At 63.0% G+C, this 55,754-nt stretch carries 52 protein-coding genes and 1 other RNA gene (1 of these 53 running past the window's edge); 21 read left to right on the forward strand and 32 right to left on the reverse strand.

The genetic code is table 11. The annotated features are described in order from the left end of the window. Positions 1 to 72 precede the first annotated feature (72 nt). The 4 genes from lpxC to GM658_RS17695 all read right to left on the reverse strand — a co-directional run bounded on the left by lpxC (position 73) and on the right by GM658_RS17695 (position 2,771). Positions 73 to 1,008 (reverse strand): UDP-3-O-acyl-N-acetylglucosamine deacetylase, encoded by a 936-nt coding sequence (lpxC, locus tag GM658_RS17680; protein WP_155455381.1) that lies wholly within the window; start codon positions 1,006 to 1,008, stop codon positions 73 to 75. Between the two features lie 33 nt (positions 1,009 to 1,041). After that, positions 1,042 to 1,884, reverse strand: a complete 843-nt coding sequence (locus GM658_RS17685) for a DMT family transporter (protein ID WP_155455522.1) — start codon at positions 1,882 to 1,884, stop codon at positions 1,042 to 1,044. A gap of 111 nt (positions 1,885 to 1,995) precedes the next feature. Beyond that, positions 1,996 to 2,376: a hypothetical protein gene (locus GM658_RS17690; protein ID WP_155455382.1), complete on the reverse strand. Its 381-nt coding sequence runs from the start codon at positions 2,374 to 2,376 to the stop codon at positions 1,996 to 1,998. After that, positions 2,346 to 2,771, reverse strand: a complete 426-nt coding sequence (locus GM658_RS17695) for a HEPN domain-containing protein (RefSeq protein ID WP_155455383.1) — start codon at positions 2,769 to 2,771, stop codon at positions 2,346 to 2,348. The genes GM658_RS17690 and GM658_RS17695 overlap by 31 nt, the downstream gene beginning before the upstream one ends. Positions 2,772 to 2,857: 86 nt before the next feature. On the opposite strand from GM658_RS17695, the gene GM658_RS17700 reads away from it, so the two are divergent. After that, a complete protein-coding gene (locus tag GM658_RS17700; RefSeq protein WP_155455384.1) occupies positions 2,858 to 3,394 on the forward strand; it encodes an SET domain-containing protein in 537 nt (178 codons plus the stop codon). Here the strand turns inward: GM658_RS17700 and GM658_RS17705 are convergent. The 21 genes from GM658_RS17705 to rnpB form a co-directional block, all read right to left on the reverse strand. Further along, positions 3,370 to 3,816, reverse strand: coding sequence for a hypothetical protein (locus GM658_RS17705; protein WP_155455385.1), 447 nt, complete (start codon positions 3,814 to 3,816; stop codon positions 3,370 to 3,372). The two genes, GM658_RS17700 and GM658_RS17705, sit on opposite strands and share 25 nt — an antisense overlap. Positions 3,817 to 3,927: 111 nt before the next feature. Further along, positions 3,928 to 4,431 carry a peroxiredoxin gene (locus GM658_RS17710; protein ID WP_155455386.1) on the reverse strand — a complete coding sequence of 168 codons (504 nt, stop codon included), beginning with the start codon at positions 4,429 to 4,431 and terminating at the stop codon, positions 3,928 to 3,930. 81 nt (positions 4,432 to 4,512) lie between these two features. Continuing rightward, on the reverse strand, positions 4,513 to 5,730 hold the full coding sequence (gene ftsZ, locus GM658_RS17715; RefSeq protein WP_155455387.1) for a cell division protein FtsZ: 1,218 nt from the start codon (positions 5,728 to 5,730) through the stop codon (positions 4,513 to 4,515). Between the two features lie 97 nt (positions 5,731 to 5,827). After that, positions 5,828 to 7,060, reverse strand: coding sequence for a cell division protein FtsA (ftsA, locus tag GM658_RS17720; RefSeq protein ID WP_155455388.1), 1,233 nt, complete (start codon positions 7,058 to 7,060; stop codon positions 5,828 to 5,830). Positions 7,061 to 7,075: 15 nt separating this feature from the next. Beyond that, positions 7,076 to 7,840, reverse strand: a complete 765-nt coding sequence (locus GM658_RS17725) for a cell division protein FtsQ/DivIB (protein ID WP_155455389.1) — start codon at positions 7,838 to 7,840, stop codon at positions 7,076 to 7,078. Between the two features lie 16 nt (positions 7,841 to 7,856). After that, on the reverse strand, positions 7,857 to 8,816 hold the full coding sequence (locus tag GM658_RS17730; protein WP_155455390.1) for a D-alanine--D-alanine ligase: 960 nt from the start codon (positions 8,814 to 8,816) through the stop codon (positions 7,857 to 7,859). Positions 8,817 to 8,820: 4 nt separating this feature from the next. Beyond that, complete coding sequence (murC, locus tag GM658_RS17735; protein WP_155455391.1) at positions 8,821 to 10,209, reverse strand: UDP-N-acetylmuramate--L-alanine ligase; 1,389 nt, start codon at positions 10,207 to 10,209, stop codon at positions 8,821 to 8,823. Continuing rightward, a complete protein-coding gene (gene murG, locus GM658_RS17740) occupies positions 10,206 to 11,276 on the reverse strand; it encodes an undecaprenyldiphospho-muramoylpentapeptide beta-N-acetylglucosaminyltransferase (RefSeq protein WP_371865148.1) in 1,071 nt (356 codons plus the stop codon). Before murG ends, murC begins: the two co-directional genes overlap by 4 nt. Continuing rightward, positions 11,273 to 12,484, reverse strand: coding sequence for a putative lipid II flippase FtsW (gene ftsW, locus GM658_RS17745; protein ID WP_155455392.1), 1,212 nt, complete (start codon positions 12,482 to 12,484; stop codon positions 11,273 to 11,275). Before ftsW ends, murG begins: the two co-directional genes overlap by 4 nt. After that, the gene (gene murD / locus GM658_RS17750; protein ID WP_155455393.1) at positions 12,484 to 13,986 is read right to left on the reverse strand and encodes a UDP-N-acetylmuramoyl-L-alanine--D-glutamate ligase; all 1,503 of its coding nucleotides are present in this window, start codon (positions 13,984 to 13,986) and stop codon (positions 12,484 to 12,486) included. The genes ftsW and murD overlap by 1 nt, the downstream gene beginning before the upstream one ends. Further along, the gene (gene mraY, locus GM658_RS17755; RefSeq protein ID WP_155455394.1) at positions 13,986 to 15,155 is read right to left on the reverse strand and encodes a phospho-N-acetylmuramoyl-pentapeptide-transferase; all 1,170 of its coding nucleotides are present in this window, start codon (positions 15,153 to 15,155) and stop codon (positions 13,986 to 13,988) included. The genes murD and mraY overlap by 1 nt, the downstream gene beginning before the upstream one ends. A gap of 2 nt (positions 15,156 to 15,157) precedes the next feature. Continuing rightward, positions 15,158 to 16,624, reverse strand: coding sequence for a UDP-N-acetylmuramoyl-tripeptide--D-alanyl-D-alanine ligase (locus GM658_RS17760; RefSeq protein ID WP_155455395.1), 1,467 nt, complete (start codon positions 16,622 to 16,624; stop codon positions 15,158 to 15,160). Next, positions 16,624 to 18,168, reverse strand: coding sequence for a UDP-N-acetylmuramoyl-L-alanyl-D-glutamate--2,6-diaminopimelate ligase (locus tag GM658_RS17765; RefSeq protein ID WP_155455396.1), 1,545 nt, complete (start codon positions 18,166 to 18,168; stop codon positions 16,624 to 16,626). Before GM658_RS17765 ends, GM658_RS17760 begins: the two co-directional genes overlap by 1 nt. Beyond that, positions 18,169 to 19,956: a peptidoglycan D,D-transpeptidase FtsI family protein gene (locus tag GM658_RS17770; RefSeq protein WP_170298862.1), complete on the reverse strand. Its 1,788-nt coding sequence runs from the start codon at positions 19,954 to 19,956 to the stop codon at positions 18,169 to 18,171. It lies immediately after the preceding gene. After that, positions 19,953 to 20,225 carry a cell division protein FtsL gene (ftsL, locus tag GM658_RS17775; RefSeq protein ID WP_155455397.1) on the reverse strand — a complete coding sequence of 91 codons (273 nt, stop codon included), beginning with the start codon at positions 20,223 to 20,225 and terminating at the stop codon, positions 19,953 to 19,955. Before ftsL ends, GM658_RS17770 begins: the two co-directional genes overlap by 4 nt. Then, a complete protein-coding gene (gene rsmH, locus GM658_RS17780; protein ID WP_155455398.1) occupies positions 20,222 to 21,187 on the reverse strand; it encodes a 16S rRNA (cytosine(1402)-N(4))-methyltransferase RsmH in 966 nt (321 codons plus the stop codon). Before rsmH ends, ftsL begins: the two co-directional genes overlap by 4 nt. A 13-nt stretch (positions 21,188 to 21,200) precedes the next feature. Next, complete coding sequence (gene mraZ / locus GM658_RS17785; protein ID WP_170298863.1) at positions 21,201 to 21,629, reverse strand: division/cell wall cluster transcriptional repressor MraZ; 429 nt, start codon at positions 21,627 to 21,629, stop codon at positions 21,201 to 21,203. Positions 21,630 to 22,107: 478 nt separating this feature from the next. After that, complete coding sequence (locus GM658_RS17790; RefSeq protein WP_155455400.1) at positions 22,108 to 24,363, reverse strand: M9 family metallopeptidase; 2,256 nt, start codon at positions 24,361 to 24,363, stop codon at positions 22,108 to 22,110. A 98-nt stretch (positions 24,364 to 24,461) separates the two neighbouring features. After that, positions 24,462 to 25,235 (reverse strand): AraC family transcriptional regulator, encoded by a 774-nt coding sequence (locus GM658_RS17795; RefSeq protein ID WP_229416963.1) that lies wholly within the window; start codon positions 25,233 to 25,235, stop codon positions 24,462 to 24,464. Next, positions 25,232 to 26,716 (reverse strand): glycerol kinase GlpK, encoded by a 1,485-nt coding sequence (gene glpK / locus GM658_RS17800; protein ID WP_155455402.1) that lies wholly within the window; start codon positions 26,714 to 26,716, stop codon positions 25,232 to 25,234. The genes GM658_RS17795 and glpK overlap by 4 nt, the downstream gene beginning before the upstream one ends. A gap of 12 nt (positions 26,717 to 26,728) precedes the next feature. Further along, positions 26,729 to 27,060, reverse strand: an RNA gene (gene rnpB / locus GM658_RS17805) — RNase P RNA component class A. Positions 27,061 to 27,244: 184 nt separating this feature from the next. On the opposite strand from rnpB, the gene GM658_RS17810 reads away from it, so the two are divergent. Further along, the gene (locus GM658_RS17810; protein WP_155455403.1) at positions 27,245 to 28,942 is read left to right on the forward strand and encodes a thiamine pyrophosphate-binding protein; all 1,698 of its coding nucleotides are present in this window, start codon (positions 27,245 to 27,247) and stop codon (positions 28,940 to 28,942) included. On the opposite strand, the gene GM658_RS17815 is transcribed toward GM658_RS17810, so the two are convergent. After that, entirely contained in the window at positions 28,943 to 29,440 is a 498-nt protein-coding gene (locus GM658_RS17815) for a hypothetical protein (RefSeq protein WP_155455404.1), read from the reverse strand. It abuts the gene before it with no gap. A gap of 54 nt (positions 29,441 to 29,494) precedes the next feature. After that, on the reverse strand, positions 29,495 to 30,625 hold the full coding sequence (locus tag GM658_RS17820; RefSeq protein ID WP_155455405.1) for a porin: 1,131 nt from the start codon (positions 30,623 to 30,625) through the stop codon (positions 29,495 to 29,497). Positions 30,626 to 30,980: 355 nt separating this feature from the next. Between GM658_RS17820 and GM658_RS17825 the strand changes: the two genes are divergently transcribed. The 8 genes from GM658_RS17825 to ggt all read left to right on the forward strand — a co-directional run bounded on the left by GM658_RS17825 (position 30,981) and on the right by ggt (position 38,906). Beyond that, complete coding sequence (locus tag GM658_RS17825; RefSeq protein WP_155455406.1) at positions 30,981 to 31,931, forward strand: MerR family transcriptional regulator; 951 nt, start codon at positions 30,981 to 30,983, stop codon at positions 31,929 to 31,931. A 50-nt stretch (positions 31,932 to 31,981) separates the two neighbouring features. Beyond that, positions 31,982 to 33,025 (forward strand): signal recognition particle-docking protein FtsY, encoded by a 1,044-nt coding sequence (gene ftsY / locus GM658_RS17830; RefSeq protein WP_155455407.1) that lies wholly within the window; start codon positions 31,982 to 31,984, stop codon positions 33,023 to 33,025. A gap of 20 nt (positions 33,026 to 33,045) precedes the next feature. Then, on the forward strand, positions 33,046 to 33,705 hold the full coding sequence (locus GM658_RS17835) for a cell division ATP-binding protein FtsE (RefSeq protein ID WP_155455408.1): 660 nt from the start codon (positions 33,046 to 33,048) through the stop codon (positions 33,703 to 33,705). Then, positions 33,702 to 34,616 carry a permease-like cell division protein FtsX gene (gene ftsX, locus GM658_RS17840; RefSeq protein WP_155455409.1) on the forward strand — a complete coding sequence of 305 codons (915 nt, stop codon included), beginning with the start codon at positions 33,702 to 33,704 and terminating at the stop codon, positions 34,614 to 34,616. The genes GM658_RS17835 and ftsX overlap by 4 nt, the downstream gene beginning before the upstream one ends. Before the next feature lie 297 nt (positions 34,617 to 34,913). Beyond that, positions 34,914 to 35,804: an RNA polymerase sigma factor RpoH gene (gene rpoH / locus GM658_RS17845; RefSeq protein ID WP_155455410.1), complete on the forward strand. Its 891-nt coding sequence runs from the start codon at positions 34,914 to 34,916 to the stop codon at positions 35,802 to 35,804. A 193-nt stretch (positions 35,805 to 35,997) separates the two neighbouring features. Then, entirely contained in the window at positions 35,998 to 36,561 is a 564-nt protein-coding gene (locus GM658_RS29100) for a PEP-CTERM sorting domain-containing protein (RefSeq protein ID WP_211841890.1), read from the forward strand. Positions 36,562 to 36,686: 125 nt separating this feature from the next. Next, positions 36,687 to 37,130, forward strand: a complete 444-nt coding sequence (locus tag GM658_RS17855; RefSeq protein WP_155455411.1) for a hypothetical protein — start codon at positions 36,687 to 36,689, stop codon at positions 37,128 to 37,130. A gap of 6 nt (positions 37,131 to 37,136) precedes the next feature. After that, entirely contained in the window at positions 37,137 to 38,906 is a 1,770-nt protein-coding gene (ggt, locus tag GM658_RS17860; protein ID WP_155455412.1) for a gamma-glutamyltransferase, read from the forward strand. A 1-nt stretch (position 38,907) separates the two neighbouring features. Here the strand turns inward: ggt and GM658_RS17865 are convergent, their stop codons facing one another. Beyond that, positions 38,908 to 39,252, reverse strand: coding sequence for an antibiotic biosynthesis monooxygenase family protein (locus GM658_RS17865; RefSeq protein WP_155455413.1), 345 nt, complete (start codon positions 39,250 to 39,252; stop codon positions 38,908 to 38,910). Continuing rightward, the gene (locus GM658_RS17870) at positions 39,249 to 40,223 is read right to left on the reverse strand and encodes a cytochrome P450 family protein (RefSeq protein ID WP_155455414.1); all 975 of its coding nucleotides are present in this window, start codon (positions 40,221 to 40,223) and stop codon (positions 39,249 to 39,251) included. Before GM658_RS17870 ends, GM658_RS17865 begins: the two co-directional genes overlap by 4 nt. Before the next feature lie 75 nt (positions 40,224 to 40,298). Between GM658_RS17870 and GM658_RS17875 the strand changes: the two genes are divergently transcribed. From GM658_RS17875 to GM658_RS17890, 4 genes are read left to right on the forward strand one after another with little or no spacing between them, the layout of a single operon-like run. After that, a complete protein-coding gene (locus tag GM658_RS17875; RefSeq protein ID WP_155455415.1) occupies positions 40,299 to 40,976 on the forward strand; it encodes an ArsR/SmtB family transcription factor in 678 nt (225 codons plus the stop codon). A gap of 51 nt (positions 40,977 to 41,027) precedes the next feature. Then, positions 41,028 to 41,699 (forward strand): signal peptidase I, encoded by a 672-nt coding sequence (gene lepB, locus GM658_RS17880; protein ID WP_155455416.1) that lies wholly within the window; start codon positions 41,028 to 41,030, stop codon positions 41,697 to 41,699. Further along, positions 41,696 to 42,430 carry an ABC transporter ATP-binding protein gene (locus GM658_RS17885; protein ID WP_155455417.1) on the forward strand — a complete coding sequence of 245 codons (735 nt, stop codon included), beginning with the start codon at positions 41,696 to 41,698 and terminating at the stop codon, positions 42,428 to 42,430. The genes lepB and GM658_RS17885 overlap by 4 nt, the downstream gene beginning before the upstream one ends. Continuing rightward, positions 42,430 to 44,733, forward strand: a complete 2,304-nt coding sequence (locus GM658_RS17890) for a CPBP family intramembrane glutamic endopeptidase (RefSeq protein ID WP_155455418.1) — start codon at positions 42,430 to 42,432, stop codon at positions 44,731 to 44,733. The genes GM658_RS17885 and GM658_RS17890 overlap by 1 nt, the downstream gene beginning before the upstream one ends. 73 nt (positions 44,734 to 44,806) lie before the next feature. Here GM658_RS17890 and GM658_RS17895 read toward each other — a convergent pair whose 3' ends face one another. Next, complete coding sequence (locus tag GM658_RS17895; protein ID WP_155455419.1) at positions 44,807 to 45,505, reverse strand: TIGR00266 family protein; 699 nt, start codon at positions 45,503 to 45,505, stop codon at positions 44,807 to 44,809. Positions 45,506 to 45,508: 3 nt separating this feature from the next. Beyond that, on the reverse strand, positions 45,509 to 46,549 hold the full coding sequence (locus tag GM658_RS17900) for a DUF475 domain-containing protein (RefSeq protein ID WP_155455420.1): 1,041 nt from the start codon (positions 46,547 to 46,549) through the stop codon (positions 45,509 to 45,511). A 100-nt stretch (positions 46,550 to 46,649) separates the two neighbouring features. Here GM658_RS17900 and nhaR point away from each other — a divergent pair, with 100 nt between their 5' ends. Then, a complete protein-coding gene (gene nhaR / locus GM658_RS17905) occupies positions 46,650 to 47,543 on the forward strand; it encodes a transcriptional activator NhaR (protein WP_155455421.1) in 894 nt (297 codons plus the stop codon). Here the strand turns inward: nhaR and GM658_RS17910 are convergent. After that, positions 47,497 to 48,174 carry a CerR family C-terminal domain-containing protein gene (locus GM658_RS17910; protein WP_229416964.1) on the reverse strand — a complete coding sequence of 226 codons (678 nt, stop codon included), beginning with the start codon at positions 48,172 to 48,174 and terminating at the stop codon, positions 47,497 to 47,499. The genes nhaR and GM658_RS17910 overlap by 47 nt on opposite strands. A 77-nt stretch (positions 48,175 to 48,251) precedes the next feature. Between GM658_RS17910 and GM658_RS17915 the strand changes: the two genes are divergently transcribed. The 6 genes from GM658_RS17915 to GM658_RS17940 all read left to right on the forward strand — a co-directional run. Continuing rightward, entirely contained in the window at positions 48,252 to 49,250 is a 999-nt protein-coding gene (locus tag GM658_RS17915) for an HlyD family secretion protein (RefSeq protein WP_155455423.1), read from the forward strand. A gap of 2 nt (positions 49,251 to 49,252) precedes the next feature. Further along, on the forward strand, positions 49,253 to 51,052 hold the full coding sequence (locus tag GM658_RS17920; protein WP_155455424.1) for an ATP-binding cassette domain-containing protein: 1,800 nt from the start codon (positions 49,253 to 49,255) through the stop codon (positions 51,050 to 51,052). Next, entirely contained in the window at positions 51,049 to 52,191 is a 1,143-nt protein-coding gene (locus GM658_RS17925; protein ID WP_155455425.1) for an ABC transporter permease, read from the forward strand. The genes GM658_RS17920 and GM658_RS17925 overlap by 4 nt, the downstream gene beginning before the upstream one ends. A 2-nt stretch (positions 52,192 to 52,193) precedes the next feature. Beyond that, positions 52,194 to 53,312, forward strand: a complete 1,119-nt coding sequence (locus GM658_RS17930) for an ABC transporter permease (protein ID WP_155455426.1) — start codon at positions 52,194 to 52,196, stop codon at positions 53,310 to 53,312. 11 nt (positions 53,313 to 53,323) lie between these two features. Next, on the forward strand, positions 53,324 to 54,799 hold the full coding sequence (locus GM658_RS17935) for an efflux transporter outer membrane subunit (protein WP_155455427.1): 1,476 nt from the start codon (positions 53,324 to 53,326) through the stop codon (positions 54,797 to 54,799). 88 nt (positions 54,800 to 54,887) lie between these two features. Continuing rightward, on the forward strand, positions 54,888 to 55,754 hold the 5' portion of the coding sequence (locus tag GM658_RS17940; RefSeq protein WP_155455428.1) for a hemolysin family protein. The gene runs 471 nt beyond the window's last position; 867 of the gene's 1,338 nt are visible here — the first part of the coding sequence; the start codon lies at positions 54,888 to 54,890; its stop codon lies beyond the right edge, outside the window.

Here is a 55,754-nt window from a genome sequence, read left to right on the forward strand (position 1 = left end):
GGGTCAGCTCTGGCAATCGGACATTTTGCTGCGCAAAATGTCCGATTGCCAGAGCTGACCCCGACTTTTAAGTTAGAGGTAGGCCCACTCGCGCGACATCTGCTTTGCGTAGGAAGGGGGGGCGGTGTCGAGTGAGTCGAAGGTGACCAGTTCGTAGGATTCCGGGTCGGCCAGCATGGCGCGCAGCAGCTGGTTGTTCAGGGCGTGGCCGGATTTGTGGGCTTCGTAGCTGGCGATGATCGGGTGGCCGACCATGTACAGGTCGCCGATCGCGTCGAGGATCTTGTGGCGCACGAATTCGTCGTCGTAGCGCAGGCCGTCCTGGTTCAGGATGCGGTATTCATCCATCACGATGGCGTTTTCCAGCGAACCGCCGCGCGCCAGGCCAATTCCGCGCAGCATTTCCACATCCTGCATGAAGCCGAAGGTGCGGGCGCGGGCAATCGCCTGGATGTACGACACGTCGCCGAAATCCACGGTCGCGCGCTGCGCCGTGCCATCCACCGCGGGGTGGTTGAATTCGATGAAGAAGTCCAGCTTGAAGCCGTCGTGCGGGACCAGGCGCGCCCATTTTTCAGCGCTGCCCTTGCCTTCGCGGATCTCAATGGGCTTTTTGACTTTAATGAACTTCTTCGGCGCTTCCTGCTCCTGCACCCCGCCCTGCTGCAGCAGGTAGACAAACGACGATGCCGAACCATCCATGATCGGGATTTCTTCCGCGGTCACGTCCACGTACAGGTTGTCGATGCCTAGGCCGGCGCAGGCCGACATCAGGTGTTCGACGGTGGAGACGCGGCCGCCGTCCTTCATCAGCACGGTGGCCATGCGGGTATCGCCCACAATGTCCGCCCTTGTAGGGAAGACAACTTGCGGGTCCAGGTCCACGCGGCGGAACACGATGCCGGTGTCCGGTTCCGCCGGGCGCAGGGTCAGCTCAACCTTGGTGCCGGAGTGCAGGCCGACACCTGTGGTGCGGACGATTTCTTTGATGGTTCTTTGTTTCAACATGCGAAGATTATAGCGCCCTGCGCCCTTCCCCGCTTACGGATGCTCGGCCTCGGCATGCTCGGTCTCGCGCCGCACCAGGTAGATGCCGGAGCCGATGATGATGGCCGCGCCCAGCAAGGTGAAAGCATCCGGCAGCGTATGCCACAGCAGCCAGTCGATGCCCACGCCCCAGGCCAGCGCCGTGTATTCGAACGGCGCCACGATGGAAGCCTTGCCCATGCTGAATGCGCGCGTCAGCGCCAGCTGGCCGAAGAAGCCGCTCACTGCCAGTGCAGCCATCGCCGGCCACAGCGACCAGTCGATCGCCACCCAGGCATTGACGGCCAGCGGCATCACGCCAATGCCCATCAGCGCCAGCACCCAGAACATCACGTGTTCCGGCGCATCGGTGCGCGCCAGGATACGGCCGGCGATGGCGGAGATGGCATAGCACACTGCCGAGGCCAAGACGGCCAGTCCGGCGACCGAAGCGAAATTGCTGCCATCAGGGCGCAGCACTACCAGCACGCCGCCCAGGCCAACCGCGATGGCGACCCATTGCCCCAGGCTGACCTTTTCGCGCAGGAAGAACACGGCCAGCGCGGTCACCAGCGACGGCGCGATGAAGAAAATGGAATAGGTATCCGCCAGCGGCAGCGACTTCAGCGCATAAGCGAACAGGGACAGCATGCCGATCCCGATCACGCCGCGCAGGATGTGCAGCGGCCAGCGCACCTTGAAGATGCCGGTGAATTTCCCGCGATAGCCGATATAAGCGCACACCAGCGGCATCGAAAGCATGCATCGCAACGCCGTCACCTGCACTGCCGGGTAGCGCCCGGCCAGCACTTTCATGGAAGCGTCCATGAGGGAGAACATGGCGACGGCTGCCACCATGGCGTAAATAGCTTGCAGGTTTTCTTTTTGTTGCGGAGTCACGTTGGAGGCCCAAAAGCGTTGCCGGGTCGTCCATTGTACTTAAAGAAACGGTTTGCTGCCGGGGCTGCCTTAACGAGCTCGGTAGAAGTAAAAACCATCCCCGAACCAACCTGGCTCGGTTTCGATCCACCGGACTCTTTCCATCGCTTCTTTCAGTTCCTCATACGCGACGTCGGAGCAAAGCTTGGTGCCCAAGCCTAGAAAACCGATGCGTTGTCTTAAATTGACTTGTTCCCTGAAAACTCGCAAGAGCTGTTGAACATCCGGGAGCGGATCGGCGTCTTCATGCTCGGGCAACACGATACTGAGCTCCCACTTCCCAGTTTCCTTGAGCAGTTCCCAATAGGCGCCCTTAGCGGCAAACCCTGACTGGTCCAGCGCCGCTAAAAATTTGCGCCCATCCGAAATCATTTCCGTGCTCAATGTTTGCTTATCCATGTCTGAATCCATGGCGACACTCCTTTCGGCTGTTGGGTGCAAGCGGTAACCATACGCCGCGCCGCCCACTGACCAATCTTGACATCGTACCGCGATGACTCATTCCACGCGCTGACGATAGACCAATTTTCCGCAAGAAGAACGTCTTCACCTGCAGCCTGATCAAACTCCCGCTTCAGCCCAGCTAGCTCTAATAGCGTACTCAGCTTATGCGTGTGGCAGGCCATGGCGAATCCCTTATCTGGAAAAGCAAAATGCCCCTGATGGCTCGCGATGACGGCCTTGAGTGCACATTCAACCGAATATCCCATAAGGTAATAGCTCCCCGAAAAGTGGCCGGATGCGAACAGGCATAGCGCCTCGGCTGCGCGCATTTTTGACAATTGCTGAAGTTCTCGGCGATCCATCGCTTCATCGTATGCGTCGCCCCGGGCCAAGCATTTGCGTTACATCAGTCGCATCGCAATTCCGCAGGACGAGTTATGATTGTGGGATGAATACAGAAGCGCTACTTGCCGAAAACGTTGAAGAGGCCGAGCCACTCTATGTGGTCCACGAATCCCCCGTGCATGGACGCGGCGTTTTCGCGCGCCGGTTGATCCCGGCCGGCACCCGCATCATCGAATACACCGGCGAAATCGTCGACTGGGAAGAGTGCTGCCGCCGCACCGAAGAAAAAGGCGGCCCTATCGGGCACACCTTCTTCTTCAGCCTGAACAACGGCATGCTGATCGACGGCGGCACGGGCGGCAACGAAGCGCGCTACATCAACCACTCCTGCGAGCCCAATTGCGAGGCCGAGGAAGATGACGATGACCGCGTCTACATCTGCTCCTTGCGCGACATCGAGGAAGGCGAGGAACTGAACTACAACTACGGGCTGATTTACGAAGCCCGCCACACCGCCAGGGTGAAGAAGGAATTCGCCTGTTACTGCGGGGCGCCGTCCTGCACCGGCGTCATGCTGGCGCCGAAAAAGCGCAAGTCCCGCAGCAAGGCGGCGGCTCAGGCGCCTGCTTCAGGCGGCTGAGCCTGTTCCATTGGCGCCGGCGCCGCTGCGCTGCGGCCGCGCAAGGCCGAAATGCCTTTGAACAGGTGGAAAATGACGTAGGCGTGGAAGGCCACCGGCATCCAGTCGGCAATCGCTGCATAGACCAGTGCGTCGAGAATGTAGACGGCGAGGCCGATGTAGAAGGCCCACAGCTTGTCGCGCAATGCGAAATACCCAATCACGCCATAGTGGCCAATGATTAGCGCCGACAGGATCAGGCCCACAACCTTCGGGTCAGAGAACGCCGCGCTGACCACCGCCGTCATCCCCAGGCCGATCACGAAGTTGGTATTGCTGCCGGAGTAGAACAGGAACAGGTTGACCAGCGAAAGGCCGGCGATCCACCAGAACCAGCGGGCGCTGGAAGCTACGGTCGGATCGGAAGATACTGGCAACGTCATGGAATTCCTCTCGAAAAATAGAAGTTGCAATCTTAGCAGCGAGGTTTCCGCAGACGGAAATAAAAAACGCCCGGCATGCCGGGCGTGTTGCATTTGAGCCTAATACGCTGATTACAGCTGGCCCAGCATGGTTTCGGCGTTCGACACTTCGAACTTGCCGCCTTGCTCGACGTTCAGTTGCTTGACCACGCCGTCTTCCACCAGCATCGAGTAACGCTGGGAGCGGGTGCCCATGCCAAATTTGGAAAAGTCCGCGTCCAGGCCCAGGGCCTTGGAGTAGGCGGCGTTACCGTCAGCCATCATGCGGACGATGCCGGTGGCTTTCTGGTCGCGGCCCCATGCGCCCATGACGAAAGCGTCGTTCACGGAGATGCACCAGATTTCATCCACGCCCTTGGCTTTCAGTTCGGCGGCGTGCTTGACGTAGCCCGGCACGTGCTGTGCGGAGCAGGTTGGGGTGTAGGCGCCAGGCAGGCCGAAGATCGCGATCTTCTTGCCTTTCACCAGGTCCTGTACGTTGAAGGTATTCGGGCCGAGGGAGCAGCCTTCGGTCTCGGTCTCGATGAATTCGGACAGTTGGCCTTCCGGCAGTTTGTCGCCGATCTTGATGGTCATTTCGGGTTCTCCTTCTTGTGAAAACCCAGAGTATAACTCCGCGCCGCCGGATGCGTGATCCGGCGGCGCGGCTGACCGTATTTAGTCAGCCTGCTTGCGGAGGAAGGCAGGAATGTCGTAGGTTTCCATGCCCGACTTGGCCAGTGCGTTCACCTGCTCGGTGGCCGATTCGCGGCGCCACACGGCTGGCTGCTTCTGCACGTCGGCCGAAACGCCGGAGAAACCTGCGGAACCGAAGCCGCCGACTGCGCTGGTCGCCGCGCCGCCGAGGCCTGCGTTGACGTTCAGCGGGCTGCCGCCGTGGGTGCCGGTGCGCAGTTGCTGCTGCGGTACCAGCTGCACATGCTTCTTGGCTTTGCCCAGGCCGGTGGCCACCACAGTCACGCGGATCGCGTCGCCCATGGCGTCGTCGTAGGCGATACCTTGAGCGATCGACGCATCCGGTGCGGCGAAGGCGCGGACGGCAGCCATGACTTCCTTGATTTCCTTACCTTTCAGGCCGCGCGACGCGGTCACGTTCACCAGCACGCCGCGTGCGCCCGACAGGTCGACGCCGTCCAGCAGCGGGGATGCGACTGCCTGCTCGGCGGCCACGCGTGCGCGGTCCACGCCGGAAGCGGTGGCGGTGCCCATCATCGCCTTGCCCTGCTCGCCCATGATGGTCTTCACGTCGTTGAAGTCGACGTTGATGTGGCCTGGCACGTTGATGATCTCGGCGATACCGGCAACGGCGTTGTTCAGGACGTCGTCCGCGTGCTGCAGCCACTCGATCAGGGACTCGTCTTCGTAGATCTCTTCCAGCTTCTCGTTGCAGATCACGATCAGGGAGTCGACGTTGGCGGACAGCTGCTCCAGGCCTGCCTCGGCGATATCCAGGCACTTCTGGCCTTCGTGCGAGAACGGCTTGGACACCACGGCCACGGTCAGCGCGCCCTGCTGCTTGGCGATTTCCGCCACGATCGGCGCTGCGCCGGTACCGGTGCCGCCGCCCATGCCGGCAGCGATGAAGACCATATGCGCGCCGCGCAGTGCATCTTCAATGCGGCCGCGGGACTCTTCCGCCAGCGCACGGCCGACGTCAGGCTTCATGCCCGCGCCCAGGCCGGTCTCGCCGATCTGGATGATGTTGCTTGCCTTGGAAGTGGCCAGCGCTTGTGCGTCGGTATTGGCAGCGATGAATTCCACGCCGCTCATGCCTTTGTTGATCATGTGCTGGACCGCATTGCCGCCCGCACCGCCAACACCAACGACCTTGATGACCGTTCCCAGTGTTGCGTTGTCTACCATATCAAACTCCATGATGTACTCCTATCTAGAATGCGGTTTTCAAGCGCCAGGCCTCATATCAATAGGAGAACTGGAGATTGAAAACTGCAGGTTTTACTCGAATAAACGTTTAAAAATTACCCAGGAACCATTCCTTCATGCGCTGCCAAACTGCTTTTACCGAACCATCCTGGCGGGTCACAATGTGGCCACGCAGGTACTGCTTCTTCGCTTCCAACAACAGCCCCAACACGGTTGCATAGCGCGGGCTGCGGACCACGTCGGCCAGCTGGCCGCGGTAGTCCGGTGTGCCCAGGCGCGCAGGCTTGAGGAAGATGTCTTCCGCCATCTCCACCATGCCCGGCATGATTGCGGTGCCGCCGGTCAGCACGATGCCCGACGAGAGCACGCCCTCGTAGCCGGACTCGCGCACCACCTGGTGCACCATCGCAAACAGTTCTTCCACGCGCGGCTCGATCACGGCGGCCAGCGCCTGGCGCGACAGGTTGCGCGGACCGCGGTCGCCCAGACCCGGCACTTCCAGGTGCTCGCCCGGATCGGCCAGCACCTGCTTGGCCACGCCGTAGCGGATCTTGATTTCTTCCGCTTCGCCGGTCGGGGTACGCAGCGCCATCGCGATATCGTTGGTGATCTGGTCGCCGGCGATCGGGATCACGGCCGTATGGCGGATCGCACCGTCGCTGAAGACCGCCACGTCGGTGGTGCCGCCGCCAATGTCGATCAGCACCACGCCCAGTTCTTTTTCGTCGTTGGTCAGCACCGCGTCGGCCGAGGCCATCGGCTGCAGGATCAGGTCCGACACTTCCAGGCCGCAGCGGCGCACGCACTTGACGATGTTCTGCACCGCGCTCACGGCGCCGGTGACGATGTGCACCTTCACTTCCAGGCGGATGCCGCTCATGCCGATCGGCTCGCGCACGTCGTCCTGCGAGTCGACGATGAACTCCTGCGGAACGGTGTGCAGCAGCTGCTGGTCGGTCGGGATGTTGACTGCCTTGGCGGTCTCGATCACGCGCGCCACGTCGGTCGCAGTGACTTCCTTGTCCTTGATCGCCACCATGCCGCTGGAGTTGAAGCTGCGGATATGGCTGCCGGCGATGCCCGCGTACACATTGCGGATCTTGCAGTCGGCCATCAGCTCCGCCTCTTCCAGCGCGCGCTGGATCGATTCGACGGTCGCCTCGATGTTCACCACCACGCCTTTTTTCAGGCCGCTGGACTCGTGCTGGCCCAGGCCAATCACTTCGTGGCGTCCATCGCCCATCACCTCGGCCACCACGGCCACCACTTTGGAGGTGCCGATGTCGAGGCCGACGATCAGGTTCTTAGCGTCTTTAGTCATCTCTATGCCCTGCTTTCAACGTTTCTTCGTATCCGACGGGATCTTCAATCCCGCTGCGCTCAATGCCAGGCCGTTCTGGTAGCGCATATCAATCGTTTCAATATTCGGCACGCGGGCGGAAATCTGCGGCCAGATCCCGACCAGGCGCTTCACCCTTTGATGCAGGGTGTCAGGCGTTGCCTCGCGTCCCAGCGCCACACTGGCGCCGTTGTCCAACTTCACCGTCCATGCATAGCGTCCCGACAGGGCCACGCCCTGCGGCACCAGGCTGACCGGTGAAAACCATTGCTTCAACTCGCCGTAACGCGCGAGCACTTCCTTTTCGCTGCCATCCGGGCCGGAAAACTCCGGCAGCTCGTGATCTTCTTCCGCCTCTGCCAGGTTGGCGGTGAAGACATCGCCTTTCACCGACAGCAGGCGGCCGTCTTCGCCCCAGGTGCCCAGCACTTCATGCTCTTCCAGTTCCACGATCAGCTGGTCCGGCCATTCGCGCCGCACACTGGCGCGGCGCACCCATGGCACGGACTCAAACACCTTGCGCACCTGGTCCAGGTCGGCCGTGAAGAAATTACCGACCAGGCGGCCCTGGGTACCGTTGCGCAGCGTCAGGTGGTTCACATGCTTGAACTCCGACTTGTCCATGGTCTCAACGCGGATGGTGCGCAAATCGAATACAGGACGATTCGCCACCCACCACACGCCGGCAGCGGCGCAAGCCAGCACCGACAGCGCGATCAGGCCGCTGGCGGATGCATTCAAGGCTTTTACGTCGTGCCACATAAGTCTTTTCAGTCCTCTACTTCTTCAGCTTCAGTCGTGCAGTGCGCAGGATTTCCACGCACAGTTCTTCGTAGCTCACGCCGGTCGCGCGGGCAGCCATCGGCACCAGCGAATGGCTGGTCATGCCCGGCGAGGTATTCACTTCGAGCAGGAAGGGCTTCTGGTCCTTTTCGCGCAGCAGCACGTCGACCCGGCCCCATCCCTCGCAGCCAACGGCGCGGTAGGCCGCTACGGCCAGGCGCTGCATTTCGTCCTGCATTGCCTGGTCCAGCTGCGGCGGGCAGAAGTACTTGGTGTCGTCGGTGAAGTACTTGTTGTTGTAGTCGTAGTTGCCTTGCGGCGCCACGATCTCCACGATCGGCAATGCACGGGCGGTCTTGCCGGTGCCCAGCACGGCGACGGTGAACTCGCGGCCTTCCACGAATTCTTCGGCCAGCACGCAGTCGTCCAGCGCGGCGGCGGCATCGTAGGCGGCTTTCAGGCCGGCCTTGTCGCTCACCTTGGTGATGCCGATGGTCGAACCTTCGTGCGGCGGTTTCATGATCAGCGGCAGGCCGAGGCGCGCACCTTCCGCATCCAGGTCGGAGTCCGCGCCCAGCACGGCGTATTCCGGGGTCGGCAGGTTTTCGCGCAGCCACAGGATCTTGGTGGTGATCTTGTCCATGCCCACCGAGCTGGCCATCACGCCGGAGCCGGTGTAAGGGATGCCGAGCAATTCCAGCGCACCCTGGATGCTGCCGTCTTCGCCGTAGCGGCCGTGCAGCGCGATGAACACGCGGTCGAATTTTTCGGCGGCCAGTTCGGCCAGCGAGCGTTGGCCCGGGTCGAAGGCGTGGGCATCCACGCCTTGCGATTGCAGGGCCGCCAGCACACCGGTGCCGGACATGATGGACACGTCGCGCTCGGCGGACAAGCCGCCCATCAGCACGCCCACCTTGCCGAATGCTTTTGCTTCTTGTGCAGTCAGTTTGGTCATCGCATCAGGCCTTCCAGTTCGTGAGTTTTGCCGGGACGCCGCTGATCGAGCCCGCGCCCATCGTGAGCACCACGTCGCCGTCGCGCACCACGTTCATGATCGTTTCCGGCATGTCGGCGATGTTTTCGACGAATACCGGTTCTACCTTGCCGCGTGCGCGGATCGCGTGCGCCAACGAGCGGCCGTCGGCTGCCACGATAGGCGCCTCGCCCGCTGCATACACATCCGACAGCACCAGCACGTCGACGGTGCTGAGGACTTTTGCGAAGTCCTCGAACAGGTCGCGGGTGCGGCTGTAGCGGTGCGGCTGGAAGGCCAGCAGCAGGCGGCGGCCAGGATAGGCGGCGCGCGCGGCGGCGGTGGTCACTTCCATTTCAATCGGGTGATGCCCGAAATCGTCCACCAGGGTGAAGCTGCCGCCCGACGGGATGGCGACTTCGCCGTATTTGGTGAAGCGGCGGCCCACGCCGGCGAAGCCTGCCAGGCCGGCTTGCGTTGCGGTGTCTGGCACCCCGATTTCGCGCGCGATGGCGACGGCGGAGCAGGCGTTCTGCACGTTATGCAGGCCAGGCTGGTTCAGCACGATGTCGAGGTCCGGGAAACCTTCCTGCAGCACGGTGAAGTGCATCTGGGTGCCGACGGCGCGCGCGTTGATGGCGCGCACTTCGGCGTCTTCAGCGAAGCCGTAGGTCGTTACCGGCTTGGTCACCTGCGGAATGATGGCGCGCACGTGCGGGTCATCAATGCAGAGCATGGCGCGGCCGTAGAACGGCAGGCGGTGCGTGAAGTGCACGAAGGCTTGCTTCAGCTTTTCGAAATCGTGCTCGTAGGTCTCCATGTGATCGGCATCGATGTTGGTGATGACTTCGATCATTGGAGTCAGGTTCAGGAAGGACGCATCCGATTCGTCCGCTTCCGCCACCAGGTATTCACCGGAGCCCAGCTTGGCGTTGGCGCCGGCTGCGGTCAGGCGGCCGCCGATCACGAAGGTCGGGTCCAGGCCGCCCTCTGCCAGCACGGATGCCACCAGGCTGGTGGTGGTGGTCTTGCCGTGGGTGCCGGCAATGGCGATGCCGCGCTTCAGGCGCATCAGCTCACCGAGCATCACGGCGCGCGGCACGATAGGAATCTTGCGGGCGCGCGCAGCGACCACTTCCGGGTTGTCGGCCTTGACGGCGGTCGAGGTCACAACCGCGTCGGCATTGCCGATGAAGGCTGCGTCGTGGCCCTGGTGCACGGTGGCGCCCATGTCGACCAGGCGCTGCGTCACGGCGTTCGAACCGAGGTCCGAGCCGGAGACGTTGTAGCCCAGGGTCACCAGCACTTCGGCGATGCCGCTCATGCCGCTGCCGCCGATGCCGACGAAGTGAATGTTCTTTACTTTATGTTTCATGCCAGTGCTTCCAATTCTTTTGCGATGGCGTCATTCGCATCGCGCTTGCCCACTGCGAGCGCGGCGGCCGCCATCTTTTGACAGGTATTGCGGTTCAAGGTCTGCAACAGTGCTGCCAGGCTTTCCGGATTCAACTCCGTCTGCGGCATGTGGATGGATGCGCCCTGCTTGGCCATCCACTGCGCGTTGTCGCGCTGGTGGCTGGTCGTCGAGGCCACCAGGGGAACCAGCACGCTGGCCACGCCAGCTGCCGTCAGTTCCGACACGGTGATGGCGCCGGCGCGGCAGATCACGATGTCTGCCTGCGCGTAAGCACTCGCCATGTCGTCGATAAAATCGACCACGTGCGCTTCCACATGTGCCTGCGCGTAAGCCGCGCGCAGGGCTTCAATGTTCTTTTTGCCCGACTGGTGGGTTACCAGCGGACGCTGTTCCGGCGCGATCATCGCCAGCGCGGCCGGCAGCGCATCGTTGAGCGCCTTGGCCCCCAGGCTGCCGCCCACCACCAGGATGCGCAGCACGCCTTCGCGGCCGGCGAAGCGCTGCTCCGGCGCCGGCATGGCGAGGATTTCCTTGCGTACCGGGTTGCCGGTGACGACGGCCTTGCCGGCAGCGGCGCCGAATTCCGCCGGGAAGCCGAAGAACACTTTCTTCGACATCGGCGCCAGCGTCTTGTTCGACAGCAGCAGGGCCGCGTCGGCGTTGACCAAGGCCAGCGGCACGCCGCGCAGCCTGGCCATCAGGCCGCCGGGCACGCAGACGTAGCCGCCCATGCCCAGCACCACGTCCGGCTTGCGCTTGCCGATGAAGCGGAAGCAGTCCAGGAAAGCGCCGATCATCTTGAAGCCGCCGCCGATGGTGTGCATCAGGCCCTTGCCGCGCATGCCGCTGAAGTGGACCACGTCCATCTCCACGCCATGTTTCGGCACCAGGTCGGTTTCCATGCCATGCGAAGTGCCCAGCCAGGAAACCTCCCAGCCACGAGCGCGCATGGCCTGCGCAATCGCCAGGCCAGGGAAAATATGGCCGCCGGTGCCGGCCGCCATGATCATCAGGCGCTTGCTCATAAGCGGCCTCCGCGCATCATGACCCTGTTTTCGTAGTCGATCCGCAGCAGGATCGCCAGGCCCACGCAGTTGATGATGATGCCGGTGCCGCCGTAGCTCATGAGCGGCAGCGTCAGTCCCTTGGTCGGCAGCAGGCCGAGGTTCACGCCCATATTGATAAACGTCTGTACGCCGATCCAGATGCCGATGCCTTTCGCGGCCAATCCGGCGAAGGTCTGGTCGAGGGCAATGGCCTGGCGGCCGATGTCGAAGGCGCGTTTGACGATCCAGTAGAACATGCCGATGGTGACCAGCACGCCGATCATGCCCAGCTCTTCGCCGATCACGGCCAGCAGGAAGTCGGTATGCGCTTCCGGCAGGTAGTGCAGCTTTTCCACGCTGGCGCCCAGGCCCACGCCGCCGATCTCGCCGCGGCCGAAGGCGATCAGCGAGTGGGTCAGCTGGTACGCCTTGTTCAGCGCATTCTCTTCTTCCCACGGATTTAGGTAGGCGAACAGGCGTGCGCGGCGGAATGGCGAGAGCCAGATAATGGTCACGAAGATCAGCACCAGCATGCCGGCAATGCCGCCGAACCAGACTGCGTTCACACCGCCCAGGAACAGGATGCCCATGGCGATGCAGACGATCACGCCGAAGGCGCCCAGGTCCGGCTCCAGCAGCAGCAAGAGCCCCACGAAGGCAACGGCGAGCGCCATCGGCGCAAAGCCTTTGGACAGGCGGTGCATGAATTCCTGCTTGCGCACGGTGTAGTCGGCTGCATACAGCACGATGAAGAGCTTCATCAGTTCCGACGGCTGGAACTGGAATACTTTCAGCGTCAGCCAGCGGCGGCCGCCGTTCACGTTGACGCCCAGGCCGGGAATCAAGACCAGCACCAGCGCCACCAGGGTGCCAATGAACAGGTAAGGCGCAGCCCTTTGCCAATCCTCGATCCGCACGCGGAAGGCAACTGCCGCCGCCACAATCGCGATGCCGATGAAGATCGCCTGGCGCTGCACGAAATAGTAATTCTTGTAGGCGGCGAATTTCGGCGAATCCGGCAGCGCGATCGAGGCCGAATACACCATCACCATACCGAACAGCATGAGCAGCAGCACCGACCAGACCAGCGGCTGGTCGTATTCCATCATCTTCGAATGACGTGCGCGTCCATCCAGCGGAGCTGGGGACTCGGCGCCACCGAAGCGGAATGGAAGCTGGATCGCCATCAGATCTCCTGCCCCGCATCAAGCGCGATCTCGCGCACGGTGTCGATGAACACCTGCGCGCGGTGCGCGTAGTTCTTGAACATGTCCAGGCTGGCGCAGGCCGGCGACAGCAGCACGGCGTCGCCGGCATGGGCCAGCGCGGCGGCGCGTTTGGTCGCTTCTTCCAGCGTGGCGAAATCTTCCATCGGCACGCCGGTCGGTTCCAGCGCGGTACGAATGGCAGGCGCATCGCGGCCGATCAGTACCACGGCGCGCACGAAGCGGCGCACCGGATTGGCCAGCGGGTCGAATTCCTGGCCTTTGCCGTCGCCGCCCATGATGACCACCAGCTTTTGCTCGCCGGCGAAGGCCTGGCCCAGGCCCACCAGCGCCGCGACAGTCGCGCCCACATTGGTGCCCTTGGAATCGTCGTAGTAATCGACGCCATTAATCGATGCGACCAGCTCCACGCGGTGCGGCTGTCCCTTGTATTCACGCAGACCGTGCAGCAGCGGCGCGAACGGCAGGCCAATGGCGCGGCACAGGGCCAGCGCAGCCAAGGCGTTGGAAGCGTTGTGCGTGCCACGGATCTGCAGCGCGTCCGCCGGCATCAGCTTCTTGGTGTAGCACTCCACCGGTGGCGGAGGAAGATCATTCTTCTTGCGGCGCTTCGGCGGTTCGGCGTCGTCGGTCGGTTCTGCCGTGGCGAGCCAGTACACCCCGCGCTCGTTGACCAGGCCGAAGCTGTGCGCCAGTTCCGGCGCGTCGGTGCCGAAGGTGACGTTTTCACCGGTCGGGTTGGACATCGCCATGGTCCACTTGTCATCGCGGTTCAACACGCGCACCGTGTCCTCGCCGAAGATGCGCTTCTTGTCGTCGGCATAAGCCTGCATGCTGCCGTGCCAGTCCAGGTGGTCCTGGGTAACGTTCAACACGGTCGCTGCGTCGGCGTTCAGGCTGTACGTCGTGTGCAGCTGGAAGCTGGACAGCTCGAGCACCCAGGCTTGCGGAAGGGCGTCGTTTTCCATCACTTCGCGCAACACGTCCAGCGCGGCTGGGCTGATATTGCCGGCCACGCGCACGGACAGGCCGGCGCGTTCGCACAGCTGGCCGGTCAGGCTGGTGACGGTGGTCTTGCCGTTGGTGCCGGTGATGGCGATAACTTTCGGCGCGTAGGCGCGGTCTTCCTTCAGCCATTTCAACGCCTGCGCGAACAGCTCGATCTCGCCCCAGACGGGAATACCCTTCTCCGCTGCCGCCGGAATGATCTCGGCCAGTTCCTTGTTCGGGCCAAGGCCGGGGCTGGCGCAGACGAAGTCCACGCCGTCCAGCAGCGCTGCATTGAACGGGCCTGCGATGAACTGCGTGCCCGGCAACTGTTCGCGCAGCAGCGGCAGGCGGTCCGGCACCGGACGCGTGTCGGCGACGCGCAGCAGCGCGCCGCAGCGCGCCAGCCAGTGCGCCATCGCCAGGCCCGATTCCCCGAGCCCCAGTACCAGTGCAATTTTGCCGCTATAAATCATCAGCGCAGTTTCAAAGTAGACAGGCCAACCAGGACCAGCATCATCGTGATAATCCAGAAGCGCACGACGACCTGGGTTTCTTTCCAACCTTTTTGTTCAAAGTGGTGGTGCAGCGGCGCCATCAGGAACACGCGGCGGCCAACGCCGTAGCGCTTCTTGGTGTACTTGAACCAGCCCACCTGGATAATCACGGACAGCGTTTCGGCAACGAAGATGCCGCCCATGATGAACAAAACGATTTCCTGGCGTACGATCACGGCGATCGTGCCGAGCGCGCCGCCCAGCGCCAATGCACCGACGTCGCCCATGAAGACCTGCGCAGGGTGCGCGTTGTACCAGAGGAAGGCCAGGCCGGCACCCGCCATCGCACCGCAGAAGATAATCAGCTCACCGGCGCCAGGAATGTGCGGGATGAACAGGTATTTCGAGTAGGTCGCGGAACCAGTCAGGTAGGCGAACAGACCCAGGGCCGAGCCGACCATCACGGTCGGCATGATGGCCAGGCCGTCCAGGCCATCGGTGAAGTTCACAGCGTTGGAGGTACCGACGATCACGCAGTACGTCAGCGCAATAAATCCCCACACGCCCAGCGGATAGCTGATGGTCTTCACGAACGGCACGATCAGGTCGGCCTTTGGCGGCAGGTCCATCGAAAAGCCAGACTGCACCCACTGGAAGAACAGCTCGAACACTTTTGCCGGTGTTGGCGCCGACACGGAGAACGCAAGGTACAGCGCGGCGGCGATGCCGACCAGCGACTGCCAGAAGTATTTTTCGGCCGAACGCATCCCCTCCGGATCCTGGCGCACCACCTTGCGGTAGTCGTCCACCCAGCCCACGGCGCCGAAGCCCATGGTCACGACCATCACTGGCCAGATCAAACGATTCGACCAGTCGCACCACAGCACGGTGGCGATACCGACGGCGAGCAGCAGCAACACGCCGCCCATGGTCGGGGTGCCGTGCTTTTTCAGGTGGGTCTGCGGACCATCGGTGCGCACGGCCTGGCCGTACTTCATGACGGTCAGTTTGCGGATCACGGCGGGGCCGGCGATCAGGCCGATCAGCAGGGCCGTGATGGTAGCCATCACAGCGCGGAAGGTGATGTAGTTAAAGAGGCGGAATGCCCCAATGTCGTCCTGCAGAAGTTGTGCAAGCCAGAGCAGCATGATTAGTGTGATTCCTTTGTTACTTGTTGCGATCCAATCAAATGCTGCACGACCCGTTCCATCTTCATGAAGCGGGAGCCCTTGATCAATACGGTTGCATCCGGCGTTACTGCGGCGCTTACGGCCCGCAGCAGCGCGTCGAATTCCTGGTGGTGCTGGGCATGCGGCGCCATGTGGGCGGCCAGCGTGCCGGTGGCGAAGAAGTGCTCGATGCCTTTGCTCGCGGCATAGGCGGCAACTTCTTGGTGAAACTCTTTCCCTTGTGTGCCGACTTCACCCATGTCGCCCAGCACCAGCACGCGCGGCGCTTTCGCTTTTGCCAGCACGTCGATGGCGGCGCGCACGGAGTCCGGGTTGGCGTTGTAGGTGTCGTCGATCAGCAGCGCGCCGTTGGCGGCTTGTTTTTTCTGCAGGCGCCCGTTCACCGGCGCAAAGGTTTCCAAACCGGTGCGGATGGTGGAGGTGTCGATGCCGGCAGCATAGGTACACGCAATGGCGGCCAGTGCGTTGCGGACGTTGTGCTCGCCGGCGGCCTGTAAAGAAACACTGAAGTGGCGCGGCACTGCGTCCGGCGCCGCGAAACTTGCGGCAGCGCCAGTGGCGCCGGCGACTACGTTTTCGGCGGGGAAGGCGGCGGGACGGATGGTGACCGCCAGCTCCGCGCCGAAATCGCCTGCGGTATAGGTGCAGCTCACATTGGCGGCGGCATCCAGGCCAAAGGTCAGCACGCGGCGGCCAGCGGACAGCTCATGCCAGACCGGGGTGAACTCGTCGCCATGCGGGAACACTGCCACGCCGTCGGCCGGCAGCGCGGACAACACGCTGCCGTTCTCACGCGCCACCGCTTCCACGGTGTGCATGAATTCCTGGTGCTCGCGCTGGGCGTTGTTCACCATGCCGATGGTCGGCGCGGCGATGGCGCTCAGGCGGCCGATTTCGCCGGGATGGTTCATGCCCAGCTCCACCACGGCGGAGCGGTGCGAGGCATCGAGGCGGAACAGCGTGAGTGGCACGCCGATCTCGTTATTCAGGTTGCCACGCGTTGCCAGGCGACCGTCTTCGCCATGGGCTGCCGCCAGGATTGAGGCGATCATTTCCTTGACGGTGGTCTTGCCGTTCGAACCGGTGACGGCGATGACCGGCAGCGCAAACTGCTTGCGCCAGTAATTGGCGATCTGGCCCAGCGCCACCAGGGTGTCCGGCACCACGATGGCCGGCAAGGTCCAGCCTTCCGGCAGCTTGTCGACGACGACGGCGGCCACGCCCTTGTCCACTACCTGCGGCAGGAAGTCGTGCGCATCGAATACCTCGCCGCGCAGGGCGACGAAGAGCTGTCCGTTGCCGACCGTGCGGGTGTCGGTCGACACGCCGTCAAAGTCCAGCGCCAGCGCGGCGTCATTGGTCAGCACACCGTGATGCAGGTGCGCGCCGGTCAGCGCAGGCAGGATGTGGGCAAGGGTGCTGCGCATCAGTGCGGCCTCATCATGGTCAGGCGTGCAGACAATGCCAGTTGCGCATGCTCGGCGTCCGAGAACGGCATCTTGCGGCCCTTGATTTCCTGATAGGGCTCATGGCCCTTCCCTGCCAGCAGGATCACATCCGCCTTGCCGGCATTACGCACGGCGGACAGGATCGCAGCTGCGCGGTCTTCCACCGTCATGAATTCCGAATTCGGATTGTCACGGTCCATGCCGGCGACGATCTGGCGGATGATTTCAGCCGGTTCTTCGCTGCGCGGATTGTCGCTGGTGACCAGCACATGCTCCGCCATCTGCGAGATGCGGCCCATCTGTGGACGCTTGCCCGGATCGCGGTCGCCGCCGCAGCCGAAGACGCACCACAGGTGGCCGCCACGGTCGTTCGCCACGGAGCGCAGGGCTTCCAGCGTCTTTTCCAGCGCATCCGGCGTATGCGCGTAGTCGATCACGACCATCGGCGCCTCCTGGCCGCCGATCTGCTGCATGCGTCCCGGGGCCGGCTGCAGCGATTCGATGCCGTCGATCGCAGTGCGGAAGGCGATGCCTTTCGCCAGCAGCGCGGCCAGCACGGCCAGCGCATTGCTGACATTGAACGGACCAACCAGCTGCGTGCGCACGTGGGCGTGGCCGAAGGTCGAATCCAGGTTGAATTCCGTGCCCAGGTTGCGGCTGCGCAGGGAGCTGGCGCGCAACATGGAAATGCCCTGCACGTTCGGCTGCGCCTTGATGTCTTTCAGCGTGTAGCCGATGATGGCCGGCTTGCGCGGCGCCTTGGATGCCTTGATGTGGGCAATCAAACGATGGCCCATTGGATCGTCCAGGTTCACGACGGCGTGCTTCAGGCCCGGCCAGTCGAACAGGATGGTCTTGGCGGCTTCGTAATTCGCTTCGTCGCCGTGGTAGTCCAGGTGGTCGCGGGTCAGGTTGGTGAAGATTGCCACGTCGAAGTGCATGCCCTCGGTGCGGCCCTGGTGCAGGCCGATCGACGATGCTTCAATCGCCAGCGCACCAGCGCCGTCGGCGTGCACTTCGCTCAGTTTACGCGCCAGCAGCACGGCGTCCGGCGTGGTGTAGCCGGTTTCGTCGAATTCCACTTCGCCACGCGCACGGAACATGCCCACGCCCAGCGTGCCGATCACGGCGGTCGTTTCGCCAACCTTGGCCAGCGCCTGGCCGGTCCAGACGGCGCAGGAAGTCTTGCCGTTGGTGCCGGTGACGGCGACGGTGAACATGCCCGCATCCGGCTGGCCATACCAGGCGTGCGCAATCGGTCCTGCCTGTTTTTTCAGGCCGGGCACGGCGAGGTGCGGCACAGTGTGTGCAGCGTCCCAGGCGTAACCGGTATCGTCAAACACCACGGCGGCGGCGCCGTTGGCGATGGCGGCGGCAATGAAAGTGCGGCCATCCTTGGCGTCGCCAGGATAGGCAAAGAACACGTCCCCGGCCTTGATGCGGCGCGAGTCCGATGCCAGCTGCGCGTTTGGCGCTGCTTCGCGCATCCAGCTGATAATTTCTTGATGGGTCATCGTCGTCATTTACATGGCCTCCGGTCCGGTATCGGTCGGCACCACGATTTCCGTGATGTTCGAATCAGGAGGCACATTGGAGGCGCGCAATGCGTTGATTGCGACTGCCGCGAAAGTTGGTGCTGCGACCGAGCCGCCAAAGTGGCCGTTCTGGGTCGGTTCGTCGATCATGACTGCAATGATGAAGCGCGGCGCCGACATCGGCACCATGCCGACGAAGGAACCGATGTACTTGCGCGGCATCGCGTAATGGCCGTTCTCCACCTTGTAGGCGGTACCGGTCTTGCCGCCCACGCGGTAGCCTGGAATCTGCGCTTTCTTGGCCGTGCCGTCCTTGCCCGACACCACCATCTCCAGCATCTCGCGCATCTGCGCTGCGGTCTGCGGCTTGATGATCTGCTGGCCCAGCGGCTCCTTGTCGACCTTCTCAAACGACAAAGGAATGGTGTCACCATTCCGGGCAAACATCATGTAGGAGCGCGCCAGCTGTATCAGCGACACCGAGATACCGTTACCGTAGCTCATGGTCGCCTGTTCGATCGGCCGCCATGATTTATAAGGCCGCACCCTTCCCGCCACCGCGCCGGGGAAGCCCCACTTCGGCTGCTGCCCGAAACCGACCTTGGTGAACTGTTCCCACATCTCCTGGGCCGGCATGCTGAGCGCGATCTTCGAGGTGCCGATGTTGGACGACATTTCGATGATCTGCTGCACACTGATCACGCCGTGCGCCTTGGTATCCGTGATCGTCTTGTCCAGGATGGTGTACCTGCCGTTGCCGGTATCGATCAGGGTATTCGGCTTGACCCGGCCGGTGTCCAGCGCCAGCGAAACCGTAATTGGCTTCAGCGTCGAACCCGGCTCGAAGGTGTCGGTCATCACGCGGTTGCGCAGCTGCGCGCCGGTCAGGTTGCGGCGGTCGTTCGGGTCGTAGCTTGGATAGTTCGCCAGCGCCAGCACTTCACCGGTGTGCACGTCCAGCACCACGGCGCCGCCAGCCTTGGCGCCGAAGTGTTCGACGGCGGCTTTCAGCTGGGTAAACGCGATGTACTGGATTTTGCTGTCCACCGACAGCACCACATCCTTGCCGTCATGCGGCTCGACGGCGCCGCCGATGTCTTCCACGATGCGGCCGCGTCCATCCTTGATCACGCGGCGCGAGCCAGGCTTGCCGACCAGGTTGTTCTGCTGCGCCAGCTCAATCGACTCCTGGCCCTTGTCGTCCACATTGGTGAAGCCGACCAGGTGGGTCATCACCTCGCCTTGCGGGTAGAAGCGCTTGTATTCAGGACGGATATCCATGCCGTCCAAATCCAGCGCCTTGATCTTGTCGGCGGTTTCCACCTCGACCTGGCGTTTCAGGTAGACCAGGTTGCGGTCGGAATCGAGCTTCTTGCGCAGCTCCGCCTCGCTCATTTCCAACAGGCCGGCCAAGGCGCGCAGCTTATCTTTCGGCGCGGCCAGCAGTTCTTCCGGCGAGGCCCAGATGGCGCGCACAGGGATGGACGAAGCCAGCACCTGGCCATTGCGGTCGGTAATCTTGCCGCGCACGGCCGGCAGTTCCTGCGTGCGCTGGTAGCGGTTGGCGCCTTCCTTCTGCAGGAACTGCTGCTGGCTCGACGTGCCTTGCAGCCAGACTGCACGCGCAGCCAGCGCCGCGAACGCGGTGAACATCGCGAACAGCACCACGCGCGAGCGCCAGCTTGGCAGGCGCACCGCCAATACCGGGCTCTTTGAGAAGGACACGCCCTGCGAGCGCGCCACGCGTGCTGGTCCGGTTCCGCTGGAGCGCGTCACTTGTCGCCCTCCGTCAGGTATTGGGTACGGTTCGGCGTCAGCTGGGTCATGCTCAGCTCACGGCGCGCGATTTCCTCGATACGGGCGTGCTTGCCCAGCGTGGACTGGTCCAGCTGCAGCTGGGCCCATTCGGTATCGAGCTGCTTGGCCTGGGCGTGCGCACGCTCCAGGTCTACGAACAGGTGGCGCTGCTGGTATTGCGCGTTAACGGTCGACAGGCCGCAAGCGACCAGCAATGCCGTCAACACGATATTGAGCTTGTTACTCATTGCGCTCCTCCCGGGGCAGGCAGGCGCATGGCGACGCGCATCACGGCCGAACGCGCGCGCGGGTTTTCCTCCACCTCTTTATCGGAAGGCTTGATACGGGACAGCAGTTTCAGTTCCGGCTGCGGCAGGTCGGCTGCCTTGATCGGCAAGCGCCGGTCGGGCTGCTCCACCTTGGCCTTGGAAGCGAGGAACTGCTTGACCATGCGGTCTTCCAGCGAATGGAAGCTGATGATGGCCAGGATGCCGCCCGGCTTCAACGCGTCAAACGCCTGGCTCAGGGCCGATTCAAGGTCCTCAAGCTCCTTATTGACGAAAATCCGGATAGCCTGAAAGGTGCGGGTCGCAGGATCCTTGCCCTTTTCGCGAGTCTTGACCGCGCCTGCCACGATACCGGCAAGCTGTCGTGTGCTTGAAATTGGTTCGACTGCCCGGCGAGCAACAATCGCCTTTGCAATCTGAAAAGCAAACCGTTCTTCCCCATAATCCCTTATCACCTTTTCCAGTGTTTTTTCTGATTCTGTGGCCAGCCACTCGGCGGCGGAGATACCACGCGTGGTATCCATGCGCATGTCGAGCGGGCCATCGTTGCGGAAGCTGAAGCCGCGCGCAGCATCGTCTACTTGTGGCGACGAGATGCCGAGGTCCAGCAAAATGCCGTCGACGGCGGGAATGCCGCGTTCGGCCAGCGCATCCGCCATGGTGGCGAAGCTGTCATGCACGATGGTGAATCGCGCGTCGCCGATGGTTTCGGCGTTGGCGATAGCTTGTAAATCTTTGTCGAAGGCGATCAGGCGGGCTTCCGGGCCCAGGCGGGACAGGATCAGGCGGCTATGGCCGCCGCGGCCGAACGTTCCATCTATATAGATGCCGTTGGCGCGCTCGCCTTTCAGGTCGAGCGCATCCACTGCTTCATCTAACAGCACCGTACGATGCTGGAATTCTGGCACCGAGGTCGTCGTCATTATGAGTCAGGCCTCAGAAAGAGAAATCGGACAGGGTATCGGGCATGCCAACCTCGATGGTGGCTTGCTCGTTGGCGGCACGCTTGACCGGATCCCAGATCTCGAAGTGGGTCAGCATGCCGGACAGCACGACCTCGCGGCCCAGGCCGACGGCGTCGCGCAATTCAGGCGCCACCAGGATGCGGCCGGCCGAATCCATCTCGACGTCGGTCGCGTTGCCCAGCAGGATACGCTGCCAGCCGCGGGCCGACATCGGCCAGCCGGCGATCTGGTCGCGCTTGGCTTCCCAGGTATGGCGCGGATACATCAGGAGACAGCCATCCGGGTGCTTGGTAAGCGTGAGCCGTCCTTCGCACTGAATCATCAGTGCGTCACGATGCTTGGCCGGGATGGACATCCTGCCTTTCGCATCTAATGTGATCGCGGACGCGCCTTGGAACACGACTTAACCTTATCTAAAAAATCCCACAAAACTACACTTTTTCACACTATCGCCCACTTTAGAGGATGCTCACAAGCCGGTCAAGCAATTTTCCCAAGTGAAAATACCGATTTGTCCAATGAAATGAAGGACTTAGCGCCATTCCTTGAGAAATGGCAGCACTAAAAACCATTGAGAAATTAGGGACTTATGAAAGATAGTGAAAGTGCTACTTCACATGCAAAGAGGGCGAAACCTGAAAAAAATGACTAAAAATAAATGTGGAAATCGGCGTTAGGTTGCCTGATGACAACGACACTTTAGCAAATTAACAACAAGTGCCGGGACCCCGCCCTGGCGGGAGAATGACTGCCTGCCACGCTTTGCGCGTGATCCGGACCCTCAAATAAAAATTGCCGCCCAGGAGAGCTGGGCGGCAACTTGTATAGACAAATGGTGTTGCCACCGCTTGCCACCATTATACGGCTTAGGACACTTTTTACTCGTAAGTGACGCCAACCGTGACGCCGCTGAACGGCTGCTTCGCTTCCAGCACGATGTAATACCATTGGTTGGCCACCGGGCTCGGGATGCTGATATTTTCAGCATTGCCGGCATTGGCCGAGGCGTAATCGTAGGAAGTGGTGGTCGGATAACGGTTCAGGGCCACATACATATTCATGTCGCCAGTGCCGCCGGCGCTCATGATCTTCACGTTTTTCGCGCCGGCCGGCACAATCAGGTGCAGGTAGGTGCGCGTGCTGGACGACAGGTTGCGAATGGCGCAGTTCTGCCCAAGGTAGGTTGGCGAGGCCTGGCCGCTGCAAGTTGGCAGGTTGGACACGCTATCCGGCATCGGCGGATCGCCAGCCGTGGTAGCCGCGTCGGCCCAGGCGGCGAATTCGCTGTCGTAACGGGTGCCGATCCCCTGCATGAAGCTGTTGTAGCGGCTGTAGTCGCCGACCCGGAAATTGGCCAGCGCCTGGTCGACGTCCGCACGGTGGCGCTCCACCATGAAGCGCGTCGCCATATAGCCCCAGCGATAGGCCCGGTCCTGGTAGTCCGCCATCGAATAGGTGTTGCCGAAGATATCGCTCAGGCGGTACTTGCGGGTGCGCGCCATGTCGATCGCCGTCTGGTTGTTGTTCTTCAGCGAGAGGTATTCCGCGATACCCTCGATCCACCACACGGTCGGCACCGAAGTCGCCATGCCGAAATCGCCGTACATGTCGAAGCGGCCGTCGATGTAGTGCACGAATTCGTGCTCCAGGTTCCACACCTTGAAGGTCGGACGCAGCCACGATGCCTCGTGGGCGATGAAGCGCGCCTGGTTGCCCGCCTGCGATGGATCGCCTTCCAGGTACATGCCGCCATTGTTGGTGTCGATGCCGTAAATGATGCCGGCGTACTTGCTGTAGTTGGTGTAGTCGTCGAACACCACCAGTTCCAGCGAGGTGTTGTTGTCATGCGCGACCGGGGTGTTATTGGTCTGCAGCATGGCGTGGGCGTAAGTGGTTTCCGTCGCCAGCGAGGAACAGATCTGCTGCACCTGGTCCGAAGTCACGTCCTGTGCACGCAGGCGCAGCGTAGGGCTGCAGCTGTAGGTGGTCTTCAGCACGGCGTTGGCCAGCTGCTGCTCGAAATTGCAGGTGCCGTACTGGCCGCAGTTGGCGTTGTCGTAGTACTTGACCGCTTGCGCTGCAGCCAGCCACATGTCGCCGTCGGCGCCCAGCATGGTGCTGGTGTTCAGCGTGTTCTGCACCATCGGTTTCACCTGCGGCTTCAGGCCTGCGTACTGCATGAAGCGGAAGGTCTCGTTCGACGTATCAGTCAGCTGGTAGCTGGCATTGGTGTTCAGCAGCGCCGGCTTGTTGGCGGTGATGAAGGCGTACAGTGTGTTGGCATAAGAGATGTCGTTCGACAGGGTCGTGCCCACATCAGGCATCGTGTGGGCGCGGAACAGCACATTCAGTGCGCCGGTCATGCCGCCGCCTGCGCTGTCCTGCTTCAGGGCATCCGCTGCCGTCGGCATGGTCCCGGTATTGGTGAAGCGGGCGACCGTCATCTTCACGTCGGGCAGGTATTGCACCTCGTCGTGCATATTGGTGATCAGGCGCCAGGTTTCAGCCGCAGTGGTCGAGGCAACGGTGTTGTTGGCATACAGGCTGCTGCCCTGCACCGCGCTGTGGAGCGTTGCGCGCAGGGGGGCGCGCACCGATTCGGTTAACGCAGGAATGGTGCCGTTGCTGGCCTGGTAGTAGCCTGCGCGCAGGTAAAGCACGAGGTTGACCAGCTTCATGTTGGTGCCGTTGTAGCTGGCAGCTTCGCTTGCCAGGCGGCTGGCGACCGCGCTGACGTTGGCGCTGGAATAGATCCCGGTAGCCAGGGACGTATCGGCGGAGAACAGCGGGTAGGTACATTCGTAGTCCGGCAGGTTGGCCACATAGTCGGCCAGTGCCGCGCCGCTATAGCCCGCCAGGACGGTCATGTCCTTGCACTGGGTCGTTGCCAGCGTTGGCGCCACGCTGGCCTTCATATTGCGCGGCATCAGGTCATTGCGCGGCTTGCGCGTTGGCGCCAGGTCGTACTTGCTTTGCTCTACGGATGGCGGCAGGGTTTGCCGCTGGTGCGGCGCCGGGGCTTGCTTGAGTTTCTGCTCGTGGCCATCGCCATCATGCTTGCTTGCCGCTTGCGCGGCGGCGCTGGCCAGCATGGCGGCCAGCAGGCCGGCCATGCCAATTGGGTGCAACTTCATGTCTCCACCTCTTCTCGTTGTTAAATGGGAGAGCCCATGCTAACGAGGAGGCGCGGCGCGCTTGCAACCGTGCGCGCCGTTAGTGTGATTTCGCTGGATCAGGCAGCGTGAACTGCACAGGAGATGGGCGAAAAAGCCACAGGTGTGCGCGTTCCGGAACCGTTGCGGTACTGGCTTGGCGTGTAGCCGGTCATCGCCTTGAACTGGCGGCTGAAGGCGCTGTGGTCCGTGTAGCCGCATTCGCGCGCAATGTCGGCGATGCTGCGGCCGGGGTGGGCTTCGATCAGCGTCAGCGCCCCTTCCAGGCGCGATTGCAGCAGCAGTTGGCGCGGGCTGTAGTGGAACACCTTCTGGAACAGGCGCTCGACGCGCGCCAGCGACAAGCCTTCTTCCCGCGCCAGGTCGGCCAGGTTCAGCTGCTGGTGGTAGTTGTCGCGGATGCGCTGGGCGATGCGTGCCACCTGGCGGTAGACCGGGTGCTGCTCGTCGACCAGGCCGAGGTCGTGCGAGGTGCCGACCAGGCCGACGATGTCGCCATGTTCATTGCGCAGCGGGGTCTTGTGCGTCAGGCACCAGCCGCGGCGGCGGTTCGGATACAGGTGCAGCTCGAGATGCTTCTCGATGGTGGCGCCCATCTCGATCACCTGGCGATCCTGCGCCTCATAGGCTGTCGCCAGCGGATGCGGGTGCACATCCATCGCAGTCTTGCCGAGAATGTCGGTCTTGTTGCGCAGGCCGCAGCGGCGCGCCAGCGTATTGTTGACGGCTACATAGCGGCCGTCGCGGTCCTTCACGAAAAAGGCCACTTCGGTCAACGCGTCGAACAGCTTTTCGATCGCGTCCAGTTCCACATTCCACGGACGGTCCATCATAAAGGTGTCTCCCATGCTTTGGCGCGCTCTGTGGCGCGCTTCCATTTTGCCAGCAATTGGGCGCGTTGGTCATCCCCCATCGCCGGCGTGAAGCGGCGCTCGCAAGCCCACTGCCTGGCGATTTCTTCCTGGGATTCCCAGAAGCCCACGGCCAGGCCGGCCAGGTAAGCCGCGCCCAGCGCCGTCGTTTCGGTGACCTTCGGGCGCAGCACGGGCACGCCCAGCAGGTCGGACTGGAACTGCATCAGCATGTCGTTGCGGGCGGCGCCGCCGTCGGCGCGCACCTCCGTCACCGGCATGGAGGCATCCTTCTGCATCGCCGCCAGCAGTTCGGCGCTCTGGTAAGCAATCGACTCCACCGCGGCGCGCGCAATGTGCGCCTTGTTGCTGCCGCGCGTCAGGCCGACGATGGCGCCGCGCGCATAGGGATCCCAGTGCGGCGCGCCCAGGCCGACAAATGCCGGCACCAGGAACACGCCGCCGCTGTCAGGCACGCTGCCGGCCAGCGCTTCGACTTCGCTCGAGTGCTGGATGATGCCCAGGCCGTCGCGCAGCCACTGCACGGTGGCGCCGCCCATGAAGACAGAGCCTTCCAGCATGTAGTCGGTTTCGCCGTCGACGCGCCAGCCGACCGTCGACAGCAGGCGGTTATGCGAGGTGCGTGGATGGCGGCCCGCATTCATCAACATGAAGCATCCGGTGCCATAGGTATTCTTCACCATGCCCGGTTGATGGCAGGCCTGGCCGAACGTGGCTGCCTGCTGGTCGCCGGCGATGCCCGCCACCGGGATTGCATGGCCGAACAGCGCTTCGCGCGTCACGCCCACCTCTTCGCTGGAAGACACCACTTGCGGCAGCATTCCTTCCGGGATGTCGAACAGCGCAAGCAGGTCGGAATCCCAGCGCATCAGGTGAATGTTGAACAGCATGGTGCGCGAAGCGTTCGAGACGTCGGTGACGTGCACGCCGCACAGCTTCCACGCGAGCCAGGAATCGATGGTGCCGAAGCACAGCGCGCCCTTGCGCGCACGCTCGCGCGCACCGGGCACATGGTCCAGGATCCATTTGACTTTGGTGGCGGAGAAATAGGCGTCCAGCTCCAGGCCGGTCGCCTCGCAGATCATTTTCGCCTTGCCGGCGGCGCGCAGCTCTTCGCAGTAGTCGGCGGTGCGGCGGTCCTGCCAGACGATGGCGGGCGCGATCGGCTCGCCGGTCTTGCGGTCCCACACCACGGTGGTCTCGCGCTGGTTGGTGATGCCGATGGCGCGCACCTTTTTCACGTCGAAGTCCTGCAGGACCTTGCGCGCTACGGTAAGCTGGCTGTTCCAGATTTCGTTGGGATCGTGCTCGACCCAGCCTGGCTGGGGGAAGTGCTGGGGAAATTCCTGCGCCGCACATCCTGCGATTTTCCCCTCGTGGTCGAACAGGATGGCGCGCGAACTGGTTGTGCCCTGGTCCAGGGCGAGGATGTATTGAGTCATCTCTCAAGAATTAGTTGAAGCAAGCCGATAGGCCGGATTTTGTTACGGCACCCGAGGGTGCTATGACAGCCATTCCTCTAGGCGACGGATTACTCCGCCGCTCAAGCTTTCTACCCGCACGCTCCGCGAGCAACATCATCGCGTGCCTATTTGAAATTGCACCAGGTGGAGGTTACCGCGTTTCACCGTAACTTAATACGCTCGTCTCTGTGGCCCTATTCCTCGCCTTATACCATTGCTGGCTTTCAGCGGACGGCCGTTAACCGTCACCCCGCTCTGTGGAGTCCGGACCTTCCTCCCGCCTCGGTATTGCTACCTTGGCCAGCGGCTGTCTGGCTTGCTTCGGGCGATATTCTACATCATTGGTGTCAGCGTTAAAAAAAGGGGACGTACCCCTTTTTCACGAAAAAGGGGTACGTCCCCTTTTTTTAACGCTGACACCAACCGTAAAAAGGTGTCGCAAATCGGAAAGCTATTTCCCCAGAGCAGGCATAGAATGCCAAATCCATGTATAAGAAGGCAAGTACCATGACGCAAATCCCTCGTTCCGGCGGCCAGATCCTGGTCGATGCACTGAAAGTCCACGGCGCCGACACCGCCTTCGGCGTGCCCGGCGAAAGCTACCTGGACGTGCTGGACGCCCTGCACGAATCGGGCATCCGCTTCATCATCAACCGCCAGGAAGGCGGCGCCGCCTTCATGGCCGACGCCTACGGCAAGATGACCGGCAAGCCGGGCATCTGCTTCGTGACCCGCGGCCCGGGCGCCACCAATGCCTCGATCGGCGTGCACACCGCCTTCCAGGATTCGACCCCGATGATCCTCTTCATCGGCCAGGTCGGCAGCGATTTCATGGATCGCGAAGCCTTCCAGGAAGTCGACTACCGCCGCATGTTCGGCCAGATGGCGAAATGGGTCGCCCAGATCGACCGCGCCGACCGCATCCCCGAATACATTGCCCGCGCCTTCCAGGTCGCCACCAGCGGCCGTCCGGGTCCCGTCGTGCTGGCCCTGCCGGAAGACATGCTGACCACCAAGGCCACCGTGGCCGACACCCGCGCCTATGTGCCGACCCAGGGCGCGCCTTCCGCGCCACAGATCGCGCAACTGCGCCAGATGCTGTCCGAAGCCAAGCGCCCGATGCTGCTGCTGGGCGGCGGCGGCTGGAACGCACAAGCGACCGCCGATATCCGCAAGTTCGCCGAAGCGAACAAGCTGCCGGTTGGCTGCGCCTTCCGCTTCCAGGACCTGCTGGACAACACGCACCCGAACTACATCGGCGACGTCGGCATCGGCATCAATCCGAAACTGGCGGCACGCGTGAAGGAAGCCGATGTGCTGGTCGCCATCGGTCCGCGCCTCGGCGAAATGACCACCAGCGGCTACTCCATCATCTCGTCGCCGGTGCCGCAACAGCGGCTGGTGCACATCCACGCCAGCCCGGAAGAACTGGGCAGCGTCTACCAGGGCGAATTGATGATCGCCTCGGGCATGCCGCAAGCGGCGGCAATGCTGGCCGCAATGGAGCCGGTGGATGCGAGCGCATGGCGCGACAGCGTCGAACAGGCGCGCGCCGAATACAACGCCTGGCAGCAGCAGCCAAGCATCTTCAAGGACAACAACGCCCCGCTGAACCTGTGGCAGGTAGTGCAGGAACTGAAGGCGCAGTGCCCGGCCGACACCATCATCACCAACGGCGCCGGCAACTACGCGACCTGGGCGCACCGCTACTGGCCATACGGCCAGGCGCGCACCCAGCTGGCGCCGACCAGCGGCGCCATGGGCTACTCGGTGCCGTCCGGCGTGGCAGCCAAGATCATCGATCCGTCACGCACCGTGGTGACTTTCGCCGGCGACGGCGAGTACATGATGAACGGCCAGGAACTGGCGACCGCCGTGCAGTACAAGGCTGGCGTGGTCATCATCGTATTCAACAACCAGATGTTCGGCACCATCCGCATGCACCAGGAGCGCGAATATCCTGGCCGCGTTTCCGGCACCACGCTGCACAACCCGGATTTTGCCGCGGTGGCGCGCGCCTTTGGCGGCCATGGTGAAACGGTTGAAGCGACCGAAGAATTCGCGCCTGCCCTGCAGCGCGCGCTGGCCTTCACCCGCGAGCAGAACCTGCCGGCGATCATCGAGCTGCGCTATGACGGCAACCTGATCACCCCGGGCGCCACGCTCGACACCATCCGCAAGCAGGCCGTCGCAGCCGGTAAATAATCAGTCCGAGCCCTGCCGCTTCGGCGCGGGGCAGGCTTTGCAGGCCTGGGCCTGGCGTGCAAAGTCGTGGACTTTGGCCAGCACCATCGGTTGCGACTGGTCGTCGCAATAGCCGCCTTCAAGGGTCAGCGTTTCGCCATCGGCGGAGAATTTTCCGCTGATGGTGCGCTCCTCCTCCCCTTCCTGCACCGTGAAGTACATCATCTTGCCGCGCGGGTCGACGTTGACGTCCGTCGCCACCAGCGGCCAGCTCAGGCCCCCCGCCGTGTATTCATAGATCACGGAATCGGCTTCCGCAAAACGCTGCAGCGTGATGCGCTGCCCGCCGAATTCCCCACTACCCTGGTTGACGCACAAATCCGAATACACCATCACGCCATAGCGCGGCAAACCGCCGCCGTGCTGGACGGCCGCCCGCTTGCCCGGCGCGGCCATGGCGGCGGTCAGCGCAATCAACGCAAAAGCGGCCGAGCCGCCGATCAGGAGTTGTTTTCGCATATATAAAAAAAACGGCTGCACCAGGCAGCCGTTTTGACCAGGAACTGGTGTCGATCAGAAGGCGTGACGGATGCCTACGCTGTAAGCGGAGTCACCGGTACCTACGTCGGAGTTGTTACCAACGATGTAGGAAGCGCCGTTCTTGTTGTTGATCTTAGCGTACGACAGGTACAGGTTGGTACGCTTCGACAGCGAGTGGGTGTAGCCAATCGCAGCCTGGTGAGCGTCCTGGTCATAGGTCTTGTCATCAACTTTCGCGTACGAAACGATGATCGAGCCAGCAGCCGACACCGGTACGTTTGCGCCCACCAGCCAGGTGCGGCTGTCCAGCGATGGCGACACGACGGAGCCGTTGTACGCGCTGAAGGAGCTACCTGCTGGCAAGCCAGCTGGCAGGCCGGTCGTCGCGCCAGGCAGGGAAGCGCTGGTCAGGTTAGCGCTGTTCAGGCCTTTGTTGGAGCCGAACATGGCGTATGCCTTCACGACTTTGAAGTCGTAGTTGGCAGCGATCAGGGTGTTGTGGCCGATTTGTTTTTCGGTCACAACGCTACCTACCGCGGTGTCGTTGTTGATGTTGTTGTAGGCAACGCGAACGTTCAGAGGACCGTTCTGGTAGCCGATCGACGCGCCCAGTTGACGGCCGGTCGATGCATGCGCTTTCTCGCCCATTGCGTAGAACAGCTCGCCGGACACGCCGTAGAATTCTGGGGAACGATAGACGATGGAGTTGTCGTTACGAACGTTGATGCCGTTCGCTGGGAAGATGTTCTTGGCGGAGCCTTCCAGGCCAGCCTGGAATGGGTCGCCAACTTGCACGAAGGTGTTGTACCAAGGGGTGTACTGGCGGCCCAGGGTCAGGGTACCGGCAGTCTTGGACGACAGGCCGACGAAGGCTTGACGGTTGAACAGGCGGTTGCTGGTGTTGTCCAGCTCGCCGGTGTCTTCCTTGATACCGGTTTCCAGGGTGAACACTGCAGACAGGCCACCGCCCAGGTCTTCGGTGCCTTTGAAGCCGATGCGGGAGGCGGAGTTGATGCCGGAGCCGACTTTGGTCACATTGCCATTTTTGCCGCCATGTTCGCTGACGATACCAGCGTCCATGATGCCGTAGATGGTGACGTTAGATTGTGCAGAAGCTGCACCGGATGCTGCAAGGATCGCGAGGGAAATCAGACTTTTTTTCATGCTTTCTTCCTTTGGTTTTGTTATCGATCATCAGGGCTCTTTGGCGCTGAACAGGGCTCATTTTATATGAACTCAATATTTCCTGCTAAGCACGTACTACTACGTATTGCAACGTGGCCCAAATTACCAACGATTTTTCCTGTCATTCTTTCGTCATATTCGGCTTTTTTGTTCAGGACACGTTTCACACATTCAGAGCTTTTAGGGGCTAAAATGAAAATGCCAACATTGTGTCATGGACAAGCGCCCAGAGCGCCGGTTTCATAGTGAAACTAGCCTGCACCGCATGCAACTTTGTGTCGAATTTCGGCGTTAGAATGCAGGTCGCGTATCAATCTGGGGGCGCCGTCGGCGAATGAAAACGAGTGCGATTTCTGTAACAATTCCATCCACCATCAGTGACGTGGAACGGGACACCGGTCTTGCAAAGGAAACTTTGCGCGTCTGGGAACGCCGTTATGACTTCCCCCGCCCTGAACGCGATACGTTCGGGGAACGAGTCTACCCAAGCGAGCAGGTAATTAAATTGAGGTTGATCAAGAGATTGATCGATCTCGGTTACCGTCCCGGCAAAGTCATCGGCTATTCCTCCGACGAGCTGCAAGCGCTTGCGCAAAAGGCTGCCATCGGCCAGAAACCCGAAACCGTACGCCCGCACCCGGAACTGCAGGCCTACCTGGATCTCTGCAAGACCCACCAGATGGAAGCTTTCCGCCGCAAGCTGACCCAGTCCATGCTGGTGATGGGCCTGAAGAGCTTCGTCATCAACCTGGTTGGGCCACTGGCAATCCTGGTCGGAGAGGCGTGGGCATGCGGGCAGTTCGCGGTATTTGAGGAGCACTTGTTCGCAGAATCCGTGCAGATCGTCTTGCGCAGCGCGGTGTTCTCGGTGCCACAGGTGAACCACAGCAGCGGCACGCCGCGCCCACGCGTGCTGTTAACCACGCTTCCGCAAGAACGGCACGGCCTTGGGCTGCTGATGGCGGAAGCGATGTTCGCTGCCGAGGGAGCGCATTGCATTCCGCTAGGCGTCCAAACTCCCCTGCCCGATATCGTCGAAGCCGCACGCGCCATGCAAACGGACATCGTCGCGCTGTCTTTTTCGACAACCATGAATCCGCGCCACGTCAACGACAGCCTGCGTGAACTGCGGGCACGCCTGCCGGAACAGGCCGAGATCTGGGCTGGCGGCAGCAATTCGGCCTTGCGCAAACGTCCGCCAACTTACGTGAATGTGTGCGAACTGGCCGACATCGGCACCGCGGTCGCGGAATGGCGTCAGCGCCAGCGGCAGATCGCCAGCTAGGCTCTGGTAGAATATGCGGTTCGATTGAAGGACCCTCTGCCAACCTGTCCATGTTCAGTTTTTTCAAGAAGAAACCGGTCGCGCCGGAAGCGGCGCCAGCAGCCCCAGCGGCTGTCCCTGCGCCTGCGCAGCCAGCCAGCGCCGAGCCTGCCGCGCCCCTGGCGTACGAAGTCGAGACTGCCGCCAAGCCGGAACCCAAACAAAGCTGGATGAGCCGCCTGAAGGCTGGCTTGTCCAAGACATCCGCCAACCTGTCCATCCTCTTCGTCGGCGCCAAGATCGACGACGACTTGTATGACGAGCTGGAAGCCGCCCTGCTGATGTCCGACGCCGGCGTCGACGCCACCCAGTTCCTGCTTGATGCGCTCAAGCGCAAGGTCAAGGAAGATAAGCTGCTCGACGCAGCCCAAGTGAAGGATGCACTCAAGCAGCTGCTGATCGAGCTGCTGCAGCCGCTGCAGAAACCATTCGAACTCGGCCGCCACCAGCCCTTGGTGATGATGATTTCCGGCGTCAACGGCGCCGGCAAGACCACCACGATCGGCAAGCTGGCCAAGCATATGCAGGCCCATGGCCAGTCCGTGCTGTTGGCGGCAGGCGACACCTTCCGCGCAGCAGCCCGTGAACAGCTGATGGTGTGGGGCCAACGCAACAATGTGACCGTGATCTCCCAGGAATCGGGCGATCCGGCGGCCGTATCCTTCGACGCCGTTCAGTCCGGCAAGGCGCGCGGCACCAATGTGGTCATGATCGACACCGCCGGCCGCCTGCCAACCCAGCTGCACCTGATGGAAGAGCTGAAGAAGGTCAAGCGCGTGATCGGCAAGGGCATGGAAGGCGCCCCGCACGAAACCCTGCTGGTCATCGACGGCAATACCGGCCAGAATGCACTGGCCCAGGTGAAAGCCTTCGACGATGCACTGCAGCTGTCCGGCCTGATCATTACCAAGCTCGACGGCACAGCGAAAGGCGGCATCCTGGCCGCCATCGCCCGCGTACGCCCGGTGCCGGTGTACTTCATCGGCATTGGCGAAAAGATTGAAGACCTGCAGCCGTTCAACGCGGCTGAATTTGTTGAAGCACTGCTCGCATAATTGACCGATTCGCGGCCTACATGATCGAATTCCAGCACGTCAGCAAGCAATACTCCCCCGACGGTGTCGCCCTGCGCGACATTTCCTTCACCATCGCCAAGGGCGAGCTGGTCTATCTCGCCGGCCCCTCCGGCGCCGGCAAGTCGACCCTGCTGAAGATGATCGCCGCCATGGAGCGGCCGACGTCCGGCAAGGTGCTGGTCAATGGCCAGGATATCGGCGCCCTCAAGCGCGCCGGCATTCCCTTCCTGCGCCGCAACCTGGGCCTGATTTTCCAGGAACAGCGCCTGCTGAATGACCGCAGCGTGCTGGCCAATGTAATGATGCCGCTGCTGGTGACCGGATCGCCGCGCGCCGCCGCCGAGCAGCGCGCCCGCGCCGCGCTCGACAAGGTAGGCTTGCTGGACCGCGCCGACGCCCAGCCGCTGGCCCTGTCCGGCGGCGAACAGCAGCGCGTCTCGATCGCGCGCGCCATCGTCAACCGGCCGCAGATCATCCTCGCCGACGAGCCGACCGCCAACCTGGACCGCGCCAGCGCCAACAAGGTGATCGACGCCCTGCACGCCTTCCACTCGGTGGGCGTGACCTGCCTGATTTCCTCGCACGATGAACAGATCCTGGACGGCGCCGCGCGCGTGATCCACCTCGAACGCGGCGAACTGATGAAGGAGGCCGCATGAGCACCTGGCTGCGCCACCACCTGTTCGCCCTTGGTTACGCCCTGGTGCATGTGCGCCGGGCGCCCGGTTCTTTCCTGTTCAATATCCTGGTGGTCGCGATTGCGCTGGCACTGCCCTTCATGGGCGTGACCTTGCTGGACAATGTGCGGCCGATGTCGGAGCAGATGGCAGTTGAGCCTGAATTGAGCGTGTTCATCAATGCCGAAACCCCGCGCGAGCAAGCCGCCGCCCTGGCAAGCGCGCTGCGCGGCATCGCACCACAAGCCAAGATCATCTTCAAGCCGCGCGAAAAGGCGCTGGAAGAGCTGAATGCCAAGAGCGGCCTGTCCGACGTGGTCGCCACGCTGGGCGAAAACCCGCTGCCGGATAGCTACGTGGTCAAGCTGAATGCCTTCCAGAACGCGGCCGAAGGACAGCAGATCGACGGCATTGCGGAGCAGATGCGCGCCCTGCCGGGCGTCGAATCGGTCCAGGTGGACTCGGCCTGGGTGAAACGCCTGGCAGCGCTGCTGGGCGTGCTGCGCCTGGCCCTGCTGCTGCTGGCCGCCACCCTAGCGACGGTGGTGGTGGCTGTGGTGTTCAACACCATCCGCCTGCAGGTGATGACCCAGCGTGAAGAAATCCTGGTATCCAAGCTGATCGGGGCGACCGACAGCTTCATCCACCGCCCCTTCTATTACACTGGCGCCCTGCTCGGCCTGTGCGCCGGCGGCGTGGCCCTGGCTGGCGTCGCCCTCGCCCTGCAGCCGCTGAACCACGCGATTGCCGATTTCGCAAGATTGTACGCCTCGGAATTCCAGCTGGCGCCGCTGGCGCCCCTCAGCACCATCGGCCTGCTGGCCCTGTCCGCCAGCCTCGGCCTGTTCGGCGCCCTGCTCTCCGTCCAGCGCCACCTGTCGCGCCTGAATTAAAAGCCGGCGGCAGAAAAAGGGGTACGCCCCCTTTTTCTGCCGCCGGCTTTTCGGTGCGTACCCGCACGGTCACGCCGCGCCCTCCGCCCTATCCTGACTTTGATCTTGCGCAAGGATTTGCCCTGTCCCGATAGAGATTTTGCTATGAAAGCCATAGAATCTCAGCGATTGGCACTCACCTGAGGAGAGTGCTAATATATGTTCAGAACGGCACGATAGAGGTTAAGAATCATTTAAGTTCAGTCGTGCATGCTGGTAACTCTGAAAAGCATTTCCCTTCAAGCGAGGATACATAAGATGACCGCAACAAACGCACTGGTACCTGCCGGCAGCAACGCGCTGACCCTTGGCTTCAGCGGGAGCCTGGGCAATCTGGACGCTTATATCTCGGCCGTTAACCGCCTGCCTATGCTGACCCACGAGGAAGAAGTGGCGCTGGGCAAAAACTTGAAGGAAAAGAACGATCTCAAGGCGGCGGAAGTGCTGGTCACCTCGCACCTGCGCCTGGTGGTGTCGATCGCGCGCGGCTACCTGGGCTATGGCCTGCCACACGGCGACCTGATCCAGGAAGGCAATATCGGCCTGATGAAGGCAGTCAAGCGTTTCGACCCGGACCAGGGCGTGCGCCTGGTGTCCTACGCCATGCACTGGATCAAGGCTGAAATCCACGAGTACATCCTGAAGAACTGGCGCCTGGTCAAAGTGGCCACCACCAAGGCCCAGCGCAAGCTGTTCTTCAACCTGCGCAGCCATAAGCAGGGCCTGGACGCCATGTCGCCGAAACAGATCGACGAGCTGGCCAAGGCGCTGGACGTGAAGCGCGAGGAAGTGATCGAAATGGAAACCCGCCTGAGCGGCCGCGACATCGCCCTGGAAGCGCCTTCCGACGAGGAAGACGACAAGTTCTCGCCGATCGCCTACCTGTCCTCCGACAATATGGAGCCGACCAAGGTGCTGGAAGCGGAACAGGTGGTGCGCCTGCAGTCCGAGGGCCTGGAAACCGCCCTGTCCAAGCTCGACGCGCGCTCGCGCCGCATCGTGGAGGCGCGCTGGCTGGCCAACGACGATGGCTCCGGCGCCACCTTGCACACGCTGGCCGAAGAATTTGGCGTGTCGGCCGAGCGTATCCGCCAGATCGAGGCTGCGGCACTGAAGAAAATGAAGGGCGCGCTGGCCGCTTATATGTAAACGCCGTTGCCCCGACGAAAGCACCGATTCCGAAAGGATCGGTGTTTTTTTAACCCTAAAGCAAGCTTCTTAATGTCGGGAATTTTTACATTCCCATATGCAACACTTGCTAAGTCCTTGATATGGATGAGTTTCGGTTTCTGGCACGCCGATTGCTTTGTAACTGCTGAGTACATTCACTGAGGAGTTACCCATGTTCAAGAAGCTTGCACTGACCGCAATTTGCGCATTGGCTGTCGGCTCGGCCGTCGCGGGTCCCATCAAACCAGGCGAAACCTCGGCTAATCCACTGACGCTGGCTATCAATTCTTCGATCAGTGCCGGCTGGAACCCGGATGGCGACTCGGTCTGGACCTTCGCCGACTGGATCCACGTCCAGGATTTGACCGTGCTGTACGTCAAAGCACTGGCCACCACCACCTTCGATTTCGGCATCACCCCGCCTAACGGTGGCGCGGTGCAGGACTTCGACTTCGATTTGCTGATCAATGGCATCTCGCAAGCCAAGACCAAGCCGGCCGGCTACTCGGCCTACTGGGATGACGTGACGCTGACCGGCGGCGTGGTCTATGCCTTCAAGCTGGATTCGCTGAACATTCACGACAACAACACCAACGTCGACTTCAAGGTCTTGGCGGGCACCGCTGACGAACCTGGCGAGCCGTCTGGCGGCGCTGTTCCTGAACCTGCCACACTTGCACTGCTGGGCACCGGCTTGCTGGGCCTGGGGATGGCGCGCCGCCGCCGCACAAAATAAGCGGTTAAAAGCAACAATAAAATCTGGCGCCCCGCGGGGCGCCTTTTTTATTGTTGAGTGGACTCAACAGTGCAACACGGCGCTTTATGATTTGCTAAGCTGTTCTCAGGCCAGAGGAGAACATCATGCAAGCTAGATTGATCTGTCTGGGCATGGCGGGCCTGGTCCTCGCCATTGCCGCCGCCTGCGGCTCAACCCGCAGCACCGAGGACGGCGACAGCCGTCCAGCACCGCGCACCAGCGCCAGCTATCAGCTGGGACAGGGGGAATCCGTCACACTGGCCCCTGCCGTCACGCTCAAGCTGGAGCGCGTCAACGACAGCCGCTGCAGGCAAGGCGCCGTCTGCGTTTGGGCCGGCTATATCAGCTACAGCTTTGTGCTGAGCGATAAGCAAGGCAATACCAGCTTCGTGCTGGCAAATGATATGCCGGGCGCCAGCAAGTCGCTGACACGCAACGGCCTGACCTTCACCCTGCTTGGTGTGGAACCGGCCGAAGTACCAGCGCTGAAGGCGGCGACGCCAAATTATCGGGTAAGCTTGCGGGTACTTATTTCCCAACCGACATAGCTGCCCATGACGCCAAACGCCCTGCCCCAGCGACTGAGCTCCACCATCATCCTTGCGCTGGCGTTCAGCGCCCCGGCCTGGGCCAAGACCCCGGTTGCCAGCGGCACCGGCGGCGCTGTAGCGACCATCAGCGAACCGGCCTCGCAGGCCGCGCTGAGCATCCTCAACAAGGGCGGCAACGCGGTGGATGCGGCGGTTGCGGCTGCCGCCACACTGGGGGTGACAGATCCATTCAGCTGCGGCGTCGGCGGCGGCGGCTTCATGGTGATTTACCTCGCCAAGGAAAAGCGCGTCATCACGCTCGACCACCGCGAGGTGGCGCCGGCTTCCTTCCAGCCCGATGCTTTCGCGCCCGATGGCAAGGCGATGGATTTCGACACCGCGGTCGCCAGCGGCATGGCGGTCGGCGTGCCGGGCACGGTGCGCGGCTGGCACGATGCGCTGGACCGCTACGGCACCATGTCCTTCAAGCAGGTGCTGGCGCCGGCCATCAAGGTGGCGACGGACGGCTTCCGCCTGAACGACAACTTCGTCGCGCTGGCGAAAGAAAACGAGAAGAAGTTTGCGCTGTTTCCGGAGACTGCGACCCGCTACCTGAAAGATGGAAAGGCCCTGCCGGCGGGCACCCTGCTGCGCAACCCGGACCTGGCCAGGACTTACCGCCTGCTGTCCAGCGGCGGCGTGAAGGCCTTCTATTCCGGCAAACTGGCGCAGGCGATTGTCGATGCGGTCAACCAGCCGCCGGTGGCTGCCGGCGTGTCGGTGCGGCCGGGACGCATGTCGCTCGGCGACCTGGCCAATTACGAATCGCGCTGGCGCCAGCCGGTGCGCAGCACGTATCGCGGCTATGAGCTGGTCGGCATGCCTTTGCCCAGCAGCGGCGGCGTGACGATCGCGGAAGCGCTGAACATCCTGGAAGGCTTCGACCTGCACGCCATGCCGCGCGAGAAGGCGGAGCATTTGTACATGGAGGCGGCGCGCCTGGCCTTCGCCGACCGCAATGCTTACCTGGCCGATCCTGAATATGTGGAAGCGCCGGTGGCAGGATTGCTGAGCAAGGAATATGCGGCCCGGCGCCGCGAGCTGATCGATCCGACACAAGCGCACCATCATGCACAGCCCGGCGATCCTTACCCGTTCCAGCGCGACCTGAGCGTGCCTTTGCGTCCGGCCAGCGCGCCGCAATCGAAACTGCTGTCGGAAAGCGCACACACCACCCACCTGGCGGTATCGGATAAGGACGGCAATATCGTCGCCTACACCTTCACCATCGAGTCATGGGGCGGCAGCGGCATCACGGTGCCGGGCTATGGCTTTATCCTGAATAACGAGATGACGGACTTCGATTTCACCGGCCCGCACCCGAACGTGCCGGAAGCGGGCAAGCGGCCGCGCAGCAGCATGTCGCCCACCATCGCTTTCCGCAACGGCAAGCCGGCCTTCACGATCGGCAGCCCGGGCGGCGCCACCATCATCACCACCGTGCTGCAAACCATCTTCAACCATATCGACCTGGGCATGGACATGCCGGCTGCGCTGAACGCGCCGCGTATTTCGGAGCGCAATGGCCTGGCGACTTCCATCGAACCTGGTTTTGCCGGCAGTGCGCAAGCCAGGGCGCTGGAGCGTTTCGGCCAGCACTGGGACGACGCGGGCGTTGAAGAAATCGGCGCTGCCAACGCCATCGTCTTCAATCCCGATGGCACGGTGACCGCCGTCAGCGAAGGCAAGCGGCATGGCGTGGGAAGCGCCCTGGTACAAAAGCGCGGGCACTGATTCAGCCGTGGCGTTCGCGGCTGTCCGCTGGCGCTTCGGCGCGTTCGTTCAGGCCGTAGTCGCGCACCACGCTGGCGATGCGCAGGCGGTAATCGGCAAACAGGCGTTCGCGCCCGGCCTGCTGGGCGGCGCGATGCGCCTCGACTTTGCGCCACTCCTGCACCGCTTCCTCGTCGCGGAAGAACGATAGCGACAGCATCTTGTCCGGATTGCTCAGGCTCTGGAAACGTTCGACGCTGATGAAGCCATCGATCTGCTCCAGGGTTGGCCGCAGCCTGGCGGCGATCTCCAGGTAGGCATCCTTGCGGCCCTCGGCGGGCGTCACTTCAAAAATCACTGCGATCATTGTTGAAACTCCGGTATGCGCGCGTTGTGCGATGCGCGGTATGTCCAGCTTAACTGCGGCAGCGGCCTGCTGCGCAGCGCTTCAATACAGCCCGCGGCGATCTGCTGCGCGAGCTGCTGGCCGGGGCAGGCGTGCACGCCGTGGCCGAAACCGCGCTGCGCGGCGCCGAGCATGACCAGTATGGCCTGCCCTTGCTCGACTGTCACGCCGCCTATCGTGCAGCGTTCTGCGGCAAAGCGGCGGGTATTGATGATGGGTGGGTCGGCCAGCATCACATGGGCCACCAATGCGTTCGCATCATCGTCGGTCCACCGGCCTTGCTGCAGGGCCACCAGGCAGTTGCCCAGCAGGCCGGCGGTGGCTTCATAGGTTTGCGACAGCAGGCCAACCAGGTTGGCAAGAATGGCGTGGTCGTTCCGCCAGCCCGCGGCATGGGCTTCCTGGGCGACGGCGGCGGCCAGCGATCCTTCCGGCGCCGACTGCAGCAGCTCGCGCATGGCGGCCAGCAGGCGCAGGCTCGCCGCGTGCGCCTGCTCGATTTGCGTCGCGCTGCTCAGAGGCGACAGGCAGGCCACGAAATCGGCCATCCAGCGCGCCAAGGCGGGCAGCTGCGCGTCGGCGAAACCCAGCAGGCTGGCGACCGTGCTGACCGGGGCTTCAAAAGCCCAGTCGCGGATCGAGCGGCCCTCCGCAAGCAGGCGCCCAGCCACTTCGCGCGCCCTTGCCTGGGCGAGACCGGCAGCGACCTGCACCAGGGCGCGCTGCAGCGCCAGTTTGGGCGCCGCGTGACGTTCGCCATCGTTCATGCGCACCAGCGCCCCGAATACTTCAGCGGCGCTGCCGCCGGCAATGGCGGCGGGCACTGGCTCGGCAAGCGGGCGCACACGCAAGGCCGGATGGCTGAGGACTTCATCCACCAGTTGCGCACCGCTGGCGACCCATAGCGAACCATTCCATTCCAAATCCTGCATTTCACTCTCCGGCAAGGTTCAAGAATTTGCAGTATCCTGAAAAACAAGCAACGACAATTCGTCCCACACCGAAATATGGATTCCAAGCTCGCCAACATTGCCGGCGCCATCGCCGAACCCGCCCGCGCCCGCATGCTGTGCTCCCTGCTCGACGGCCACGCCCGCACCGCCACCGAGCTCTCGGTGGTAGCCGAAGTGAGTCCTTCCACCGCCAGCGCCCACCTCGCACGCTTGAAGGACGAGCAGCTCCTGGTGCAGCTAGCCCAAGGCAAACACCGTTACTACCAGCTCGCCAGCCGGGAAGTGGCCGCCGCACTGGAAGCCTTGCTGGTCGTTGCGGGCCTGCCACGTCCGCAATTCAAGCCCAACACGCCCGACCGCCTGCGCAACGCGCGCACCTGCTACGATCACATGGCGGGCAATGTGGCGGTAAAACTGCATGACCATTTCGCCACCCAGGGCTGGCTGGCGGAAGACGGCGAAGGCTACGAATTGAGCGCCGAAGGCGAACGGCAATTCGAACAACTGGGACTGGATCTGCCTGCGCTGCGCAAGCTGCGGCGCCGCTTCGCCTGTCCTTGCCTGGACTGGAGCGAACGCCGGCCGCACCTGGGCGGCGCGCTGGGAGCAGCGCTGCTGCAACTGGCGCTGAAACGGGGCTGGGTCGAGCAGGATCTCGACAGCCGCGCGCTGCAGGTGCCGGCCAAGGGACAGCGCCAGATGCTGGCCGCCTTCGGTCTAAGCAGCGCTTAAGATTTGGCAAAGATGATGTGGCTTCCAGAACTAAGACAGGGACCGACGGTCATGAAAAAGATCATCCGTGAAAACAAGGGATTCATCGCTTTCCTGCTGATGCTGGGCGTATTCCGCACTGCCATCGCAGACTGGAACCCGATCCCTTCCGCCTCCATGCATCCCAACCTGCTGGAAGGCGACGTGGTTTTCGTCAACCGTCTTGCCTACGACCTCAAGGTGCCGCTGACCGACATCGCCCTCAGCCACCTGGGTGAACCGCAGCGCGGCGACGTGGTGACCTTCTTCTCGCCGAAAGACCGCACGCGCCTGATCAAGCGCGTGGCGGCGCTGCCGGGCGACCGCGTTGAAATCCGCGGCGAGCACCTGATCATCAACGGCAAGACATCCGACTACTCCGTGCTGGGCAACACCGTTGAACACATCGACCAGGTCGGCGACCTGCAGGCGCTGCGGCTGCAGGAGAACAACGCCAGCGCCACCTACAGCATCCAGGTGCTGCCGCAAGTCCAGGCCAGGCGCGATTTCGGTCCGGTCACCGTCCCAGCCGGCAGCTACCTGATGCTGGGCGATAACCGCGATAACAGCGCCGACTCGCGCTACATCGGCTTCGTGCCGCGCTCACTTCTGATCGGCCGCGCGGAGCGCATCCTGGTGTCCGCCGACATCCTGGGCAACTGGGCGCCGCGTACGGAGCGCATAGGCATGAGCTTGCGGCCATGATCGAATTCCAGGGACTGGCCAAGCATTACGGCGAGTTTCCCGCCGTGCAGCCGCTGACACTGGCCGTGCGGCGCGGCGAAGTGTTTGGCTTCCTTGGACCGAATGGCGCGGGCAAGACGACCACCATCCGCATGATGATGGGCATCCTGGTGCCCAGCGCCGGCCGCGTGCTGGTGGACGGGCTCGATTGCCAGGCCGATGCCGCCGAAGTGAAGCGCCACGTGGGCTACCTGCCCGACAACCCGATCTTCTACGATTTCCTGCGCGGGCGCGAAATCCTGCAATTCGTGGCGGAGATGCACGGCATGGCGCGCCCCGCCGCCGTGGAACGCGCCGCGCAGCTGCTGCAGGAATTCGGGCTGCAGGATGTGAGCGAGGAATTCGCCGTCAACTATTCGATGGGCATGAAGAAAAAGCTGGGTCTGGCCTGCGCCCTGGTGCACGATCCTGCTGTGCTGATCCTGGATGAGCCGATCAATGGCCTCGATCCGCGCGCTGCGCGCGAAGTGCAGGACCGCCTGATTGCCAGCGCAGCCGCCGGCAAGACCATCTTTCTTTCGACCCACCTGCTCGATATGGCGCAACGCATGTGCAACCGGGTCGGCATCATCAACCACGGTGCGCTGGTAGCTACCGGCTCGCTGGACGAATTGCGCGGCGCCAGCAGCGACAACAGCACGCTGGAAGAGCTGTTCCTCAAGTTCACCAACGAAGACAGCATGGCGGCGTGATGAGGCTGCCCAGCGCGCCGCGTGCATTCTGGCTCCTGGCACGCCTTCGGCTGCTGCGGGTACTGAATATCGCGGGCGCACTGCGCATCAGCAAAGGCTGGCCTGGCCCCAGCCGCCAGGCAACGCCCGGCAAGAAAAACGCGCGCTGGATCGTTACCGGCATACTGGCTGCCTTCATGCTGTTTGCCTTTATCAGCACCGCCAGCAATTCCCTGCTGAACATGCAATGCCGCCTTCCGACGGGCAGCCATTGCACTGCCATATTTGAGGCGCGCTCGCATTTGCACGCAGCCCCCTTCCATCCGGTCCTGATTCAGGCCCTGAGCATGCAGGCCTGCCTGCTTTTCTGCATCGCGTTCCTGCTTCCGCTTGGCAGCAGGGAGCTGGCGCAGGCCGATTGGGACCTGGAATGGCTGGTCACCTTGCCGCTGCAGCGACGCACGCTGCTGCTTGCGCGGATCGCGGAGCGCAGCGTGGCGAATCCGTCCGGCATCCTGGCGCTTTGGCCGCTCTACATGACGGTCGCCTGGTATTCGGGCCACGAATGGCGTTCACCGCTGCTCGGCGCGGCCTGCACCCTCGCACTGCTGGCCTGCGCCGCCACAGTGCGCACCGTGGCCGATACCGGCCTGCGGCTGCGCCTTGCGCCCTCGCAGCTGCGCAACCTGCAGGCCATCGCATCGGTCACCAGCATGCCGCTGATGTACTTGGCCATGTCGTTCGCCATGCCGACTGCCACCCTCACGCTGGGCTGGGCCGCGCACTTTCCATCCTGGACTTTGTGGACGCCGCCCGGCCTGGCGCTGCAGGCGCTGAATGCGCGCGAGGCATGGCAAGGCCTGGGCTTCGGCCTGCTGCTGGCGGCGCAGACGGCGCTGCTGCTGTGGCTTGGCCTGCGCCTGCTGCAATCGCTGCTGGCCGGCGGCGTGGTCGCTACCGGTGCGCGGGAGACTGGCCGCAGCCTTGGCGCCGGCGCCCGGCCCACCTTTACCGGCTGGGCAATCGGTACGCCGCTGCAGCGGCGCGAGCTTCGCCTTCTCAGCGGCGACCGCAACTTCCTGGTACAGAGCCTGCTGATCCCCCTAATCATCTTTGGCAGCCAGCTGGTGCTCAACGGCCAGATGGAAAACATGGGCCAGTTCATCCGCGACCCGTCGCTGCTATCATCCATCGCGTTCGGCCTGGGCGCGTATGTGCTGATGCTGTCGGCCTTCCAGACCATCAATACCGAAGGCCACGCACTGTGGATGTTGTACACCTATCCGAAGGACATGGGTAATATGCTGGCCGAGAAAGCGCAGCTATGGTCCGCGCTGGCCCTGGCCTATCCGCTGGCGGTATTCGGCCTGGGATTGTGGTTTGGCGCACCCGCCGATTTCCGGCTGCTTTTGCAAATGTTGCAGGTGGTGGCCGGCATCCCCGTCTTCGCCGCCATTGCCGTCGCGCTGGGCGTGTGGGCCTGCGATCCGCTGGCGCAAGACGTGCGCGCCCGTGTGCGCCCCACCTTTGCCTATGCCTACCTGCTGCTTTCGTCGCTCTATACCTTCGCCCTGAATACCAGCGACTGGCATGTGCGGCTGACGGCAATCATGCTGCTGGCCTTCCTTGCGTTGGCCTTGTGGCAGCGCGCCCGCGACGCCCTGCCCTACCTGCTTGATCCAACCGCATCGCCGCCGCCGCGCGTATCGGCAGCGGACGGCATCCTGGCGGCTATCCTGTTTTTCCTCCTCCAGATGCTGGTCACGGGCACGCTGGCACTGTCCGGCCAGCCGGTCACACTGTCGACCATTACGTTCGCTTTTGCCTTTGCCGGCGCTGTGGTGTACGCCCTGGCGCGGCTGCTGTACTGGCATAACGGCGCCAGCGGCGTACCGCGCCTCTGGCATGGGCCGTGGAGCGAGGCCTGGCGCAGCGCATTAGGCTGGGGCGCCCTGATGGCATGCCCGGCGCTGGCTGCCGGCCTGCTATGGATGGCGACGCTGCGCCATCAGGGCATCATGCCAAACGCGCCGCCGCTGGCTGCAATGGTCTGGCTGGCTCCAATGAGCGTACTGGCTGCACCATTGTTCGAAGAATTCATTTTCCGCGGCCAGCTGTTCGGCGGCATGCGGCGTTCGCTTTCCGCCATGCCGGCAATCGCAGCCAGCGCGGCGCTGTTCGCGGTCGTCCATCCGCCGCTGGCCATGGCGCCGGTCTTCGTGCTTGGACTGTGCACCGCCTACGCCGCCGAGCGCAGCAAATCCCTGCTGGCGCCGATGCTGGCGCATGCACTGTATAACGCTGGCATGCTGGCCATGCAATAAAAAAACGGCAGCCTGTTTCCGGGCCGCCGCGAAGGAAGAACGCCATGGGAAGCGTCCAACGGAGGTAAATTGTTCAGCGGCCCTGGTGGGACATCATCCAGGCCACAAAAGCTTCACGATTGCGCGAGCAGATCAGCACTTTGCCGCGGCCTGCGAAGCGCAGCACCACGCCTTCACCGCTGGTCACCGAGTTCACCAGGTTGCCCAGCAGGCCGCCGCCGGAGCGCGTGGCGACCGCCAGCTCGTAGCGCAGCGCACTGTCCCAGGCGACTACGTGGGCATTGTCGATCACGACTTCCCTGCCCGGTTCCACGTCGATTTCCTGCAGGGCGCCGAAACCCGACACCGCCAATTGGCCCTGTCCCGCAGATTCGGTGATGAAGAAGCCGCCGCTCTGGCCGAACAGCGCATTGCCGACGTTCTGGGTGCGCACACGCAGATCGACGCCGCTGGTCGCCGCGACGAAGGCGCCGTCGCTGATCATGTACTGCCGCTCGCCGATATCCAGCACGCGCATGGCACCAGGCAGGTTGGGCGACAGCAGGCAGTTGCCGTCGCCGCCGGTGGCCTCGATGTTCTGCTGGAAGAAGGATTCGCCGTTGGCCAGGGAGCGCATCAGGGCGCCGCCCAGGCCGCCGCGCATCTTGCCCTTCAGTTCGAGCGTGGCATCCATCATCACCATCGCATTCGATTCGCAGTAAATGCGTTCGCCCTGCTTCATCGACACCTGCAGGAAGGGATCGATATCCCCGGTCACTTTAAAGATCGTCATGGCTTACGCCCCTTTCAGTTCAAGCTTCTTATGTCGGATCGAGGACCAGAGCGAGGCCACGATAAACGCCACGCCAATCAGGCCGGTCACCACTTCCGGAATATGGAACTTCATGCTCGCCAACATGATCACGGCCAGGATGCCGATCGCGTAGTGGGCGCCGTGCTCCAGGTAGACATACTCTTCGAGCGTGCCCTTGTGCACCAGGTAGACCGTCATCGAGCGTACGAACATGGCGCCGATGGCCAGGCCCAGCATGATGATGACCACGTCGCTGGTGATGGCGAACGCGCCGATCACGCCGTCGAAGGAAAACGATGCGTCCAGCACTTCCAGGTAGAGGAAGCCGCCAATGCCGCCGCGCTTGACCAGCTCACCGGCGTTCACGCCGCCCTCGTCTTCCTTTTCCAGCCACGACGACAGGCCGTCGACCGCCACATAGGCCAGCAGGCCCCACATGCCGGCCACCAGCACGATGAATTTCTGCGCTTCCTCGACGATGGACAGGCTGCCCAGCAACACAATCATCGAAATCATGATCGCGATCGAAGACACCTTGCCCAGCGCGCCCAGCTTGCGCTCTATATGCCCCAGCCAATGCAGCTGCTTCTCATGGTCGAAGATGAAATTCAGGAACACCATCAGCAGGAACATGCCGCCAAAGGCCGCCACTTCCGCGTGGTGGTTGGTCAGGTGGGTCGAAAACGCTTGCGGGTCGTTCAGCGCCAGCGTCCAGACGTCGGGCAGGCTAAGGTCGGCCGCTACCGCTACGATCACCAGCGGGAAGATCAGGCGCATGCCGAATACGGCGATGATGATGCCGACGCCAAGGAACAGCTTTTGCCAGAACGGGTCCCAGGTTTTCAGGACCGAGGCGTTGACTACCGCGTTGTCGAAAGAGAGCGAGACTTCCATCACGCTCAGGATAAGGGCGATCCAGACCGCCGCCAGGGCGCCGCTCGCACCAGTTTGTTGGTATCCCCACCAGCCTGCAACTGCAAGACAGATGAAGGAGACCAGGAAGGAAATCCTGAAGTGCTTCATCGGTTAACCCTTTCTTGTTGATTGGTCTGCCAATTCTAAGTGCAACCCGTATTTAAAAAAATAGAAGATAATCGAAGCATTACTTCGAAAAAACAGAACCATGAGAACCACGGGCCTGAACTTCCGCCACCTCTACTTTTTCCGCATGGTTGCCGCCGAGGGCAGCGTGACGCGCGCCGCCGATAAGCTGGGATTGGCGATCCAGACGGTCAGTACCCAGATCGCCGCGCTGGAGCAATCCATCGGCAAGTCGCTGCTGACCCAGCAGGGGCGCCGCCTGGTGCCGACCGAAGCTGGCCGGGTGGCGCTGACTTATGCCGAACAGATATTCCAGCTCGGCGACCGCATGCAGGAAGCGCTGGAGGAGGTGGATACCGGCAAGATCAGGCTCGCGGTCGGGATTTCGGACTCCATGCCCAAGCTGATCGCGGCGCATTACCTGCAGGCTGCGCTGCCGCCAGAGCAGCCGGTGCGCCTGGTCTGCACCGAGGGCGAGTTCGACGTCCTGCTGGCGGAACTGGCGCTGCACAAGCTGGACGTGGTGCTGACCGACCGTCCGGTGCGGGCCAGCGCTTCGCTGCGCGTGTTCAGCCACCTGCTGGGCGAAAGCGAGATGCAGCTGTTCGGCGTGCGCGCCCTGGCCCGCAAGGTTGGCAAGGATTTTCCCGCCAGCCTGCATGGGGCGCCCCTGCTGCTGCCGACGCGGAATACGGCGCTGCGCGGCCGCATCGATGCCTGGCTGCTGGAACAGGACGTGCGGCCCGACGTGGTGGGGGAATTCGAGGATAGCGCAATGCTGAACACTTTTGGCCGCAGCGGCATGGGCCTGTTCTTCGCGCCGGCGGCGCTGGCGGACGACATGCTGGAGCAATTCGGCGCCATACCGGCCGCCCCGCCGGCGCCGGAGCTAAGGGAACAGTTCTATGCGATTTCCGGCGAACGCCGCATCAGCCACCCGGTGGTCGAGGCGATGCTGAATACTTCGCTGCGATAGCTTCCAGGCCCGCGCCAGCGTAGGTCATCATATCGTCCACCAGTCCGTCCACATCATCGGCCAGTGCCGGAAACAGGCTGGTACGCATTTCGCGCGGCGCGACCAGCAGCGCCAGGCAGGGCGACATCAGCAGGAACAAGGCGCGCTGCAGGCCGGGCGTGGTGGGCGGGAGGCCGAGGATTTCGCATACCAGCGCCAGCATCAGCATGGCCTTGGGTGCGATGGCCTTGTGCACCAGCGCCGGGGCGTGCTCGGTCGGCGACATCAACTCGCGGATCACCACGCGTGCGCCCCAGTGTGCCTGCGGGCCGGTGGCGCGCAGCACGAGGCCACGCAGGATCACGCGCAGCTTGTCGCGCGGCGCCAGTGCGCGCGACACGATTTCCTGCATTTCTTCAAGCTTGAGCAAATGGTGGTGCGCTTCCACCAGCACGGCTTCATATAGCGCGCCGCGGCTGCCGAAGTGATAATTGACGGCGGCGATATTGGTGCCGGCGCGGGCGCAGATTTCCTTGCTGGTGGCGTCGGCAAAGCCGCGTTCCGCGAACACCTGCCCGGCCACGTCCAACAGGGCCTGGCGGGTGGCGTCGCCGTCCTGGCGGCCGGCACGGGTGGCGGTCTTTTTTTGCATGGCTCGCATTTTACGTCGAATTTAAATTCAAATCCAAATTTGAATTTGATGTAGAATTTCCGCAGGAGGATCTGCGCATGAATAAGAAACTTGCTGGAATTGCCATCATTGCCGCCGTGGCGACGGCTGGGCTGGGCGCCTGGTACTTGAGCCGCCCGGCCGCCAACGACAAGGAGCTGGTCTTGTACGGGAATGTCGACTTGCGCCAGGTGGCGCTGGCCTTCCCTGCCAGTGAGCGCGTGGCGCGTGTGCTGGTGGAGGAAGGCCAGAAGGTGCGTGCCGGCGAGGTGCTGGCGGAACTGGACACGCGCAGCCTGCGCCTCAAACTGGCCGAGGCCGAGGCGCAGGCCAACGCCCAGCAGCAGGCGCTGGCCCGCCTGAAGGCAGGCACGCGGCCGGAGGAGCTGGCACAATCACGCGCCCGCACCGCGGCCGCGCAGGCCGATGCCGATCTGGCGCGCCAACAGCTGGAGCGGATAACAGCGGTACAGCAGGACAGCAACGGCCGTGCCGTCAGCCAGCAGGATGCCGACAGCGCCCGCGCCCACGCCAAGGCGGCCCAGGCAGCCCTGGAGCAGGCGCGCCAGGGACAGGAGCTGGCGCAGCATGGTCCGCGCCGCGAGGATATCGCCCAGGCGCAGGCGCAGCTCGATGCGGCGCAGGCGGCGATCGCGCTGATCAATCATCAGCTTGACGAAGCGACGCTGAAAGCGCCGGTCGATGCCGTTGTGCGTGCGCGGCTGATGGAGCCGGGCGATATGGCTTCGCCGCAGCGCCCCGTTTACACGCTCGCCATCGCCGATCCGAAATGGGTGCGCACCTATGTGCGGGAGGCTGACCTGGGCCGCATCAAGCCGGGCATGGCGGCGGACATTTCCATCGACAGCCTGCCGGGCAAGACACTCGCCGGCAAAGTTGGCTATATCTCGTCGGTGGCCGAGTTCACGCCAAAGACCGTGCAGACCGAGGAACTGCGCACGGCGCTGGTATACGAGGTGCGGGTGCTGGCCGAAGACAGGGCTGACGTGCTGCGCATGGGGATGCCGGCGACGGTACGTGTCGCGTTCGGGCAGTAGGCATGGATGCGCCGGTCCTCAGTGGACGAGGGTTGTCCCGCCAATTCGACCTCAAGGGTGCTGATGCGCCACTGGTGGCGGTGCGTGAGGTGTCGCTGGAGGTGGCGCCGGGCGCGCTGACCGCGCTGGTGGGGCCGGACGGGGCGGGCAAGACGACCTTGCTGCGCATGGCGGCGGGGCTGATGGCGCCCAGCGCTGGCAGCCTGACCGTGTTGGGCATCGATGTGGCGGCGCGGCCGCAGGAGGTTCAGGACCGTATCAGCTATATGCCGCAGCGCTTTGGTCTCTACGAAGACTTGAGCGTGCAGGAGAACATGGACTTGTACGCTGACCTGCACGGGGTTCCTGCGGATGTGCGGCGCGAACGTTTCGCTCGCCTCCTGCATATGACCGATCTGGGGAGCTTTACCGCGCGGCCGGCGGGCAAGCTTTCCGGGGGCATGAAGCAGAAACTCGGGCTGGCTTGCACGCTGGTGCGGTCGCCGGAGCTCTTGCTGCTCGATGAGCCGACAGTCGGCGTCGATCCCTTGTCGCGGCGCGAGCTGTGGGAAATCGTTCAGCAGCTGGTCGATGAGGAGAAGCTCTCCGTCATCGTCAGCACGTCCTACCTCGACGAGGCAGAACGCTGCCAGCAGGTGTTCGTGATGCATGAGGGGCGCTTGATGGCGCAAGGGGCGCCGGCCGAATTGCGTTCGCGCGCGGATGGCTTGTGCTTTACCGCCTTGCCGCCGGAGGGCGAGCCGGCGCGCGCATTGCAGGCGCGCTTGATCGATGCGCGGGATATTGTGGTTGATGCTGTGCCGGAGGGCGGGCACGTGAGGTTTATCCGCCGCGCGGATGCTTCAGACGACGCGCTTATTCGGTTGTTGAAGGGTTTGCCAGTCAAGCCCGTGCCGGCGCGGCTGGAAGATGGGTTCATGATGCTGCTGCGTGCCAGCCCCTCATCCCCCGACGCGAAGGCGACTCCCGCCGGCATCGCCACGACCGGCGCGGGCGGAGTAGCGGACAGCGGCGGTGGCGGCACAGCGGGTGGCGGGGCTGCGAAAGCAGGCGGCGGAGAGGCGATGATTGAGGTGCGCGACCTGGTGCGGAAGTTCGGCGACTTCACCGCGGTGGCGAACACCAGCTTCAGCGTGGCGCGCGGTGAGATTTTTGGACTATTGGGCCCAAACGGCGCCGGCAAGACCACCACCTTCCGCATGCTGTGCGGACTGCTGCCCGCCAGCTCCGGATTCCTGCAAGTGGCGGGCGTCAACTTGCGCAATGCCCGTGCGCAGGCGCGCGCGAAAGTCGGCTACGTGTCGCAGAAATTCGCGCTGTACGGCAACCTGACCGTCGCGGAGAACCTCGACTTTTTCGGCGGCGCCTACGGCCTGCGCGGCAAGCGCCTGAAGGAGCGCACCAGCCAGGTGCTGGAAGAATTCCAGCTGCGCGGGCAAGAAGACCAGGCAAGCGGCCAGCTGCCCGGAGGCTTCAAGCAGCGCCTCGCCATGGCTACCAGCCTGTTGCACGAACCGGAAGTGCTGTTCCTGGACGAACCGACCAGCGGCGCCGATCCGCTGGCCCGGCGCGAATTCTGGCGCCGCATTACCGCCCTGGCCGAGCAAGGTGTAACGGTCGTCGTGACTACGCATTTCATGGAAGAAGCCGAATACTGCGACCGCATCGTGATCCAGGACGCGGGCAAGGTTCTCGCCATCGGCACGCCGCGCGAAGTACGCACGCAAGCTGGCGGCGCCGGCAATATGGAAGACGCCTTCATCGCCATCGTCGAGAAAAGCCGCGAGGGAGGCAAGCCATGAAACAAGGCTTCCGCTCCCGACTGGCTGCGCTGGTGCGCAAGGAATTCCGCCAGCTGCTGCGCGACGCGTCCAACCTTGCTATTGGCATCGCCCTGCCCATCGTGCTGATCCTCATATTCGGCTATGGCCTGTCGCTGGACGTGAAGAATGCACCGGTCGCCATCGTCATGGAAGACAGTTCCCCCGTCGCGCAAGACGCAGTGGCCGGCTTCAGCCTCTCCCCTTCCTTCGCGCCGCTGCCCGTCGCCTCCATGCACGACGCGGAAAAGCTGATGGGGGAACGCAAAGTCGACGCGATCGTCCGCATCCCGGCCACTTTCACGCGGGACTTGGCCGCAGGCAGTGCCTCCGTACAAGTCATTGTGCACGGCGCAGAAGCCAACCGCGCCAACATCATCATGAACTACGCCAACGGCGCCCTGCAGCAATGGGCCGTCCGCCGCGCCGAACGGCAAGGCAGCGCCGCCCGCTCAGACGCCGTTCCCGCCAATGGCACGGTGCGCATCGACCAGCGCATGTGGTTCAACAGCGCCAACACCAGCACCTGGTACCTGGTGCCCGGCCTGATCGTACTGATCATGACGCTGGTGGGCGCCTTCCTCACCGCCCTGGTCATGGCGCGCGAATGGGAGCGCGGCACACTGGAAGCGCTGTTCGTCACGCCCGTACGGCCGATAGAAATCCTGCTGGCGAAAGTCATTCCCTATTTCTGCGTCGGCATGATGGGGCTGTTCCTGTGCCTGATCGCGGCGCGCTTCCTGTTCGAAGTACCGATGCAGGGGTCGCTGCTGGTAATCGTTTTTGCGTCCATGCTTTACCTGCTGGTAGCCGTCGGCATGGGCTTGCTGATTTCTTCCGCCACCAAGAATCAATTCCTGGCCAGCCAACTGGCCCTGGTCAGCAGTTTCATGCCATCGCTGATGCTGTCCGGCTTCCTGTTCGACCTGCGCAATGTGCCGCTGGCGGTGCAGGTGGTCGGGCACGTCCTGCCGGCGACGTATTTCATGGAGCTTGTGAAGACGCTTTTCCTGGCCGGGAATGTTTGGCCGCTGATACTGCGCAATTGCGCCATCCTTGCCGGCTACGCGCTGCTGCTGCTGGGTATAGCGCGCGCAGTCACCCGCAAGCAACTGGACTAGCCATGACTGACTTTTTCTACCGCATCGCCGCCATCGTCCGCAAGGAATTCCTGGCCGTACTCAAGGACCCGAAAAGCCGCTTCATACTGGTGGTGCCGGCCATCGTGCAAAGCCTGCTGTTTGGCTACGCCGCGACCTATGACTTGACCGATGTGCCGTACGCACTCAACGATGCCAGCCACAGCGCCGCGTCGGCCGAACTGCTGGCCAAGCTCGATGCCAGCGGAACCTTCCGCCGCACGCTGGTTTTCGAGACGCAGCAAGCCTTGCGCGATGCCATCGACAGCGAGAAGGCATTGCTTGCCATCAGCATTCCTGCGGACTTCGAGCGCCAGCTGTATGCAGGCGGCGCGGCGCCGCTGCAAGTGGTACTCGATGGGCGGAATTCCAATACGGCCGGTTCGGCTGCAGCGTACGTCGGCGCTGTGGTGGCGGACTTCAACCGCCAGTGGCGCGAAAAGCATGGCGGCGCCCAGCCTGGCCTGAGCATCGAGTCGCGCGCCTGGTTCAATCCCAACCTGGAAACGCGCTGGTACCTGATGCCGGGCATGATCGCGGCGCTCAGCATGCTGCAAACCTTGCTGCTCACCGCCCTCTCGGTCGCGCGCGAGCGCGAGCAAGGCACCTTCGACCAGTTGCTGGTGACGCCGCTGACGCCCACCGAAATCATGATCGGCAAGGCGCTGCCGCCCATCATGATCGGCCTGCTCCAATCTACGCTGATACTGCTGGTGACGCGCCTGTGGTTCGCCGTGCCAATGGCGGGATCGCTGATCTCCATTTATGCGGCGCTGACGCTGTTCACCATTGCAAGCGTAGGCATCGGCCTGTCGATATCCGCCGTATCGCTGAATATGCAGCAGGCCATGCTGTACACCTTTGTCCTGGTGATGCCGATGATGCTGCTGTCCGGCCTCACGACGCCGGTGCGCAATATGCCGGAAGTTCTGCAGGTGCTGACCATGGCTAACCCGCTGCGCTTTGCCATCGACATGGTGCAGCGCATCTATCTCGAGGGCGTCGGCCTCGGTACCCTGTGGCCAAGCATGCTGCCGTTGCTGCTGATTGCCCTGCTCACCCTGCCCTTGGCGGCGTGGCTGTTCCGCCACCGCCTTACCTGACTGGAAACATCATGAACCGCTCGATCATTTCGCTGCTTTGCCTGTCACTTGCCGGCTGCGCGGCGGTGGGTCCCGAATTTCACGAGCCGAAAGTGCAAGCGCCGGCATCTTACAGCGTTTGGCATGGCGGCGATTCGTCGCTTCGCGACACAGGACTGCCTGCCGGCACAGCGGAATCCTTTGCCCGCTTCAATGATCCGGTATTGCACGACTTGCAGGAAAAGGCGCTCGCGGCCAGCTTTGACGTCCGTTCCGCGGCCGTGAGATTCGCGCAGAGCAGGATGGCGCGCGACGTGGCGGCAGGTTCTTTCGGCCCCCAGGTAAGTGCGCGTGCCGGAGCGGCGCGGCAGCGGCAGTCCGAATCCGGCGCCAGCACAAGGATGGTGGATGCAATCGCACCTGCGGCCAATCGCGACGCATTGATTGGAAAGCTGAGCGCCCCCTTCTCCCTGTATCAAGCCGGATTTGATGCCAGCTGGGAACTGGACTTGTGGGGCCGCGTGCGCCGCAGCGTTGAAGCGGCCGATGCCGGGATGGCGGAGGCCAGTTCGCTGCTGCGCGACGTGCAGTTGGCGGTACAGCTGGAGGTGGCGCGCAACTATTACGATTTGCGCGCAGCCCAGCGCCAGCAAGCCTTGCTGCGGGAGGACCTGCTTGCAACGCAGGAGATCGCTAACCTTGTGGACGCACGGCAGCGCGGCGGACTTGCCAGCGGCCTGGAAGTCGAACAGCAGCAATCCACGCTCGCCGAACTGCAGGGACGCTTGCCGGCGCTGCTGGAGCAGGAGGCCGCCGCCCTCAATCGCCTGTCCCTGCTGCTGGCGCAAACGCCGGGCGCCTTGCAAGCGCAGCTCGCAGCGGTGGGCGGCTTGGCGGTCGTCGATGCAGCGGTGCGCGGACCTGACCTGGCGCTGGGCGTGCCGGGCGAGGTATTGCGGCACCGGCCGGACATCCAGGCGGCGGAAGCACGGCTGCAGGCGGCGACGGCGCGCATCGGCGTTGCGGTGGCCGATCTTTACCCGCGCGTCACGCTCGGTATGTCCCTGGGCCTGGAATCGGTCGACGCCGGCAAGTTCGGCGACTGGGGCAGCCGCCAATGGTCGCTGGGCCCAAGCTTGCAGTTGCCGCTCTTCGATAACGGCCGGCGCCGCGCGACGGTCGAATTGCGCGAACTGGAACAGCAGGAAGCGGCCATCAACTTCCACAAAACCGTGCTCAAAGCATGGCATGAAATGGACGATGCACTGTCCGCCTACGCCGCCGAACGCCAGCGCCAGCAAGCGCTGGCCGCACGGGAAGCGAGCGCCCGAACAACGCTGGAACTGGCCGCCGCGCGCGCCCGGCGCGGCATGAGCGACCAATTGCCCGTGCTGCAGGCGCAGCGCGCGCTGCTGGCCGTCCAGCGCGAACGAAGCGCCAGCGACAGCGCCCTCGCCTTGCGCCTGCTGGCCATCTGCAAGGCCAGCGGCCTGGCCCCGCAAACGTAGCTTTCCATCAAGAAATTGTCAGGAATGCGCGAGACAGGTCCCGGGTCGGATAAGATAGAGGTTTTCGACTCTCCGCCTTAGGGCGCATATGAACAACCTTTTATTAGTAGTTTTTGCACTTCTCCTCGTAGCACTGAACGGCTTCTACGTGGCCGCCGAATTCAGCATCGTCACCCTGCGCCGCACCCGCGTGCGCGCCATCGCCAAGACCCAGGGCCTGCGCGGCCGCATCCTGGCCAAGGTCCATGGCCAGATCGACGCCTACCTGTCCGCCTGCCAGCTTGGCATCACGCTCGCCTCGCTGGGCCTGGGCTGGATCGGTGAACCTGCTTTTGCCCGCTTGCTCGAACCTCTGCTCACCTTCGCCGGCATCACCTCGCCGGAACTGGTGCACGGCATTTCCTTCGTGTTCGCCTTCGTCACGATCTCCTTCCTGCACATCGTGGTGGGCGAACTGGCGCCGAAGTCGCTCGCCATCCGCATTCCCGAAGCGGTCGCGCTGTGGAGCGCCATCCCCCTGTATGCCTTCTATTGGACCATGTACCCGGCCATCTGGCTGCTGAACCAGAGCGCCAATGCGGTGCTGCGCCTGGCCGGCCTGGGCGATGCGGGCGGCCATGAATCGCACTACTCCACCGAAGAATTGAAGCTGATTTTGCGTACCAGCCAGCCCGGCGAATCGTTCAACAAGGACGAACGCAACATCCTCGCCAACTCGCTGGACTTTTCGCAGTTGCGCGTGGCCGACCTGATGCGCCCGATTAACGAAGTGATCGCCCTGCACCAGGACCGCTCGATCGACGAGAACCTCGACACGGTGGTACGCAACCGCTTCAGCCGCTACCCGTATTTCGACGAGAGCGGCGATTCCGTGCTGGGCGTGGTGCACTTGAAAGACTTGTTCTTCGCCCTGCAGTCGCGCAAGGAGCTGAAGGACCTTTCCGGCTTCCTGCGC

The sequence above is a fragment of the Massilia eburnea genome (assembly GCF_009720745.1).
Lineage (GTDB): Bacteria > Pseudomonadota > Gammaproteobacteria > Burkholderiales > Burkholderiaceae_D > Rugamonas > Rugamonas eburnea.

What these genes read in the sequence shown, in the direction of transcription:
- lpxC (WP_155455381.1), bottom strand. Translation starts at nt 1,008, where the DNA reads ATGTTGAAACAAAGAACCATCAAAGAAATCGTCCGCACCACAGGTGTC.
- GM658_RS17685 (WP_155455522.1), bottom strand. Translation starts at nt 1,884, where the DNA reads ATGGTGGCAGCCGTCGCCATGTTCTCCCTCATGGACGCTTCCATGAAA.
- GM658_RS17690 (WP_155455382.1), bottom strand. Translation starts at nt 2,376, where the DNA reads ATGGATTCAGACATGGATAAGCAAACATTGAGCACGGAAATGATTTCG.
- GM658_RS17695 (WP_155455383.1), bottom strand. Translation starts at nt 2,771, where the DNA reads ATGGATCGCCGAGAACTTCAGCAATTGTCAAAAATGCGCGCAGCCGAG.
- GM658_RS17700 (WP_155455384.1), top strand. Translation starts at nt 2,858, where the DNA reads ATGAATACAGAAGCGCTACTTGCCGAAAACGTTGAAGAGGCCGAGCCA.
- GM658_RS17705 (WP_155455385.1), bottom strand. Translation starts at nt 3,816, where the DNA reads ATGACGTTGCCAGTATCTTCCGATCCGACCGTAGCTTCCAGCGCCCGC.
- GM658_RS17710 (WP_155455386.1), bottom strand. Translation starts at nt 4,431, where the DNA reads ATGACCATCAAGATCGGCGACAAACTGCCGGAAGGCCAACTGTCCGAA.
- ftsZ (WP_155455387.1), bottom strand. Translation starts at nt 5,730, where the DNA reads ATGGAGTTTGATATGGTAGACAACGCAACACTGGGAACGGTCATCAAG.
- ftsA (WP_155455388.1), bottom strand. Translation starts at nt 7,060, where the DNA reads ATGACTAAAGACGCTAAGAACCTGATCGTCGGCCTCGACATCGGCACC.
- GM658_RS17725 (WP_155455389.1), bottom strand. Translation starts at nt 7,840, where the DNA reads ATGTGGCACGACGTAAAAGCCTTGAATGCATCCGCCAGCGGCCTGATC.
- GM658_RS17730 (WP_155455390.1), bottom strand. Translation starts at nt 8,816, where the DNA reads ATGACCAAACTGACTGCACAAGAAGCAAAAGCATTCGGCAAGGTGGGC.
- murC (WP_155455391.1), bottom strand. Translation starts at nt 10,209, where the DNA reads ATGAAACATAAAGTAAAGAACATTCACTTCGTCGGCATCGGCGGCAGC.
- murG (WP_371865148.1), bottom strand. Translation starts at nt 11,276, where the DNA reads ATGAGCAAGCGCCTGATGATCATGGCGGCCGGCACCGGCGGCCATATT.
- ftsW (WP_155455392.1), bottom strand. Translation starts at nt 12,484, where the DNA reads ATGGCGATCCAGCTTCCATTCCGCTTCGGTGGCGCCGAGTCCCCAGCT.
- murD (WP_155455393.1), bottom strand. Translation starts at nt 13,986, where the DNA reads ATGATTTATAGCGGCAAAATTGCACTGGTACTGGGGCTCGGGGAATCG.
- mraY (WP_155455394.1), bottom strand. Translation starts at nt 15,155, where the DNA reads ATGCTGCTCTGGCTTGCACAACTTCTGCAGGACGACATTGGGGCATTC.
- GM658_RS17760 (WP_155455395.1), bottom strand. Translation starts at nt 16,624, where the DNA reads ATGCGCAGCACCCTTGCCCACATCCTGCCTGCGCTGACCGGCGCGCAC.
- GM658_RS17765 (WP_155455396.1), bottom strand. Translation starts at nt 18,168, where the DNA reads ATGACGACGATGACCCATCAAGAAATTATCAGCTGGATGCGCGAAGCA.
- ftsL (WP_155455397.1), bottom strand. Translation starts at nt 20,225, where the DNA reads ATGAGTAACAAGCTCAATATCGTGTTGACGGCATTGCTGGTCGCTTGC.
- rsmH (WP_155455398.1), bottom strand. Translation starts at nt 21,187, where the DNA reads ATGACGACGACCTCGGTGCCAGAATTCCAGCATCGTACGGTGCTGTTA.
- GM658_RS17790 (WP_155455400.1), bottom strand. Translation starts at nt 24,363, where the DNA reads ATGAAGTTGCACCCAATTGGCATGGCCGGCCTGCTGGCCGCCATGCTG.
- GM658_RS17795 (WP_229416963.1), bottom strand. Translation starts at nt 25,235, where the DNA reads ATGATGGACCGTCCGTGGAATGTGGAACTGGACGCGATCGAAAAGCTG.
- glpK (WP_155455402.1), bottom strand. Translation starts at nt 26,716, where the DNA reads ATGACTCAATACATCCTCGCCCTGGACCAGGGCACAACCAGTTCGCGC.
- GM658_RS17810 (WP_155455403.1), top strand. Translation starts at nt 27,245, where the DNA reads ATGACGCAAATCCCTCGTTCCGGCGGCCAGATCCTGGTCGATGCACTG.
- GM658_RS17815 (WP_155455404.1), bottom strand. Translation starts at nt 29,440, where the DNA reads ATGCGAAAACAACTCCTGATCGGCGGCTCGGCCGCTTTTGCGTTGATT.
- GM658_RS17820 (WP_155455405.1), bottom strand. Translation starts at nt 30,625, where the DNA reads ATGAAAAAAAGTCTGATTTCCCTCGCGATCCTTGCAGCATCCGGTGCA.
- GM658_RS17825 (WP_155455406.1), top strand. Translation starts at nt 30,981, where the DNA reads ATGAAAACGAGTGCGATTTCTGTAACAATTCCATCCACCATCAGTGAC.
- ftsY (WP_155455407.1), top strand. Translation starts at nt 31,982, where the DNA reads ATGTTCAGTTTTTTCAAGAAGAAACCGGTCGCGCCGGAAGCGGCGCCA.
- GM658_RS17835 (WP_155455408.1), top strand. Translation starts at nt 33,046, where the DNA reads ATGATCGAATTCCAGCACGTCAGCAAGCAATACTCCCCCGACGGTGTC.
- ftsX (WP_155455409.1), top strand. Translation starts at nt 33,702, where the DNA reads ATGAGCACCTGGCTGCGCCACCACCTGTTCGCCCTTGGTTACGCCCTG.
- rpoH (WP_155455410.1), top strand. Translation starts at nt 34,914, where the DNA reads ATGACCGCAACAAACGCACTGGTACCTGCCGGCAGCAACGCGCTGACC.
- GM658_RS29100 (WP_211841890.1), top strand. Translation starts at nt 35,998, where the DNA reads ATGTTCAAGAAGCTTGCACTGACCGCAATTTGCGCATTGGCTGTCGGC.
- GM658_RS17855 (WP_155455411.1), top strand. Translation starts at nt 36,687, where the DNA reads ATGCAAGCTAGATTGATCTGTCTGGGCATGGCGGGCCTGGTCCTCGCC.
- ggt (WP_155455412.1), top strand. Translation starts at nt 37,137, where the DNA reads ATGACGCCAAACGCCCTGCCCCAGCGACTGAGCTCCACCATCATCCTT.
- GM658_RS17865 (WP_155455413.1), bottom strand. Translation starts at nt 39,252, where the DNA reads ATGATCGCAGTGATTTTTGAAGTGACGCCCGCCGAGGGCCGCAAGGAT.
- GM658_RS17870 (WP_155455414.1), bottom strand. Translation starts at nt 40,223, where the DNA reads ATGCAGGATTTGGAATGGAATGGTTCGCTATGGGTCGCCAGCGGTGCG.
- GM658_RS17875 (WP_155455415.1), top strand. Translation starts at nt 40,299, where the DNA reads ATGGATTCCAAGCTCGCCAACATTGCCGGCGCCATCGCCGAACCCGCC.
- lepB (WP_155455416.1), top strand. Translation starts at nt 41,028, where the DNA reads ATGAAAAAGATCATCCGTGAAAACAAGGGATTCATCGCTTTCCTGCTG.
- GM658_RS17885 (WP_155455417.1), top strand. Translation starts at nt 41,696, where the DNA reads ATGATCGAATTCCAGGGACTGGCCAAGCATTACGGCGAGTTTCCCGCC.
- GM658_RS17890 (WP_155455418.1), top strand. Translation starts at nt 42,430, where the DNA reads ATGAGGCTGCCCAGCGCGCCGCGTGCATTCTGGCTCCTGGCACGCCTT.
- GM658_RS17895 (WP_155455419.1), bottom strand. Translation starts at nt 45,505, where the DNA reads ATGACGATCTTTAAAGTGACCGGGGATATCGATCCCTTCCTGCAGGTG.
- GM658_RS17900 (WP_155455420.1), bottom strand. Translation starts at nt 46,549, where the DNA reads ATGAAGCACTTCAGGATTTCCTTCCTGGTCTCCTTCATCTGTCTTGCA.
- nhaR (WP_155455421.1), top strand. Translation starts at nt 46,650, where the DNA reads ATGAGAACCACGGGCCTGAACTTCCGCCACCTCTACTTTTTCCGCATG.
- GM658_RS17910 (WP_229416964.1), bottom strand. Translation starts at nt 48,174, where the DNA reads ATGCAAAAAAAGACCGCCACCCGTGCCGGCCGCCAGGACGGCGACGCC.
- GM658_RS17915 (WP_155455423.1), top strand. Translation starts at nt 48,252, where the DNA reads ATGAATAAGAAACTTGCTGGAATTGCCATCATTGCCGCCGTGGCGACG.
- GM658_RS17920 (WP_155455424.1), top strand. Translation starts at nt 49,253, where the DNA reads ATGGATGCGCCGGTCCTCAGTGGACGAGGGTTGTCCCGCCAATTCGAC.
- GM658_RS17925 (WP_155455425.1), top strand. Translation starts at nt 51,049, where the DNA reads ATGAAACAAGGCTTCCGCTCCCGACTGGCTGCGCTGGTGCGCAAGGAA.
- GM658_RS17930 (WP_155455426.1), top strand. Translation starts at nt 52,194, where the DNA reads ATGACTGACTTTTTCTACCGCATCGCCGCCATCGTCCGCAAGGAATTC.
- GM658_RS17935 (WP_155455427.1), top strand. Translation starts at nt 53,324, where the DNA reads ATGAACCGCTCGATCATTTCGCTGCTTTGCCTGTCACTTGCCGGCTGC.